This window comes from Pseudomonas sp. LFS074 (genome assembly GCF_047978165.1).
Lineage (GTDB): Bacteria > Pseudomonadota > Gammaproteobacteria > Pseudomonadales > Pseudomonadaceae > Aquipseudomonas > Aquipseudomonas putida_P.
Genome location: NZ_JBFPFV010000002.1, coordinates 977,501 through 1,032,970, shown reverse-complemented (window position 1 = coordinate 1,032,970; position 55,470 = coordinate 977,501). Strand labels below are relative to the sequence as shown.

Below are 55,470 nucleotides of genomic sequence, written 5' to 3'. Positions count from 1 at the left end.
GGCCAGGGCCAGGTTGGCCGAACCCGGGCTGCCGAGCAGGTCAAGGTCGGCCAGCTTCTGGCTGGCAGCCGCCAAGGCTGGCAGCCCCGGCAACTGGCTGGCCAGGTTCAGGCCCTTGAGCTTGTCCACTTCGCTTTCGGCCAACGGCTCGTCGGGGGCCCCAGGCAGCAGCCAGGCCAGCTTGTCGCTGCCGGTTTTCTGCGCCAGGGTCAGGGCGCTGAGTTCTTCCTGCAGGTTCACCGACTGGCTGAAGGCATATAGGCAAAAGATCAGCGCCGAGTCTTCGGGCTTCCAGTATTCGGGGCGATAGCCGCTGCTGGCCAGGGCGGCCGGCAGCTTGTCGCGATAGCGGAACAGGTAGGCGTTTACCCCGCGCGCATACACTTCGAAGAAGCGCTTGAGCCGTGGTGATGCGTCGGCGTATTGCTGGGCCGCGCTCTGCTTGAGGTTGGCGGCGCGCATCAGGCGGTCGATATCCAGCGCTTCGCTGCCGGCCAGTTCGGCCAGGCGGCCCTGGGCGAGCAGGCGCATGGCGACCATCTGTTCGATGCGGTCGCCGGCGTGCACATAGCCCAGGCTGAACAGCGCATCATGGAAGCTGCTGCTTTCGATCAGCGGCGCGCCCATGGCATTGCGCCGTACCGAAACATTCTGCGCCAGGCCTTTGAGTGGCTGCACGCCACTGGTCGGTGGCACGCTGTCCTGGTAGCCGCCCGTCTGGCAGCCGGCCAGCCCGAGCATGCCGAGCAGCGTGGCAGCGGTGGTGAACCGCAGGCGGAAGGGAGGAAAGGCGGGGGCTGCCATGACAAGGGCTCCTGCAAGGCGAGGCTGGTTTGGAAAGGCGCTAAGGTAGTAAGCGCGCAGGCGCCGTGCAAGGTCCCAGGTCGGTTTATTTGATTACGCCGGGTCAAACGTCGAAGTGGTCAGCCAAGGTGTCGGAAAAATGCGTGCAATTGATACGCGCGTAGCGTTGGTAGTCACGGCTGACCGCAAATGCTGAACCGGGCATCAACAAGATCTTGTGTTGTTCCAGTTTGCGCATGAAAGGTTGCAGGTTTGGCAGGCCCGGGTGGTAGACCCAGAGGAACATGCCGCCTTGCGGCGCAATATCGAACTGCCAGCCGCGCTCGAGCAACAAGCGTTGGGTCTGCACTTGCTGACGGATCAGGCGCTGCTGCACGTCCTTCATGTGTCGGGCATAGGTGCCGTCAGACAATATGGTGTTGACGAAGCGTTCGCAAAACGCCGGCACGGCGACGCAGGTCAGCAGTTTCAGGCGTGTCAGTGGTTCGATCAGGTCTTGCGAGCAGGCAATGAAACCCACACGCAGTGATGCCGACAGGCATTTGGAGAAGCTACCGACGTAAATAACCCGGTCAAGGTTGTCCAGCTCGGCAAAGGTCTGGCGCACGGCAGGGCTGAAGTCGCCATACACATCATCCTCGACCACGAAAAACTCGTGCTCCACCGCCAGGCGCAGGACGCTGAAGGCGTTATGGGGGCTGATGTTGCTACCGGTCGGGTTGTGGAACGTGCTGTTGCAAAAGAACGCCTTGACCTTGTGCGTGGCCAGGTAGCTTCTCATTTCTTCCACGTCCGGCCCGTCCTGGGTTCGCCGAATGCCGACCACGTGCCCGCCCGCCAGCTGGATCAGCTTGATCAGGTTGCCGTTGCCTGGTTCGTCGACGAAAACGTGGTCGCCTGGTTTGATCAACAACCGTGCGACCAGGTCCAGGCCTTGCGTGGCACCCAGCGTGGTCAGCAACTGGTTGGGGCGGGCTTCGACACGGGTCAGCCGCTTCATGTGCACGCACAACTGCTTGCGCATGGGCAGGTAGCCCTGGATGTCGCCGTACTCTGCCAGTGAGCTTTGCTCCAGCCGCGCCGTGCGCCGAATGGCCTTGGCCAGCAGCTCGGTGTCTCGCCATGCAGGGGGCAGCCAGCCGCTGCCCAGCTTGGTGTAATGCTGGCCGCCCTGCAGCAGCCGGAACAGCGGATCACCGGCCATGCACTCGGGTTCGTGGATAACGCTCGCTTGCCGGGCCCGGTTTGCGACGAAATAACCACGGCCGGGTGAGGCCGTCAACACACCTTCGCTGACCAGCTGGGCATAGGCCGATACGACGTCGTGGTAACTGAAGTCGACCGCAGCCGTCAGCTTGCGGATGGAGGGCATGCGTTGCCCTGGCAACCACTCGCCGGCATCCAGGCGTTGTTTCAACAGGTGATGAAGGCTGCTGGGGTTCATGGCAGGTCCGAAACCGTTAGAAAAAAAAGCCTAACAGTTAACGGAAATGCTTGTCGACTGTTCGTTTGCAAATGGCCAGTACATGCCACTATCCCCTTGTCGGAACTTTCGGCTGCCAGCAAAGGCAGCACTTTTAGCGTCTGTGCACACCAGACAACTGGATATCAAGCCCATGCATACTATGGACATGCAATCAGCCGTGATTGCCAGGCTCCCTGTGCCTGATGAACTGGCGTCATTCAAAGTTGTAAAAAACCTTGTGACCTCGGCGTTGTTGGAGTGCTGTTCAATCGACGAGTTCGAGGCGCTGAAAGAAACATTGGTTATTGAAAGTGTTTCTGAACAGGCCCATGCCGACTTGCAGGCCTTTGCCCAGAAAGATCCGGCGGCTGGCCGTGACCTGGTATTCATTGCAAAAACCTACACCTCTTACTCGGCGGTTTTGCACTATCGACTTGCCCATTGGATTTACCGTAATACGGCCTCCACCTACGGCGCCGGCGGCCAATGCCTGGCTGCCATGATCTCCAGGCGCGGAAAGATGCTCTCGGGGGCGGAGATCCATTTCCGCAGCCGCATCGGTGCGCGCTTCATCATCGATCACGGCATGGGCACCGTCATTGGTGAGACCTCGACCATTGGTGACGATTGCTACGTGCTCGGCGGTGTCACCCTGGGCGCCCGAGGCATCAGTGACAACCCTTCCAGCGCCCGGCACCCGACCCTTGGCAACCGGGTACAGATCGGCGCTTTCGCCAGTGTGCTGGGTGCTATCCACGTCGGCGACGGCGCGTTTATCGGGCCGGGTTGCATTATTACCAAAGATGTCCCCGCCGCTGCTCGGGTACAGATAAAAACATCATTGCAGGTGGTACTTGAACCATGAATGCTCTCAACTATGAAGTTTTACGCAACACCGAGAAATTGTATTACAAAGACCAATACCAGGCCGGTGCAAACACGCAAGTAACGCGGGTGCACAGTGACGGTATCGAGTTGCAAAGTACCGTGGCCTACCCGGAAGGCGGTGGCCAGGAGGCAGACATGGGTACCATTGAACTTCCCATCGGTACCGTACGCTTCATCTGGGTTAAAAAACTTTACGGTAGCCCCATTCGCCTTGAAGGTTTCAAAGGCGGAAAGCTGGGCGGCATCATTATTCACAGCCTGCACCCCGATGACCTGCACTTGCTCGATGAAGTCACCGCAGGTATGCCGGCCCGCGTCACCATCGATATTGAACGGCGCGAACGGCTGACGCTGTCTCACAGTGCCAGCCACTTCTTGTATGCCGCCGCCATCGGGCTGCGAGAAGAGTTGAAGCAATGGACCATCGGCTGTCACATCAAAGAGGACTCGGCACGTTTCGATTTCCTGGTCGAGGACGCCTTCACCGCCGAGGACGTGGTTGAAATAGAACGGCGGGCCAATGAACTGATCGGCTGCGAAGCGCCCATCGAGCACTACGCGGTCGATGGGCTGGAAGACGCGCGCTTGTGGACCTACAACGGCATCGAGATCCCGTGTGGTGGCACACACCTCGATTCACCTCGGCGCATCGGGCACCTGAGCGTCAGGCGCAAACGCCTGGGTAAAGGCAAGGAACGGCTGATCTGCGTGTTCCCCGAGGCCGAAATCGACCTGTCTACCTATCACGAGCATGCACTATGAACAGCACGCTACCGCGGCGCACGTACCTGTATTTCACCGCACAGTCGATCAACCTGACGACTGCTGTCATGTCGGTGACCATGGCCGCCATCGTTGGCGCGGCGCTGGCGCCTGACGCTGCGTGGTCCACGGTGCCGTACGGGTTCCAGTTCCTGTGCCTGATGTTGGCAACCTATCCGGTCTCCAGGTTGATGGGCCGCATTGGCCGCAAAAAGGCCTTCATGCTGGGGGCGATCCCCTTGGCGTTGTCGGGTGTAAGCGGCTTCCTGGCGGTGGAGCACCAGCATTTTCCAACCCTGGTACTCAGCCATTCTGCGTTGGGTGTGTATATCGCGTTCGCCAACTTCAACCGGTTCGCGGCCACCGATAATCTTTCCCAGGCCCTTAAGCCCAAAGCCCTTTCGCTGGTCGTGGCAGGGGGCGTCATTGCTGCTGTCGTCGGGCCGACGCTCACCGAGTGGCTGCGGGATGTGGGCGGTTACCCACTGTTTTCGCTGTGTTATGCCGCGTTTGTCGGCCTGGCGTTGCTGTCACTGCTGATCGCCCTGTGCCTGCCCAACGATGCAGGGGTGGCCCGTGCGGTCAACAACGCAGCCAAGTCGTCTAGCGCCCGCACTGAGCCTGCGAGCCCAAGCGTGATGGTGGCCATGGCGGTTGCCGCGCTGGGCTACGGGATCATGAACCTGTTGATGATCCAGGCCTCGATGCACATGAAGCACATGCATGAGGACTTCTCTGACGTGCGCCTGGCGATCCAGTGGCATGTGATTGCCATGTTCGCCCCGTCGTTCTTCACCGGCGCCATCATCCAGCGGCTGGGTATCAGGACCACCATTTGCGCGGGCCTGGCCCTGTTGATCGGCTGTTCGGCGATGAATATCTGGTCGCACAGCTACGCCATGATGACCCTGGCGCTGATTGCCCTCGGGCTGGGTTGGAACCTGACGTATGTAGGCGGCGGTGCCTTGCTCGCTCAGTCGCTGCAAAACAGCCCGGCGGCGATGCAGATGCAGGGCAAGAACGACCTGGCGATTGCCATTTTCGCCACCCTCGGCGCATTCAGCCCTTCGCTGTTGCTGAGTTCGGTTGGCTGGGACGGCACCAATGCCATCTGCATGGTCCTGTGCATCGGGCTGCTGGTCGCCACTGCCGGCCTGCTGCAGAACAAGGCCTGCTTGCATACTTCAATGGAAGGTAGCCGCAAATGAGCGAGCTCATCAGTGTCAGCGAACGCATCTACACCAAGTTGGAAATGAACAACCCGGGCGGTAGCCACAAATACCGTGCGGCCCGGCGCATCGTCGAGCATGCCGTGCGCAATGGCAATATCATTCCCGGTGTGACAACCGTCATCGAAAAAACCGGCGGCAGTTTCGGTTTTGGCTTGCTGGCGGCTTGCCACAAGCACCAAGTCGCCGTTGAGCTGGCAGTCGGGTTGAGTTTCAGCCAGACCAAGCGGGACCTGCTGGAGTGCTTCGGTGCACGGCTGATTGGCAAGGAAATGCTGATGGCCGGTGCCACACCCAAGGATGTGGTGATGCATCACCTGGAAAACCAGGCCGCGCTGGGCAAGTCATACTTTTATACCGATCAATTCAACAACCCGGTGGGTGTCGAGGCGCATCGCTACCAGACAGCCAGCGAGCTGGCCGTGCAACTGACCAATGCCGGGGCCGGGCGGGAGATCCTGTTTGTCGGCTGCGCAGGCACTGGCGCCAGCTTCACGGGTATTACCCTGGGGCTGAAGGACCATGGCTTCGAGGTGTCGACGGTGCTGGTCGACCCCAGCGGCTGTGACTCGCGGGCTGGGGTGTTCGCCGATCATCGCTTTGAAGGCATGGCGGTGGGCGTTTGCCCGCCGTTCATGGACTGGTCGCTGGTGGACGAACGGGCTCAGGTGCAACATGCCGAAATGCTGGCCGCGCAGCGCTGGTTCTACATGCAAAGTGGCATTTTCGTCGGCAATACCGCCGCAGCCTGCCTTGCGGTCGCCCAACGTATGGCCCAGCACCCGCGCTATGCCGCAACCACCTTGGTGACCATCGCCTATGACGCCGGCCTGTGGTACCAGGACCTGCTGGGGACGAACCGACGCAAAGCCGCGTAGGCACAAGCCCACAGCAGGGGGCAGGTCAGATCAGGCGCCGTGGCACTTCTTGAACTTCTTTTCGCTGCCGCACGGGCAGGGGTCGTTACGGCCAACGTCCTTCAGGGCGTTGCGTACCGGCTCCTGGTGGCCGTGGTTGCAGTGCGGGCCGTGCACATGGCCGTGATCGTGGTGGTGATCATGGTCGTGGTTGCAGTCAGGGCCATGAACGTGGGGTTGTTGGGACATTGCAGGGTTACTCCGGGATGTGATCGCCGGGGATTATCTCACCACTGCGCGATAAGTGCAGGTCTCGATGGATGAGCAGCCCGGTCGCCAGTTCGCCCTGCAGGGTGTAATGCAGCGGCTGCTTGCTGCGTAGCAGCTTGGCCAGTGGCTTGAGGTGCTGCCACAGGTTGGTTCGCGCGGTGATCTTGAAGGTGCGCTGGGCGTGCCCGCCCACGCTGCGCCATACGCTGGTTTCATCCTGCACCAGCAGCAGGTCGTTGAGGCGAACGGCATACGACAGGTTGCGGATGAACAGGCGGCTGTCATTGGGGTTGTCGACCCGCAGGTGCAACACGAACTCCTGCTCCAGCAGCCTGGCCTTGACCGTTTCGACCTCGACCAGGTGCACTTCGGGTTCGCGCCAGTCGTCGCCACCCCAACTGGCGCAGCCCGTCAGCAATGCCATCAGCGTACCGAGCAACAGCAGACGGGCGCGGTCGATCATGTTCAGCTCCCCACGTAACTGGCGCAGCACTTCTTGAACTTCTGCCCGCTGGCGCAGGGGCAGGGGTCGTTGCGCCCGGCCTTCAGCCCGACCGTGGGGTCGATGAAGTACCAGCGCCCGGCATGCTGTACGAACGCCGAACGCTCGCGGTGCTGGTGATCGCCGTCCTGGTCGTGCCAGCGTGCGGTGAAGGTGACAAAGCCGTGTTCCGGCTGGCCGCCCAGCACTTCGGCGCTCTCTACCTCCAGGCCCAGCCAGGTGCTTTGGGCGCTCCAGGCTGCCATGGCGGCGCGGTCCAGGTCGGCCTGCTGGGCCGGCAGGGTCGTGGCCACCAAGTAGTCGACCAGGCCCAGCACGTAGGCACTGTAGCGTGAGCGCATCAGTGCCTGGGCATCCGGTGCCGGGGTGCCGGCATGGTAATGCCCGCAGCAGGCGTCAAGCAGGTTGCCACTGCCACAAGGGCAGACCGAGACACTCATCATCACCACCAGTACTTGCCGAAGTTTTCAGGGTTGGCCCAGAACTGTGAGGGGGCTGGCGGCAGGCCAAGCGTAGCGGGCTTCATAGCGGACCTCAAGGGTTTCTGGTGACAACATGGTGACAGCGTTGGTGACAGTTGGCGAGCCTCTGAGGTGACCTTTGAGTCTCCCATTCTGGGGTCCTTATCGCCTGTGCGGACCTGCGCGAGGGCACACGGGGGAACCTTGGCGGGCAGTATGAATGAGGTGGTCTCTCAGATTTTTGTGGCAAAACGCGAAAAGTCTTTACGGTGGCCTGTGCGCCCACAGCCAGAAGACCAGCCGGACAACCAGACAGACCCAGTAGAGGGCCTGTAGGTGGTCCATGGGGTTCTCCTTGAGGGATTAGAGTGACTTGTGAAAGCGAACGTCTGTGAGTTCGTGTTGCAGGGCTACCTCAAGGAGGCGCTCATATGAATGCGGCCAGCTCCCTTGGGATTGGTCATTAGAAGCGCCTGATTGAAGCAAGGCATAGCATAGCGCCGCATGTGGTGTCAGAGACTCGACAGGCACCTTAGTGACTACCCGTTTGCCCTTGTAGGTGTAGCACAGTGTGACACTCATCGCGGGACCTTTTTGTGGGCAACTTAGCTATTGAGCATAGCCCGTCACGCTTCGTTTGAGGAAGTATCAATCAACGGCCTCAGCGGGCCTTGAGACGCCTTGCAGCGGTCCTGATGTCCCTCATTGCGATTCGATAGTTGTCCTTCTCACGCTCGATCAGGTGGACCACAGCGGCCTGTACCGACACACGTTCAAAGCCTGAGCCTTCCAGTTCAAGCCAGCGCTTGACGATCATATTGGACAGCTTGAAGGAATACCGGGAGAGCAGCGTAAAGGTCAGCTCCTTGTCGAGGATGGTCAGCGGCTGGAAACGACCATAGCCATCTGGTGCCTTGGTCTCGACATACTGACATTGGTCCAAATCTGGGCCGATCTCGTTGAGCATCTTTCGGATGTCCCGAAGGACGTGCTTGTGGTTCTTCCCGGTGATCTCCGCGATCTCCAAGGACGACATACCGGGTAAGCCGTTGAGGGTCGTTGGGGAGACCGCTCCAGTCTTGGAGATTTTCTCGAAGATGGTTGCGGTGCTGTTGATCATGTTCATAGTGTCGATTTCCTTTTGGTAGTGCCCTTCAGGTCGCACCCACAGCCGAGCATCCAGACCCCGACAAAGGGACCCGGCGTGGCATGAAAGGCACTATCAGAAAGACTGGATTGGGTGATGCCCAGCGACGGGCGAATAGGTCTCCCCAGATTTGGGGCGTCCTCTTTAAGGAGAAGCTTCACGAAATTTCGGGAAGGTGGAGCGATATGCAAATCTGCACATCGTCTGATAGTGCCCCTGCCGGTCCCTCTTGGATCGGCCTTACGGGGCTCTCATAGATCAAACGATCAGGCAGTGAGCTTGATGTTGGTGATCATTGGGAAGGCGACAGTCTGGGTCTGGAGACCATCGGCAGTCAGCTTCACCTTGACCTTGCCGTTAGCCACGATGTCTACGACAGTCATGATCTCAATGTCCCATGCCTGATGGGCACCGTTGCGGGTTGCTTCGATCTTCCAAACGTTGCCGTCACGGCCTTCGCGATAGCTCAGCGATGTGAAGTGCTTCGGCAGCAGGAACAGGCCGTAATCAGTGCCACTGTAAGGCTGCACGGAGGCACCAATGAGGTCCTCAATGTCACCCACGCCAGCACGCTGAGCAGCACGCTCAAGCACCGCTACCAGAGACACAGGCAGCAGGACCACAAAGTCAGACAGCGAGGTGCCTACGGTCTGGTTGATGTGGGTCGTCAAGAGGTCAATGAGGTCCTCAGCGATCTCTACAGGCTTGCCGGTTGGCTTGGCCTCAGAAAACACTTCGGTGCTCGGAGCAGTCGAGAGGATGCCAGCGATCTTGCCCGCAGCGCTCAGTTCGATGTCACGCAGGATCTTGTCAGCGGTCTGAGCCAAAGAGCCCTCAGTGAAACCCGCCTGAATGTTGTGATCAAGGATGGTGGCACGGTGACTGATGACCAGAGCGGTATCGGTTGGCTCCGTGAAGATCACAGACCCGGCCAGGACTTCGCCTTTGCTGATGGTCTGGTTATCCCAGTTCTTGCGAGGGTCGAAGGTGACGGTACGGTCGGCCATCGCGATGATCTGCTGACCAGTTGCCTCCGCGCCAGCAGGACGGAACTCGCAAGGAGTCGCCTCCATGGCAGCCTCACGCCACTCATCACCGTTCAAGTAGTCCTCAGCGGCCTCTACGAGAGCCTGCACATAGACAGACGGATCGGTGGCCGCTTCGGTCTCGCTACGGACATCGGCAGTGTTGAAGCGAATAGACCCGCCCAGATGCTCACTACCATCGTTGATGATGGCGGTGGTGTAGGTGGACGGCTTTACGAATTGATTGATTGGTTTCATGGGAATGGGTCTCCTGAATAGATTAGTAGGGAAGTGATCGGGCAGGGTCTGGAGTTACCAGCCGTTGTTGCGAGAGCGAGCCGCTAAGATCTTCTGAGCGTGCGCACGATGGGCTGCTGCACGTTCCTCCTTATCGGCTTTCGCTTGGGCCAGTTCGCGAGGGGTTGGCTCACGGAGTCGCTCAGCGCGCTCATCGGCTTCTCGTTGGAGCTTTTCACGCTCTGCCTTCTGTACCCGCTTGGTCTCGAAGTAGGTCACGGCGTCCTCAGAGATGGCCTTGAGGGACAGACCGGCTTCGTCGAAGGCTTTGATCACTCCGAACTTAGCGCCGTTGTTCCGGCCACACTGGGCCATCAGCAAGGGCAGCATTACGTTCTCGACATACTCACGATTGAGGGTCTGGCCCGACACAGTTACTTCGTTCTTCAGGACTTTGGTGATGGTGATGTTCATTGGTTTGGATCTCCTATAGGCGACCCTTTGATCGACCTTGCGCCATAGACACGCGCACGACCAGACGGCCAAGGAGGGAGCCTCGTGGGCATCTTCAAGGTCGATCAAAAGGTTCTGGGTTTGGTTATTGGTGATGCTGGTCTATCAGGACATGGCAGCCTGAGAGGGCATCTGAAAGGAACAACCGTGGCGACGGTCGATGTAGCAGGGAGAGAATCTTTTATTGGGTTGAAGGTCTGTCCCAATAGTGAGGGGTTTTAAACGACACCTTGACAGGGCATCTTAAAGTCTGATCTTGATTGGGTCATTTCCGGCCATTGGGATACTCAAAGGCGTCTTAGCGAGAGCCTGAAGACTGACCCCAAGCGAGACCAGTTCGGAGACCCTTGAGGCCGTCCTTGGAGAGCCTTGAAAGGACACCTCTTTGATCAGAGCGTCAATGTCGAATGAGACAACTCCGTTCTCGTATGTCCTGTAGCTGGCTTTGCGGTCGTTGAGTAGGTTCTTAACGATGACCAATTGAGGACGGGAAGGCGTGGGGAAGACACGAGACAGTGTGATCAGGTCGTCTTCAGTGAGCGCATCGGTGGCTTGATAGATGGTCATGTTGTGTCTCCTTAATGATTTCTATGAGATGGATGAAAGGGAGGGGTGATTATTATCACTACCCCCTCTCTCTCTGAGGCTGGTCGATGCTCTGATCTCAAAGACGGTCGTTGAGGTTTTAATAGTATGCGGCATTTAATCAGAGCCGCCTTCCGCCCCCAGTGTCCGGAGGTCGTGGTGCAGCTTCGCGAGGTCTTCAGCGCTTGGCGGCTGCAACTGGTCTTCCCATTCACTGGGCCGTGTCGAATCCTTGAGGAATCCATAACGCATCTCGTGGGTCAGGCCATCGGGTCGGCTTTTGAGTAGGAACGGCATCGCCAACTCAATGGCTTTCACATAGCGTTGAGCCTGCCGAAGGCCAAGCCTGTATTGGGTCATTACGGTGGCCGCTGAGACGACTTCGAGTTCCGCAAGAATGGCTACAAGGCGCTTCACGGACAATGGCTTGGATGAACCGCCTACGCCGATGCCCCGGTCATGCCAGTCCAGCCTTGCGATGCCCTCAAGGATGTCCATAGCGAACGTTGGATACTGACCCCAGAACGTATGTGGGCCGATGAATCCATGGAAAAGATTGACGATGATCTTGGTGGGACGGCCTCGTCCGCGCTTCGGAATCGCGCACTGGGCGGTGTGGATGGCTTCTTGCTGGGCTGGGTCGTAGCTTGTCATTGGATCGGTCCTCAATCATCACCACGAAGCTGTGGCAATAGTGAGGGGTTTTAACGACACCGATCCTCAGACCCGCTTGCATTGCCGCTAAGGGCGTTCTAACTCACCACCGGGAAGTTGTCGGCAATATGCCCTAAGGCGTTCGATGTTGGAGACAACACAGGGCTTCTCGATACTCCATTGAAGTGGATAGAGCCAGTCGTAAAAAGCTTCGCACTGGTCGTTATCTTTTCCGGTGATTAAGTTTAAGAGTTCTTCGCCCTTTTGCATGGATATGGGCTGCATTGTCTCTTTGTCAAATATGTGAGCCGCGTAGCTATTCCTGAATTTGCAAATCTTTTTATTTTCGATGTCGGCAGCATCCTTGAAAATACCCGCTGTTTCTTCACGTGGTAGCGTGTTCAGGAACTTTCCGTATTTCTTCCTTAGCTCGTGTAGCTTAAAGAGCGTGAGAATGATCGAGTGATTGCATACTCGAATTTTGCCCATGGCCTGTCGAGTCGTAAGCCGGTCCTCCTTGAATTGACTGATAACCTCTCGGCCCATGCTCACGGCTGCCACTATGTCAATCATCTGGTCGGTAAGTAGCCATTTGATATAGTTTGCTTCGTTTGTAGTTTCCATATGTCTTCCTTGTCCTGACTACTGGAATTCTTTTGTGGCCATTGTAAACGCTTTCACCAGAGCCTCATGGAGGGTTCCCACTGGAATCCTTTGAGACCCTGCATACAGGTCGTATGTAATCGTCCCTGAGCTATGCCCAGTTATTCCCTGTGAGATGACCTCAGGGGTCGCAGCGGCCTTCAGAAGACCCGACAACGAGTGTCTCAGGGAGTGAAACGATTGGTCGCCCCCAGAGGCCAGCCCCAGAGGTTCCCTTAGAGCCTCATTGAGCGGCTTGTTGAAATAATGTTCCTTTGCCTTGAACAGACGGCCTTCGTTGGCGCTGACCCACTCAAGGAAGGTCTGAAGGGAGAACCCATAGGCCCCATCAACCAGAGGGACTTGTCTCACAGAGAAGCTATTCTTCAGGGTCTTGCCACCGTTCTCATCTTTGTTGATGTCGATAACGGTGATTCCGTCCACCTGCTTGATGTCCTCTTTGTTCAACTGGTAGATCTCGCCAATACGGGCACCTGTAAGAACCCCAAGGGACAACGCCCAGCGCTTCCAGTCGTCAATAGCCAGACCATTCGCGTGATCCATGATTGTGATCACCTGATCCTGAGTCAGGGGCTTGCGAGTGCTCTCAGCGCCTCGCTCAATCTTCAAGCCCTTATCAAAGGAGCGCTCAAGGAAACCGTTATTTACCGCCCAGCTCATCACCGTTGATAGCTGAGTTAGTAGCTTGTTGGATGTCAGAGGTTTGCGACCATCAATGATTTTCTCCTTGAGCGCCACCATATCGGCCCGAGTGTGGGTCTTGAGGTTCAAGTCTCCAAGGAGCCCGCTGAGGGTCCGGCAGGCTGACGTAACTGATTTGTGAGTGGTGGCGGTGACGTTGCCTTTGCGCTCAGCCAGATAGAGCCCTGAGAGGGTCTCAAAGGTTGTCGGCTCGCCAGACGGTAATACAGATAGGGACACAGGAGGGGCTACAGACGTGCCACAAGATAGCTCCCCGATGATCTCTGTGAGGTCCTGCGGACGACCCTCAAGACGCTCCTGAGCAGCCCTGAGCACTCGTTGACCCGTGCCTATGGCCCGTTGCTGGTTCACATTGAATCGACCAGTCGAGACAGCCTCAGCGAGGTGGTTGCTCATCTGGTCGTAAAGCTCCATGTAGAGGCCCCGTGAGTCCTCGCTATGGCCCTGTAGGGCGTCTTCAGCGATCTCCTTGAGGCGTTCCTTAAGGTCCTCCCACGAAGCCTCCGGGCGGTCGAGGTGGAAGACAGCCAGTGTCTTGAGGATGTCCTTGGAGAACTGCATAGCGGTCGGCCTATCGGTAGATCTTAGAGAGATGGTGAGACTACGGGCAGAGCAGCCCCGTGGACGGACCCTCAGGTAGTAGATCCCCGAGCGCCTGTAATGCCAGACAGAAAGGTCCTGAGCTGGTCGTTGGTGACAAGGCTGGTGACAGGCTGGTGACACTTGGCCCTGCACGGGCATAGCAATGCTGGAGGTCATGGTTAGGTAAGCCCTTGATATTCATGGGTTTACCACCAGTACTTCCCAAACATTTCCGGGTTGGCCCAGAACCTGGCGTTGAGCCAGTCCGGGACCTGCTTGTAGTCATGTAGATCATAGGTGAACAGGCTCAAAACCTGTTGGTCACGGCAGAATTTCTCGCTGGCTGACAGGGCCAGGGCGAAAAAGTCGGTGTCCTGCCAGCCGCAGGCGGCCAGGTCGGCCAGTACGGCAACCCGGCTGGCATTGAGGTTGCGAATGCCGCCGAGCAGCTCCAGGCCGGTGCGTTTGGGCAGGTGTTCCAGGCAGTCCACCAGTACCGCCAGGTCAAAGCGCTGGGCGGCCAGTTCGGCCGGCAGCGGGCCCGGGGCTGCGGTGGCGATAGTCACCTGCGGGTGCGCCTGGGCGAAGGCGTCCAGCGCCGGAAAGCGCGTGCCCACCAGCAGCAGGCGTTGTGGGGTGAAGCGCTCCAGCAGGGCTGCCAAAGCCTGCTGTGGGGTGCGTTGGGAAAAACCGTCGGTCATTGCCAATCCTCGTTCAAGTCGTCCAAGACTAGCGGGCCGCAGCGTGCGGGCAAAGAGGCATGTGCCTACGTCGTGGCTTATTGCTGGCAGGGATGGAATGGGCGGTCTTTACTCCCAGAGATCGGCCTTATGCCGATTCCCCCTAGGAGAAGCAATGAAATGAGCATAGTACGCACAGCGTTACCCCTGGTACTGCTCACCAGTGTGTTGACTGGTTGTGCAGGTTTGCAAAAAACCGACTGGCCGAAGTGTGCCGCCGTCGGGGGTGTAGGCGGCGCCGCTCTGGGCGCCATCGAGAGTTCCAGCTGGGCTGGCTGGGGCGCGTTGCTGGGCGGTGGCCTGGCGGCGGGCTATTGCTGGGCCCATGGCGATGGCGACGAGGATGGCGACGGCGTGCCGGACAGCCGTGACAAGTGCCCAGGCACCCCGCGTGGCGTGCAGGTCGATGCCAACGGATGCCCGCCAGAGCCGGCAGCGGTGGTCGAGGAAGTGGTGGTGCAGAAGGAAGAAGTCATCGTCATCCGCGATGTGCACTTCGAGTTCGATTCTGCGCGTCTGACCTCCAGCGACAAAGAGCGCCTCAATACCATTGCCACGCGCCTGAAGCAGGAAGCGCCATCTGCCCGGCTGAGCGTCAGCGGCCATACCGACAGTGTCGGCTCCGACAGCTACAACCAGAAACTGTCTGAGCGTCGCGCCCACTCGGTGACCGATTACCTGGTCGAGAGCGGTGTACCGCGCAGCAGCTTCGTTTCGGTGGTCGGTGCCGGTGAAACCCAACCGGTAGCTGACAATGCCACGGCCGAAGGGCGTGCCATGAACCGTCGTACCGAGATCAAGATCCAGCGGTGAAGCGGCGTGCGCCCGTGCCTTGAGCAGTGGCACGGGCGCGTCTTCATGCCGGTCAGCCGTTCGTGGCCAATGACACAGGAGCATTCAGCATGAGTGTGACGTCGAAGGCGGCATTGCCGCTGTTGGTGGCTGCCAGCCTGCTTGCGGGCTGCGCCACGCACAGCGATGGCAGCGCGCCACTCAACCAAAGGACCTGGCCCATCTGCAGCCTGCTGGGCGGCTTGGTCGGTGGTGGCCTGGGTGCCATCGAAAGTTCTACCTGGGCCGCCGGTGGCGGTGCCCTGGGCGCCATCGCCGGAGGGCTGATTTGCTATGCCCAGGACGGTGACGAAGACGGCGACGGTATTTTCGATCGCCGCGACCATTGCCCTGATACCCCGGCCAATACGGCGGTCGACCACATGGGCTGCCCGTTGAAGGAGTACCCTGCCGCGCCGCCGGCCACTGCGGCCGAACCCTCGCCCGAGGTGATCATCCTCGATGACAACGGCGCGGTGATGTTCGCCTTCGATTCCGCCGACCTGACGCCGGCGGCCCAGCAGCGCCTGCAAGGCCTGGTGGCGAAACTCGATTCACCAACCGTGGCCAAGGTCCGTGTGATCGGGCACACCGACAATGTGGGCTCCGACAGTTACAACCAGGCGCTCTCCGAACGCCGCGCCAGCAGCGTGGCCGAATACCTGATTGGCCAGGGCCTGGAGGCGGGCAAGGTCACCAGCCAGGGCCGTGGCGAAAGCGAGCCGGTCACCGACAACGAAACCGAGGAGGGCCGCGCGCGCAACCGACGGGTGGAGCTGCACCTCAACTGAGTGGTGCTGGCGCCTGCCTTGGCATTGCAGTTAATGTGGCGCGCACGGCCCGCTCGATCGGGGCGTCTCGACATAACAACAATCGATAGGGGCGGGGTATGAAGTTCATCCTGGGCCTGGGCAAGGTCCTGACGGTCGCTTTCTGGGGTGTGGTGTTGTTCAATCAGCTGATGCCACAACCCTTGCCCTTCAATCTGCTGATCAATGCCGCTGGTATTTTCCTGTTCGGCCTGCACCTGCTCGAAGTGCTGTTCTTCAATGGCAGCCTGCGTGGGCGCAGCCACCGCTGGTTCGACCGGTTGCAGATCCTGCTGACGGGTATCTTCCATGTCATGTCCATTCCCCGTGCGCAGGAGGCGCCGCGTAATGCGTAATCTGATGTTGCTGGCCATGTTGGCCGCTCCCCTTGCCCAGGCCGAAAGCCTGGAAGTCGCTGCCAATTCCATGTTGCGCCTGCCCGATAAGTCAGCCAGTGTGCACCTCACGCACCTGCGCGTCGCTGATGCGGCGACCCTGCTGTTGCCTGCCTCGCTCGCGGAACTGAAGGTCGACCAACTTGAACTGGGGCGTGATGCGCGTATCGCCATTGCACCTTCCGATAACCCGTTGCTGATAGAAGCGCGCAGCGCGCGGTTGGGCGAAGGCAGTGAATTCAGTGCACCGGGGGCAGCGGGCAGTTACCAGCGTGCAGCCCGTTCAGGCCGTAGCCTGGACCTGAAACTGGCTGAGCTGGATGCCGAGCGAGTAGCGATCGATGCCCGTGGCGGTGCTGGTGCGCCGGGCTATGTGGGCCTGGATGGTGCCAACGGCCAGGCCGGTGGCTGCACCTGGGGCCAGGCCAGCCGGGGTGCCAATGGTGATGATGGTGGCAACGGGCATGATGGTGCGCCGGGTGGGCGTATTCGCCTGAGCGTGCCGCAGGGCTTCCCGCAAGAGCGCATTGTCGTGCGACTGGATGGCGGTGCACCGGGTAAGCCAGGGGCGGCAGGCAAGGCGGGTAAAGGTGGGGCGAGCAAAGGGTGCCTGGTGTACAGCACCGATGCTGGGGCCAATGGGCGACCGGGCCAGCCGGGCCAGCCCGGCCTGGCGGGCGCTGCGGGTGAGCTGATTCTGCAGCCCCTTTGAGCCTCGCTGTCCCCTGTAGAAGTGGCCTTGTGTCGTGATGGGCCGCTCCTGCAGGGACCGCGTGAAACCTGTCAGATCATCAGGCGCGAACTGGCCACAGCCACCACGGCCAGGCCCAGCAGCAAGTTGATACCCACCATCCGCCGAATCCGCCCCAGCACCGCCGCACCCGTTGGCCAATCTTCGGCCAGCACCGCCGCCTTCAGTTCCGGCAGCAGCAACGCCTGAATGCGCATGAACAGGGCAAACATGGCGATCCCGCCACCGATCATCACCTGCACGTACTTAGGCGTGGTCTCGAAACCGCTGAAGCGCATGTGCAACATGCCGATACCACTTATCGCCAAGATTGCCACCGCCAGCCAGACCCAGCCGAAGAAACGTCGGAAAACTTCCACCCACAAGCGCAGGCGGGCAGGCCCTTCAAGGGCTGCAACCGTTGCCGGGCGTAGCACCAGCCAAGCGAAGAACATGCCGCCGACCCATACCAGGGCGGCTAGAACATGCAGTGTGTAGGGCAGGGCAAAGGCGAGCATCCGGATCTCCATGCGGCACAAAGGGCAATAGCGGGGTATGATAGCCGCCCCGTGTGAAACACTGAAAATATATCCAGCCCTCCGGGCGCCTGCAGACCATGATCAGCAACGAACTCAAAGCCACCATTCAGGGCGCCTATTCGCGTTTTCTCGAAGCCAAGAGCCTCAAGCCGCGCTACGGCCAGCGTCTGATGATCGCCGAAGTGGCCAAGGTGCTTGGCGACATTGCCTGCGACGATGAAGGCCGGCGTGCCGGTGAGCCTGCCGTGGTGGCCGTGGAAGCGGGCACCGGTACCGGCAAGACCGTGGCCTACAGCCTGGCCGCCATTCCGGCCGCCAAGGCCGCCGGCAAGCGCCTGGTGATAGCCACTGCCACCGTGGCCCTGCAGGAGCAGATCGTCTTCAAGGACCTGCCCGACCTGATGCGCAATAGCGGGCTCAACTTCAGCTTTGCCCTGGCCAAGGGCCGTGGCCGCTACCTGTGCCTGTCCAAGCTAGACATCCTGCTGCAGGAAGGCCATGCCCAGTCGGCCACCGCCCAGTTGTTCGAAGAAGAAGGCTTCCGTATCGAAGTCGACGAACGCAGCCAGAAGCTATTCAACAGCATGATCGAGAAGCTCGCCGGCAACCGCTGGGACGGTGACCGTGACAGTTGGCCCGAGGCCCTGGAAGACCAGGACTGGGCACGCCTGACCACCGACCACAGCCAGTGCACGGGCCGTCATTGCCCGAACTTCCAGCAGTGCGTGTTCTACAAGGCCCGCGAAGGCATGGGCAAGGTCGACGTGATCGTCACCAACCACGACATGGTCCTGGCCGACCTGGCCCTGGGCGGCGGTGCGGTATTGCCCGACCCGCGCGATACCATGTACGTGTTCGACGAAGGCCACCACCTGCCAGACAAGGCCATCGGCCACTTCGCCCATTATTCGCGGCTGCGTTCCACGGGCGACTGGCTTGAGCAGACGGCCAAGAACCTGACCAAGCTTCTGGCCCAGCACCCGCTGCCCGGTGACCTGGGCAAATACATCGAGCAGGTGCCGGAGCTGGCGCGGGAAGTGCGCACCCAACAACAGTTCATGTTCACGCTGTGCGAACAGGTGGCCGACTTCCGCCCCAGCGAGGACACCGAAGGCCGTGAGCGCCCGCGCTACCGTTTTGAGGGTGGGGTGGTGCCAGAACAGATTCGCGAGGTGGGCATCGAGTTGAAGAAGGGCTTCGCCCGCCTCAACGACCTGTTCACCCGCCTGGCCGACCTGCTCAAGGAAGGGATGGACGGTGAGGTGAGCATCGGCATTGCCAGCCACCAGGCCGAAGAATGGTATCCGCTGTTCGGCAGCCTGGTCACCCGTGCCCAGGGCAACTGGGAACTGTGGACGGCCTTTACCGCCGAAGACCCGGAAGACAGCCCGCCCATGGCCCGTTGGCTGACGTTGGCCGAAAGCGGTGCGATGTTCGACATCGAAGTCAACGCCAGCCCCATTCTTGCTGCCGAAATGCTCCGCCGCAGCCTGTGGAGCGTTGCCCATGGCGCCTTGGTAACGTCGGCGACGTTGACCGCGCTCGGCAAATTCGATCGCTTCCGCATGCGCTCGGGCTTGCCGCGCGATGCCGTCACCTGTGTGGTCCCCAGCCCGTTCGTGCATGGCGATGCCGGCCTGTTGCGGGTCCCGGACTTGCAGGCCGACCCACGCGATGCGGCGGCGCACACGGCGGCGATCATCCGCGAACTGCCGAACATCGTCGAAGATGCCCGTGGCGCGCTGGTGCTGTTCTCGTCACGCAAGCAGATGCAGGATGTGTTCGACGGCCTGGACCGCGACTGGCGTAAGCTGGTGCTGATCCAGGGCAACCTGTCCAAGCAGGAAACCCTGAACAAGCACAAGGCACGGGTCGACGATGGCCAGCACAGCGTGTTGTTCGGCCTGGCCAGCTTTGCCGAAGGTGTCGACCTGCCGGGTGCGTACTGCGAGCACGTGGTCATCGCCAAAATTCCCTTCTCCGTGCCCGACGACCCGGTGGAGGCTGCCTTGTCGGAGTGGATCGAGGCCCGCGGCGGCAACCCGTTCATGGAAATTGCCGTGCCGGACGCGTCGCTCAAGTTGATCCAGGCCTGTGGCCGCCTGCTGCGTACCGAGCAGGATCGCGGCGTCATCACCTTGCTCGATCGGCGTCTGGTCACCCAGCGTTACGGCAAGGCTATTCTCAATGCGCTGCCGCCGTTCCGGCGGGAGATTTCCTGAGCACCGGAGCACTTGCTCCGGCGCGTTGTCCATTACTCAGTCTTGGGCCATGACGGCCCTGAAGGAGAGCCCCAGCCTTATGGTCCGCCGTACCCTGCCCGCCGTTTTCGCCCTGTTGTTCAGCTCGCCCTTGCTGGCCGGGCAGCAGACGCTGTTCAGCTTCGTGCGCCCGGCCTCGGTGGTCAATGTGGTGACCGAGGATGCCGGCATGCCGCAGTACAACGCGGAGCAGACGGCCGAGGGCGAAGTGTTGCGGCGTGTGGTGTTCAACCCGGCCCAGCGGCCGACTTTGCGCCTGAGCCCGCAAGGCGGGGCGTGGGACTGGTCCGCCGGGCAGTTCCTGACCTTACGCCTGCAAAGTGCCATGGATTGGGCGCTGACCGTGGATGTCACGGTGCAAGGCAGCGATGGCCGCACCTTGACCAGCCGTATCGACCTGCCGGCCGGCCCCGCGCAAACCGTGATGGTGCCGCTGACAGCCAGTTCACCGTTGAACCAGGGCATGCGTGCCGGCCCGCCGATGCCCTGGAACTATGGCGGGCAGCGCCTGCTGCTGACCAGCAGCGCCGGGGCAGTCGACCTCAAGCAGGTGGCCTCGGTGAGCCTGAGCATTCCCAACCCCAAGGTCGCGCAAAACCTGCTGATCGAGCGAGTCGGCATTCAGGATGACGACCAGGCTTACAAGGCTGCCTACCATGAGCTGATCGATACCTATGGCCAGTCCACGCGCGGTAACTGGCCTGAGAAGGTTACCAATGACGAACAGCTCAAGGCAGCCGATACCCGTGAACAGCAACAGCTCAAGGGCTGGCTGACAGAGCGCGGCAAACAGCAGCTGGACCCTTACGGCGGCCTGTTGGCCGGGCCGGCGTTCGCCGCCAAAGGCTTCTTCCGCACCGAAAAGCGTGATGGCCGTTGGTACCTGGTAACGCCGGAAGGGCACCCCTTCTATTCCCTGGGGGTAAACGCCGTGGCGGCAGACGGCGGGCGTACCTATGTCGCTGGGCGTGAAGGCATGTTCAAGGCCCTGCCCGCTGAGGGCAATGCACTGGCCGCTTTCTATGGCGAGGGCAATAACGACGATGGCAATGCCTCGTCGCAAGGGCGCAATTTCAAACAGGGGCGCTGGTTCGACTTCTATGCTGCCAACCTTCAACGTACCTATGGCAAACCCTGCCCGCCCGCAGTGGAGGGCCAGCCCGCCAACTGCCCACCGCTGGCGCTGGATGCGGCCCGCTGGCAGACGCACGCGCTCGACCGCCTGCAGGCCTGGGGTTTCAACACCATCGGCAACTGGAGCGAGCCTGCCCTTGGTCAGGCCAGGCGCCTGCCATACACCGTGCCGCTGTCGATCGTGGGCGACTACGCCAGCATCAGTACCGGCATGGACTGGTGGGGCAGCATGCCCGATCCGTTTGACCCGCGTTTCGCCATGGCCACCGAGCGTGCAGTGGCCATTGCCGCCCGCGATCACCGTGACGACCCCTGGCTGATCGGTTACTTCGCCGATAACGAGTTGGCCTGGGCTGCTCCCGGAAGCGACCCCAAAGCCCGTTACGGCCTGGCCTACGGCACCTTGCGCTTGACCACCGACGTGCCGGCCAAGCGCGCATTCCTCAAGCAGTTGCGTGACAAGTATCGCAACCAGGAAGGGCTGTCCAAGGCCTGGGGCATCGAGCTGGCCGCCTGGGAACTGATGGAAGATCCAGGCTTCGAGGCGCCGTTGCCCAACCCGGAGCACCCGGAAATCGAACGTGATTACCAGCATTTCCAACAGGTATTTGCCGAGACCTACTTCAAGACCATTGCCGATTCGTTGAAGTGGCATGCGCCCAATCACCTGCTGTTGGGTGGCCGCTATGCCATCAGCACGCCAGAAGCGGTCAAAGCCTGTGCAGAGTTCTGCGATGTGCTCAGCTTCAATTTCTATACCCTCAAGCCTCAGGACGGTTACGACTTCGCTCGCCTGGCCGAGTTGGACAAGCCGGTGCTGGTGTCCGAGTTCCAGTTCGGCTCGCGCGATCGCGGGCCGTTCTGGCCGGGGCCGCTGGAGTTGGCGCGGGAAGAGGATCGCGGCCCGGCCTACGGCAACTTCCTCAAGGCCGCCCTGGCGCAACCGATGATCGTTGGCGCCCACTGGTTCCAGTACCTCGATCAGCCGGCCAGCGGTCGCCTGCTTGACGGCGAGAACGGTCACCTTGGACTGGTGGCCATCACCGATGTGCCGTACCCAGGGTTTGTTGACGCCGTGCGCAAAAGCAACCTGCAGGCCATGGGCCAATTGCGAGCGCTGCTGGAGAAACCGGCGCCCTGAGCGCCAGTTACCGTTCTTCGCGACCATTTGGCCCAAGCCAGTTTGCAAAACACCCAACTACTGAAACAATGCACACCTTTTTTGGACATGGTCGTACGGAGTACAGCGGGTGCAGATCCAGGGTCACTATGAGCTGAAGTTCGAAGCCGTGCGCGAAGCCTTTGCCGCGTTGTTCGATGATCCCCAGGAGCGTGGTGCCGCACTGTGCATCCAGGTGGGGGGCGAAACCGTTATTGACCTGTGGGCCGGCAGTGCCGACAAAGACGGCCAGCAGGCTTGGCACAGCGATACCATCGCCAACCTGTTCTCCTGCACCAAGACGTTCACCGCCGTCACCGCCCTGCAACTGGTCGGCGAGGGTAAGCTGGCCCTCGATGCCCCGGTGACCAACTACTGGCCCGAGTTCGCCCAGGCCGGTAAGCAGTCGGTCACTTTGCGCCAACTGCTCAGCCACCGTGCCGGCTTGCCGGCGATTCGCGAGCTGCTGCCGGCCGAGGCATTGTACGACTGGCAGACCATGGTCGATGCCCTGGCGGCCGAGACACCTTGGTGGACACCCGGCACCGAACACGGCTATGCCGCCATCACCTACGGCTGGCTGATCGGCGAGCTGATTCGCCGCGCCGATGGCCGTGGCCCTGGCGACTCGATCGTGGCCCGCACCGCCCGCCCGTTGGGGTTGGATTTCCACGTTGGCCTGGCAGACGAAGAGTTCCACCGCGTGGCGCATATCGCCCGTGGCAAAGGCAACCCGGGGGATGCCGCAGCGCAGCGCTTGCTACAGGTAACCATGCGTGAGCCAGAGGCGTTGTCGACCCGTGCATTCACCAACCCGCCGGCGATCCTGACCAGTACCAACAAGCCTGAATGGCGTCGTATGCAACAGCCAGCGGCCAATGGCCATGGCAACGCACGCAGCCTGGCGGGCTTCTATGCCGGGCTTCTTGACGGCAGCCTGCTCGAATCTGAACTGCTCGATGAACTGACCCGTGAACACAGCCTGGGTCAGGACCGTACCTTGCTCACCCAAACCCGCTTTGGCCTGGGCTGCATGCTCGACCAGCCCGAGGTGGCCAACGCCACCTTTGGCCTCGGCGCCCGCGCCTTCGGCCACCCCGGTGCCGGTGGTTCGGTCGGTTTTGCCGACCCGGAGCACGATGTGGCCTTCGGTTTCGTGGTCAATACCCTCGGCCCTTATGTGCTGATGGACCCACGCGCGCAAAAGTTGGTACGCGTCCTTGCCAGTTGCCTTTGATCGGGTAATGCGGGTATTGCCCACCCCCTTTGACTATCCTCAATGCCAACGCCTGAAGTGCCTAGGCAAAATATCTTTCTATTTCATGGTGTATCGCTGATGTCTTCACATAAAACCTTAGCACTCGCCCTGTGCCTGACCGCCGTTACCGGCTGCGCCAGCCACTCCCCGGACGGCTCCAAGGAAGGTGGCTCCAACTGGTGGCCTTTCGGTTCGGACAAGGTCGCCGAGCAGGAAGTGAAGGCAGCCGTCACTGAAAACGTGGCCAAGGCTGACGCCAAATCGGAGAGCGCCAGCCGTTGGTGGTGGCCGTTTGGTGGCGATGACAAGCAGGCCAAGGGCCCCGTGGTGCCGAAAATTGACCAGAAGGCCACCCAGGCCTGGCTGGACGAATACGAGCCTAAGCTGCGCGAAGCGATCAAGGACAGCAAGCTGGAGCTTGAGCGCCGCGACAATGTGCTGGCGGTAACCTTGCCGGTTGACAGCTCGTACAACCCTGACCGCCCGAACATGCTGTTGCCCATGACCCTCGGCCCGATCACCCGCGTGGCCAAGACCGTCGAAGGTGACCCCAAGACTGCCGTGCTGGTACTGGGCCATGCCGACAGCAGCGGTGCTGCCGCTGCCAACCAGAAACTCAGCCTGGAGCGCGCCGCTTCGGTATCGGCCATCTTCCGCCTCAGCGGCCTGCAGCGTGACCGCCTGACCCTCAAGGGCATGGGCTCGGTGATGCCGCGTGCGGCCAATGACAGCGCCGAGGGCCGCTCCCTGAACCGCCGCGTGGAAATGCTGCTGACCCCACAAAACACCATGGTCGCACTGTTGGCCAAGTATCAGCAGGCTGCACCGGCACCTGCGCCGACCTCGATGGTGGCGGTACAGGATGCCAAGGCACCTGCTGCCAAGGCCACCGACAACAAGCCGGCTGCCAAGCCTGCGGCGAAGAAGCCCGTGGCCAAGGCCAAAGCACCTGTGAAGGCAACAGCCAAGAAGAAAGCGGCGCCGGCCAAGCCTGTTGCCAAGAAAGCTACCGCCGATAAAAAAGTAGCTGCCAATAGCCCTGCGAAGACCAACTGATCGTCAAGGAACGCAGCAATGACCCAATCCCTGGCCGATATGCGCCGCGACTACACCCGTGATGGCCTGGCTGAAGCCCAGGCGCCGGGGGAGCCGTTCGTCCTGTTCCACCAGTGGTTCGCCGATGCGGTGAAAACCGAGCAGGCGCCGGTGGAAGCCAACGCCATGACCCTGGCCACCGTGGACGGCGAAGGCCGCCCGCATTGCCGTGTATTGTTGCTGAAGGGGCTCGACGAGCAGGGCTTCACTTTCTTCACCAATTACGAAAGCGCCAAGGGCCAGCAATTGCAGGCCAACCCTTTTGCAGCCATGACCTTCTTCTGGCCGGCGCTGGAGCGCCAGGTGCGCATCGAAGGGCGGGTGGAGAAGGTCTCGGCGCAGGAGTCGGATGCCTACTATCAGGTGCGCCCGCTGGGCAGCCGCCTGGGGGCCTGGGCCTCGCCGCAGAGCCGGGTGATTGCCGGGCGTGAAGAGCTCGAGGGCCTGGTCAAGGCTACCGAAGCGCGCTTTTCCGACACCCAGCCGCACTGCCCTGAGCATTGGGGGGGCTACCGTTTGTTGCCTGAGCGCATCGAGTTCTGGCAGGGGCGGGCGAGCCGCTTGCATGACCGGTTGAATTACCGGTTCGTGAATGGGCAATGGCAGCGGGAGCGGCTGGCGCCCTGAGGTCCCGGGGCTGCTGCGACACAAGGCCGCTCCCACAGAGGCGATCGCGCTGTACCTGTGGAAGCGGCCTTGTGTCGCGATAGGGCCGCAAAGCGGCCACGACGATCGATCAGGCTACCCCGGATACTCCGCCGCTTCCCGCTCCAACCACCCTGCCAGTTGCTTGCGTCCCACCTTCTCCTGTCGCGCCTGTTTCAACCTTTCCAGCATGAACGCGCGCTTATCAGGATCGGCACCCGCCAGCGACAACGCCAGGTCGCGGTCCATCCAGCGGCGCATGCGCACATACAGCCACCCGTGGAAATACAGCCCCGCAACGGTGGCGACCACGACGATGAAGTAATCCATGGCTATCCTTGGTCTCACTTGAAAGGCCTTCGACACAGCCCGGCAGGCTGTACCCCGGCTGAATGAAAACAATTTTATTACGTTTGTACCGTGACAGCCGTCAATGTGCAGCGTCTAATGAGCACCTGACTTATGGAGACTTTACCCATGCGTAAATCCGCTTTGCTGGTGGCGACCTTTACCACCATGTCGCTGCTGCTGGGAGGCTGTGCCTCGAGCCTGACCGGTGACAGCTACTCCCGTGACGAGGCCCGCCGCGTGCAAACCGTGCGTATGGGCACCATCGAGTCCCTGCGCCCAGTCAAGATCGAGGGTACCAAGACCCCGATCGGCGGTGGTGCTGGTGCCATCGTGGGTGGCGTTGCCGGCAGCGCCGTTGGCGGTGGCCGTGGCAGCATCGTCGCTGCGGTGATCGGTGCTGTTGCCGGTGGCCTGGCAGGCTCCGCTGCCGAAGAAGGCCTGACTCGTACCCAAGGTGTCGAAATTACCGTACGTGAAGACGACGGCAGCATGCGCGCCTATGTGCAGGCCGTGCAGGAGAACGAAATCTTCCGCGTGGGTGACCGCGTGCGCATCATGACCGTTGACGGTACCAGCCGCGTTTCGCACTGACCGTAGCGCAGTAAAACAAAACCCCGACCTGGCTGCTGCCAGTCGGGGTTTTTTCATGCCTCAGCCAAATCAACCAACACGGGGCTTGCGGCTGGCCATGGCAGTGACGGCGTAGCCGATCACTGCGGCGAAGAACGAGCCGGTAAGAATCCCCATGCGGTCCATACCGGCGTATTCGCTACTGCCTGGGGAGAAGGCGAGCGAGCCAACGAACAGGCTCATGGTGAAGCCAATGCCGCAGAGTATCGCCACCCCCAGTATTTGCCCCCAGCCAGCACCAGCAGGTAGCGCGGCGAGGCGCAGCTTCACCGCCAGCCATGTCAGGCCGAAAACACCTACGGTTTTGCCCAGCAACAGGCCGACGGCGATGCCCATCGGCACGGGGTGGGTGAAGCTTTCTACGGTCATGCCAGCTAGCGAGACGCCGGCGTTGGCGAAGGCGAACAGTGGCAGGATGGCATAGGCCACCCAAGGGTGCAGGGCATGTTCCAGGGCCAGCAGCGGTGACGTTTCGGCGTTGCGCGTGCGCAGTGGGATGCACAAGGCCAGGGCGACACCGGCCAGGGTGGCATGCACGCCACTCTTGAGCACGCATACCCAGAGGATCAGGCCAATGACCATGTATGGCCCAAGCTTGACCACGCCAAGCCGGTTCATCGCTATCAGCACCACCAGGCAGGCCGCCGCCAGCAGCAGCGATACGCTCGACAGGGTACCGGAGTAGAACAGGGCGATGACAATGATCGCACCCAGGTCGTCGATTATCGCCAGGGTCATCAGGAACAGCTTCAGTGACACCGGCACGCGCTTGCCCAGCAGCGCCAGCACGCCGAGGGCAAAGGCGATGTCGGTGGCAGTTGGGATCGCCCAGCCGGCCACGGCCGCCGGGTTGTCACGGTTGATGAACCAGTAGATCAGTGCCGGCACCACCATGCCGCCAACGGCAGCAGTGGCAGGCAGGATGACCTGGGATGGCTTGGACAGGTGGCCGTCGACCACCTCGCGCTTGACCTCCAGGCCGATCAGCAGGAAGAACAGGGCCATCAGGCCATCGTTGATCCATAGCAGCAATGGCTTGGCGATGTTTAGCGCGCCGATCTGGACGGCGACGGGCACGTCGAGCAGCCCGCTGTACAGGTAGGACAGTGGCGAGTTGTTGATGATCAGGGCCAGAACGGCGGCGGCGATCAGCAGCAGGCCGCTGGCGGCTTCAAGCTGGAAAAAACGGGTGAACAGGCTACGCACGGGCTATAGGCTCTCCATGAGCAGTTTACGAATGGTACGGGCGTACACCCTAGCCTGTGGCGATATTCTTTAAAACAAAAACTATATTCGTTTTTGTTATATGGTGTTGCTGCCTTGGCTTAGTGAAGCCTAGATGCAGATGGAGGAGGAGGGGGTGAGGGGAGGGCTGGTCTTGGGGCCGGGTTATTCTGAAGTCTGCCAGCGCCCTCTCGCGGGCAAGCCCGTTGCCACAGTGACATCGCTACCCCTGTGGGAGTTGGCTTACCCGCGAAGAGGCCTTGGACGGCCTCAAGCAATCAGAGGCCGAGCATATCCCGTGCTACCGCCTCGGCAATGCGGATGCCATCCACACCCGCGGACAGAATCCCGCCCGCGTAGCCGGCGCCTTCACCCGCCGGGAACAGCCCCTTGAGGTTCAGGCTCTGGTAATCCTCACCCCGGGTAATGCGCAGGGGCGACGAGGTACGCGTTTCGATCCCGGTCAACACCGCGTCATGCAGGTTGTAGCCTTTGATTTGGCGGTCGAATGCCGGCAGTGCCTCACGGATCGCCTCGATGGCGAAGTCCGGCAGGCTCGGCGCCAGATCACCCAAGGTCACGCCCGGCTTGTAGGACGGCTCGACACTGCCCAGTGCGGTCGATGGCCGGCCGGCGACAAAGTCACCCACCAACTGCGCCGGGGCCTGGTAGTTGCTGCCACCCATCACGTAGGCATGGGCCTCCAGGCGTTCCTGCAGCTCGATACCGGCCAGCGGGCCACCCGGGTAGTCGCGCTCGGGGTCGATACCGACGACGATGCCGGAGTTGGCGTTGCGCTCGTTACGCGAGTACTGGCTCATGCCGTTGGTAACGACTCGGCCTGGCTCGCTGGTAGCCGCGACCACGGTGCCGCCTGGGCACATGCAGAAGCTGTATACGGAGCGGCCGTTCTTGGCGTGGTACACCAGCTTGTAGTCGGCGGCACCGAGTTTGGGGTGGCCGGCGTACTTGCCCAGGCGCGCCTTGTCGATCAGCGTTTGCGGGTGCTCGATGCGGAAGCCGACCGAGAATGGCTTGGCTTCCATGTACACGCCTTTGGCGTGCAGCATACGGAAGGTGTCGCGGGCGCTGTGGCCAAGGGCCAGGACCACATGGCGCGAGTGCAGCTGCTCGCCACTCTCCAGTACCACGCCAGTCAACTGGCCATCTTCGACCAGCAGGTCGGTGACCTTCTCCTGGAAGCGCACTTCGGCACCCAGGGCAATCATGTCCTGGCGCATCTGCTCGACCATGCCGGTGAGGCGGAAGGTGCCGATGTGCGGCTTGTTGATGTACAGGATTTCGTCCGGGGCACCGGCCTTGACGAACTCTTCCAGTACCTTGCGGCCGTGGTGCTGCGGGTCCTTGATCTGGCTGTACAGCTTGCCGTCGGAGAAGGTGCCGGCGCCGCCTTCGCCGAACTGCACGTTGGACTCTGGGTTGAGCACGCTCTTGCGCCACAGGCCCCAGGTGTCCTTGGTGCGCTGGCGCACTTCCTTGCCGCGTTCGAGGATGATCGGCTTGAACCCCATCTGTGCCAGCAGCAGGCCGGCAAAGATGCCGCACGGGCCGAAACCGACCACGATCGGGCGCTCCTGCATGTCGGCCGGGGCGTGGCCGACGTACTTGTAGGTCACGTCTGGTGCCACGCTGATGTTGCGATCGTCGGCGAACTTGCTGAGCAGTTCGGCTTCGTTGCTGGCTTCCAGATCGATGGTGTAGATGAACAGCAGTTCGCTGTTCTTCTTGCGCGCATCGTAGCTGCGCTTGAACAGGTTGAAGCTGAGCAATTGCTCGTCGCGGATGCCCAGGCGCTGGACGATGGCTTCACGCAGCGCTTCGTCAGGATGGTCCAGGGGCAGCTTCAGTTCGGTGATTCGTAGCATGGCAGGGTCCAGTATCCCGGCCATGGGCGGCCGGCGGCTTTACACAAACCGCCAAGTATAAGCTGTTCGCCGCCCTGACTGGCAGGATAAAAGTGCCCGGCGATCAGTTGTCGCGTGCGCCACCGTAGTAGCCGCAGCCTTGCAAGGTCTTGCCGTCGATGTGCAGTTCGGCGCGCAGGTGGCGCACGGCGCCGCTCATGCTGTCGACGCAGCGTTGCGGGGCGACCCACAGTTCCACGTGCTGACCGTTGGCTTCGCTGCTCAGGGTCAGGCCGCCGCCGGGCACTTCTTCTTCAAGGAACGGCAGGGGCAGCGGGTCTTTGCCGGGGCGCTCTATGATCATCCCCTTGCCGCTAGCTTTCACCGCCCAGAACGGCTCCTGGCCGTCGGCGCGCAGGGTTAGCTGCTTGAAGTTGGGGTCTTCGCAGGCACGGGCGGAGGGTTCCAGGCGGTACAGGCGACGCACTTCCAGCTGGCCGTCGTTGTTGGCCTGCTTGCTGCCGGTCAGGCGACCACGGACGTCGGCGAACAGCTTGTCATTGGCGTCCTTGGCAAGGTTGGCGGCCTCCTGCAGGATGCCAGTGGCGCCGACATCATTGATCACGAACGTGCGGTTTTCGCTGCATGGCTTGAACAGCAACTGGCCGTTGGCGGCACGTAGTTCGCCCTGCATGCGCGTGGTGCCGATGTTCGGGTCGCTTGGGGCGTTGGCCATGAGCTGGCAGCCGGCGAACAGGGGCAGCAGGGCGGTGAGCAGCAGGGTGGGGGTGAGGCGCATGGGGCGGGCTCCGGGGATCTTTGCCAAAGAGCTGGCCACGTTACGCAGGGTGTGCTGGGATCACAAGTCAGCAGGCATGAAAAAGGGCCCGAAGGCCCTTTCCCGATCAACCCCCAAGGTACGCGTCGCGCACCTTCGGGTCAGTCAACAGCGCTTCGCCTGTCCCTTGCATCACCACCCGGCCGTTCTCCAGCACATACGCCCGGTCGGCGATTTTCAGCGCCTGGTTGGCGTTTTGCTCCACCAGGAACACCGTCACGCCATCGCGGCGCAGCTGTTCGATGATGTCGAAGATCTGCTGGATGATGATCGGTGCCAGGCCCAGCGAAGGTTCGTCGAGCAGCAGCAGCTTGGGCTTGCTCATCAGCGCCCGGCCAATGGCGAGCATTTGCTGCTCGCCACCGGACATGGTGCCGCCACGCTGGATGTAACGTTCCTTCAGGCGCGGGAACAGCTGCAGCACCTTGTCCAGTTGCTCCTGATAATCGCCTTTGTCGGTGAAGAAACCACCCATCGCCAGGTTTTCCTCTACGGTCAGGCGGGCGAACACGCGGCGGCCTTCCGGCACTACGGCGATGCTCTTGCGCATGATGTGCGAGGACGGCTGGCCGACCAGTTCTTCACCCAGGTACTTGATGCTGCCACTGTGCGCCTGCGGCGAGCCGCACAGGGTCATCAGCAACGTCGACTTACCGGCGCCGTTGGCGCCGATCAGGGTGACGATCTCGCCCTGGTTGATTTCCACGTTGACGCTGTGCAGCGCCTGGATCTTGCCGTAGAAGGTGGAAACGTTTTCGAACTTCAGCATTTACGCTTCCCCCAGGTAGGCTTTGATCACATCAGGGTTGTCGCGGATCTCTTCCGGTGTGCCGTGGGCCAGAGGGGTGCCCTGATTGATCACCACGATATGGTCGGAGATGCTCATCACCAGCTTCATGTCGTGCTCGATCAGCAGCACGGTGACGTTGTGCGACTCGCGCAGGTAGGCGATCAATGCCTTGAGGTCTTCGGTTTCCTTCGGGTTCAGGCCCGCGGCCGGTTCGTCGAGCATGATGATGCGTGGCTGGGTCATCATGCAGCGGGCGATTTCCAGGCGGCGCTGCTGGCCGTAGGCGAGGGTGCCGGCGGTACGGTTGGCGAACTCGGTCAGGTTGACCTTTTCCAGCCAGTACTGCGCGCGTTCCATGGCCTCCTTTTCGCTGCGGCGGAAGCCCGGGGTCTTGAACAAGCCAGCGAAAAAGTTGGTGTTGAGGTGGCGGTGCTGGGCGATCAGCAGGTTTTCCAGCGCGGTCATTTCCTTGAACAGGCGCACGTTCTGGAAGGTCCGCACCACACCCTTGCGGGCGATCTGGTGGCCGGCCAGGCCCTGGATCGGCTGGCCATCGAGCAGGATGGTGCCGCCGCTGGGCTTGTAGAAACCGGTCAGGCAGTTGAACACGGTGGTCTTGCCGGCGCCGTTGGGGCCGATCAACGCCACCACCTGTTTTTCCTTGACGGTCAGGCCCACGCCGTTGACCGCCAACAAGCCGCCGAAGCGCATGCTCAGGCCGCTGACTTGCAGAATTTCGCGGCTCATCGACGCAGCTCCATGTGTGGACGTTGCATAGGCAGCAGGCCTTGCGGACGCCAGATCATCATCAACACCATCAGCGCACCGAACATCAGCATCCGGTATTCGCTGAACTCACGCATCAGCTCGGGCAGCAGGATCATCACGATGGCCGCGAGAATCACGCCCAGTTGTGAGCCCATGCCGCCAAGCACGACGATGGCGAGGATGATCGCCGACTCGATGAAGGTGAACGACTCCGGCGTCACCAGGCCTTGGCGCGCGGCGAAGAAGCTACCGGCGAAACCGGCGAAGCAGGCACCCAGGGTGAACGCCGAGAGTTTGATCACGGTCGGGTTGAGGCCCAGTGCGCGGCAGGCGATCTCGTCTTCGCGCAGGGCTTCCCAGGCGCGGCCGATCGGCATGCGCAGCAGGCGGTTGATGACGAACAGCGCCAGCAGCGCCAGCAGCAGGGCCACCAGGTAGAGGAAGATGACCTTGTTGATCGAGTTGTATTCCAGGCCGAAGAACTCGTGGAAGGTCTGCATGCCCTCGGCGGCGCGGCGTTCGAAGGTCAGGCCGAAGAACTCCGGCTTGGGGATGTTGCTGATGCCGTTGGGGCCGCCGGTCCAGTCGGTGAGGTTACGCAGGAACAGGCGGATGATCTCGCCGAAGCCGAGGGTCACGATCGCCAGGTAGTCACCCCGCAGGCGCAGTACCGGGAAGCCGAGCAGGAAGCCGAAGGTGGCGGCCATCAGGCCGGCAATCGGCAGGCACACCCAGAAGCTCCAGCCCAGGTAGTGCGAGAGCATGGCGTAGCTGTAGGCGCCGACGGCGTAGAAGCCGACATAGCCAAGGTCGAGCAGGCCCGCCAGGCCGACCACGATGTTCAGGCCAAGGCCCAGCAACACGTAGATCAGGATCAGCGTGGCAATGTCGACCGCACCGCGCGAGCCGAAGAACGGCCACACCAGTGCCGCCACGATCAACCCGATGATCACATAGCGCTGGGTCTTGGGCAGGGTCAGGTAGTTGCTGACGGCCGGCGGGATCAGCTTGCGATCCGAACGGCGGCCCATCACCGAGCTCCACTGCTTGTCGAACAGCACACGCAGGAACATCAGCACCGAACACACGGCGATGATGCTGATGGTGAACGAGCCCTGGCTGTGCACGGCCAGGCTGATGCCGTCGATGCTCAGTTTCAGGCCCAGTACCGGGAAGGCCACGGCCCATACCAGCAAGGCGCTGAAGAACGCCTGTTTGAGATTTTTGTTCATACTTTTTCAACCTCCGGGCGGCCCAGAATGCCGGTCGGCCGGAACAGCAAGACAAGAACCAACAAGCCGAATGCCACCACGTCCTTGTACTGGTCGCCGAAGATGTCGGCGCCAAAGGCTTCCGCTACACCCAGCACCAGCCCGCCGAGCATGGCGCCCGGAATGCTGCCGATGCCACCCAGCACCGCCGCAGTGAAGGCCTTCAGGCCCACCAGGAAACCGGCGTTGGGGTTGATCACCCCGTACTGCATGCTCAGCAGCACGGCTGCCACGGCTGCCAGGGCGGCACCGATGACGAAGGTGAGGGCGATGATGTTGTTGGTGTTGATGCCCAGCAGGTTGGCCATCTTGATGTCTTCGGCGCAGGCGCGGCAGGCGCGGCCCAGGCGGGAGCGGGAGATGAACAGGGTGAGCAGGGTCATGGCCACCAGGGTGACCACGAACACCAGGACTTGCATGTAGCTGATCAGTACTTCTTCAGCACCGCCTGGCCCGAAGGAGAAGCTGCCGGGGATCAGGTTGGGGATGGATTTGTCCTTGGAGTCTTGCGACAGCAAGACGGTGTTCTGCAGGAAGATCGACATGCCGATGGCGGAAATCAGCGGAATCAACCGGTTGCTGTTGCGCAGAGGGCGATAGGCAACCCGTTCGATACTGTAGCCATAGGCACTGGTGACGAAGATCGTCGCGACAAAGGCGACGGTCATCAGGATCGGCAGCGAATGGATGCCCATCATGGCCAGGCCCGCCAGGGCGATGAAGGCCACGTAGGAACCGATCATGTACACCTCGCCATGGGCGAAGTTGATCATGCCAATGATGCCGTACACCATCGTGTAGCCGATGGCGATCAAGGCATAGGTGCTGCCGATGGTCAATCCATTAACCAGTTGTTGGAAGAAATGGTAGATCTCAGGCATTACAGCGCTCCTAAAAACCTGATTTGCATTTCGCTGGCGGGGGTAGGCCAGGAAACCGCGGGTGACGGTTTTAAGATTTTCAGGTGAGCCCGCCCCCGGATCGCGGGGATCGGGCCCATGAACCTCGTAAAACAAAGCCCACTGCTCGCACAGTGGGCTTCTACGGTCAGCTATTTAGTCACGCAGTTACTGAGGGGAGACTTCGGTCTTCGGCTTGCCGAAGTGCCATTCGTAGACCACGAACTTGAAGTCTTTCAGATCGCCTTTCTCGTCATACGACAGGGTGCCGGTAGGGGTCTTGAACGAGCCGGCGTGGATGGCAGCAGCCACCTTGTCGGTGTCTTCGGACTTGGCGGCCTTGATGCCTTGGGCGATCAGCTCGACAGCCGAGTAGGCCGGGAATACGAACGGGCCGCTTGGGTCCTTGCCGTCAGCCTTGATGGCGTCGACGATCTTCTTGTTCTCAGGGTCGGCGTCGAACGACTTCGGCAGGGTGACCAGCAGGCCTTCGGAGGCGTTCTGGGCGATCTGCGAAATGGAGTCGTTACCCACGCCCTCTGGGCCCATGAACTTGGCTTTCAGGCCTTTTTCCTGGGCCTGGCGCAGGATCAGGCCCAGCTCTGGGTGGTAGCCGCCGTAGTAGACGAAGTCGACGTTGTTCTGCTTGAGCTTCTGGATGATCGAGGAGAAGTCTTTGTCGCCGGCGTTCAGGCCTTCGAAGACGGCAACCTTGGTGCCTTTGGCTTCGAGGGTTTGCTTGACCGCGGTGGCAATGCCTTCACCGTACTGCTGCTTGTCGTGCAGTACCGCAACCACTTTCGGCTTGACGTGGTCGGCGATGTAGTTGCCGGCGGCTGGGCCCTGGGCGCTGTCCAGGCCGATGGTACGGAAGATCAGCTTGTAGCCACGGGCGGTGATTTCCGGCGAGGTGGCGGCCGGGGTGATCATGATCACGCCTTCGTCTTCGTAGATGTCGGACGCTGGCTGGGTGGAGCTGGAGCACAGGTGACCGATGACGAACTTGACGCCGTCGTTGACCACTTTGTTGGCGACTGCCACGGCCTGTTTAGGGTCGCAGGCGTCGTCGTATTCCTTGGCTTCGAGCATCTTGCCATCGACGCCGCCCGCGGCGTTGATATCCTTGATGGCTTGCTTGGCGCCGATGAACTGCATGTCGCCGTACTGGGTCACAGGACCCGTTTTAGGACCGGCGATGCCGATCTTGATGGTATCGGCGGCAAACGAATGGCTGGCTACCCCGGCCAGAACCATTGCGGCGAACAGCTTGGAAATCTTGATCATAGTGCTCCACTCATTCTGTTGTAATTCTTATAGTCCTGGCGGCCAGGGCTACAGACCGGGCGGGATTTGCGGCGTGGCTGTGCCAACGCGCAAGCCCACCTTCCCCCGGAACATGTCCCGGAACTGTACCGGTACAGTGTAGAGCGCTGTTCGAGCGCTTGAAAAGCGGTCGAAAAGTGCCTGCTTCCTGGGTTGTCGCTTGATCGACAGAAAGATACAGAAAGGCGCCATCAAACTGCCTGCATCTGTGACCCCGCCCCACAACTTCGGGGTCAATCGACCAAATTACATATTTGAAACCGGGTTTTTCTGCAAAAATGCCGGCCTTTTTTAATTGGCGATTTTTGCGGATACCACCCATGACTGATCAAACAAGCACCCTCTATGCCAAATTGCTTGGCGAGACGGCAATCATCGAGTGGAAAGCACTGGAACGTTTCTGGGCCAAGGGTGACCTGATTTGGGTCGACCCCAGCCTGGACCTGATCACCGTTGCCGAAGCGATGGCCGAGAATCGCAGCGAGATCTTCGCCAAGTGGCGTAGTGATGGCACCGTTGGGCCGGTCTCGGCCGAGCAGGCACTGGACCTGCAAAGCCGCGATCCAGAGATCTGGGCGGTGGTGGTTTCGCCGTTCATCGTGATCCAGGTGAAGCACACGGAAGAGGCGTGATCTTTTTTGGTGCGCAAAAATACGCAGCAGCCCCGTTTTGGTGCTTGAAGCCGTGCAAGGCGGGTAGAGGTAAGTAACAATTCGGCGTGGCGGTAACAGTTTACGGGATGCGTAATGGGGCTGCCTTGCGGCCTGGATTGATATCGAATTTGTCTGGAGACGTTGATGAGCTCACAACTACCTTCGCTTGGATTCGCCGGCATCGGCCTGATGGGCCTGCCCATGTGCCGTCGTCTGTTGGCAGCGGGATATCCGCTGACGGTATGGAACCGTAGCCCAGACAAGTGTGCCGCCCTGGTCGCTGCCGGCGCGCGCCTGGCCAGCAGCCCGGCCCAATTGTGCCGCGACAGCGACATGGTGCTGCTGTGCCTGGCCGACACAGCAGTGGTGCGCGAGGTGGTGTTCGGCGAGCAAGGCATTGCCCAGGGCGGGCGCAGCGGCCAGTTGCTGATCGATTTCTCCAGCCTGGAACCAACCGCCACCCGTGAAATGGCAGCCGAACTGGCAGCACTGTGTGGCATGGCGTGGTTGGATGCGCCGGTATCTGGCGGTACGCCAGGTGCTGAAGCAGGCACACTGGCCATCATGGTCGGTGGTGAGGTGGCCGACTTGCAGCGTGCACACCCGGTGCTGCAGGTGCTTGGCCAGCGCGTGACGCACATGGGGGCGGTAGGCGCGGGCCAGGTGACCAAGGCCTGCAACCAGATGATCGTAGCCTGCAATGCCCTGGTGATTGCCGAAGTAGTGGCATTGGCCGAGCAGTCGGGCGTAGACGCGACACTGATTGCCGAAGCGCTGGCCGGTGGCTTTGCCGATTCCAAGCCGTTGCAGATCCTGGCGCCGCAGATGGCCGAGAGCCGCTTCGAGCCGATCAAGTGGCATGTACGCACGCTGCTCAAGGACCTGGATGGCGCGGTCAAGTTCTCCCGTGAGCAAGGCTCGGCGACGCCGCTCAGCGGCCTCGCCGCGCAATTGATGCGCCTGCACGGTAGCCAGGGTTACCTGCAAAAAGACCCGGCGACCCTGGTGGAGCTGTACCGCAACAAGGCGTGAGTACGCCGTTCTGGCGCTGTAGCCGCTCCAGCAGCGGCCGCAGCTCTGCCAGCGGCACGGGGCGCCCCAGCAGGTAGCCCTGCAGGTAGTCGCAACCGTGGCTTTCCAGGAAGGCCTGTTGTTCGGCGGTTTCCACGCCCTCGCTGACGACCTGCAAGTGCAGGGTATGCGCCATGACGATGATCGCCTGGACGATTTCGCGGTCTTTCTGGCTGCCCGGCACATCCTGCAGGAAGGTGCGGTCGATTTTCAGCACGTCCAGTGGCAGGCGCTTGAGGTAGGCCAGTGACGAGTAGCCAGTGCCAAAGTCATCGATCGACAGCGCCACGCCCAGGGCGCGCACGCGCTTGAGCAGGCTGACCGTACGCTGGATATCGCCCATCAGTGCGTTCTCGGTCACCTCCAGCTCAAGTTGGCGCGGCGCCAGGGCGGCATGGAACAGCGCCTTTTCAACTTCGTTGGGCAGTTCGTCGTGGCTGAGGGTGACTGCCGAGCAGTTGACCGTGACCTTGAGTTCGCCGTAGCCGTGGCGCTGCAAGTAGGCCAGGTCGGCGCAGGCGTGGCGCAGTACCCACAGGTCGAGGTCGATGATCAGGCCGTTGGCTTCGGCAATGCCGATGAAACGGTCGGGCCCCAGCAGGCCGTGTTGCGGGTGCTGCCAGCGCAGCAGCGCTTCCAGTTTGGCCACTTGCCCGCTGCGCAGGTCGAAGATGGGCTGGTAGTGCACGCACAACCCGCGCTCTTCCAGCAGGGCCAGTCTCAGCTCTTCTTCCAGTTGCAGTGCAATCGAAGCCCTGGCCTTCAGGCTGTCGTTGAAGAAGTTCAGGCTGTTGCGGCCGTTGTCCTTGGATTGATAGAGGGCCAGGTCGGCATGCTTGAGCAACTCTTCGGCTGTGCTGCCGTCGTCCGGGAAGATGCTCACGCCAATGCTGGTGGTCATGACCATGCGCCGGCCGCCCAGGTCGATGGGGTCTTTCATTCGTTGCATGATGCGCTGGGCCAGGTGACGGGCTTCGTCGCGGCTGTTGAGGCTGGTGACCACACAGAACTCGTCGCCACCCAAGCGCGCAACCAGGTCTTGGCTGCGGGTAGCGGCCTTGATGTGGTTGGCGATCACCTTGAGCAGCTCGTCACCGGCGTCGTGGCCGAGGCTGTCGTTGATGCGCTTGAAATGGTCGATGTCGAGGAACATCACCGCCAGGCGGTTTTCGTTGGCCTGGTGTTCGACCAGGCGTTCGGCGAACACCTGGTTGAAACCACGGCGATTGACCAGGTTGGTCAGGGCATCGTAATGCGCGGCCTGCTGCAGTGACGCGCGGGCTTGGTCCAGTTGGCTGAGCAGCACGCTGACCCGACGCAGATCGTGCTCTTTGCTCTGCAGCTTCTTGTCGGCCAGCGCGGCGCTGATGCTGGCGCCACTGATCAGCAGGGTGATGAAGCCAATGCCCAGCGCCAGTTGCAGGCTGTTGTCGCCAGACGGCAGACGCAGTGCGGTATCGGCCGGGATGACCAGGGTCATGGCCGACATCGCGGTGAAATGGGTGGTAACGATACCGCCTGCCAGCAGCAGGCTGGCGCCGTACTTCATGGCCTGGTACAGGGTGCCGCTGCCATTGCGCAAATAGCGAGCCAGGCACAACGCGGCCAGGCTCGTGAGCAGGGCGATGGCGGCAGAGGTCAGCAGCAGGCCGGTCTGGTAGTACTGGACGGCGCCGGTTTCCATTGCGGCCATGCCGACAAAATGCATCAGGATGATGCCCAGGCCAATCAGCGCAGCGCTAAGCACAAAGTGATACGCGCGCATCTGGCTGCGTTCGAGGCTGTGCATGGCCAGCCAGGCGACACCCAGGGCAATGAGCAGCGAGAGGATGGTCAGCGAGACGTCATAGTGCACTTCCACCGGGGCCTGGAAGGCCAGCATGCTGATGAAGTGCATGGCCCAGATGCCGCCGGCCAGGCAGCAGGCGCCGAGCATGTTCCATTGCCGGTGTGCGGTGGGGTCGTCGCTGTGTGACTGGCGTTCGGCCATGTCGAGGGTAGCGAAGCAGGACGCGCTGGCGACGAAGTAGGCGAGTAGAACCAGTAACGGTTCATGCCGGCAATCGATGACGATGCGCCCGGTTGCCGGAAGATCAGCGAACAGTTGCAGCCCCAGCCATTCCATGGAATGCCTCTTGATCGAGTTTTCACTCGTCTGCGCAACCACCCTGTGCAGACTGTCCAGAGGCAGTATAGGAAGGAGTATTTAAGCCTTCCTGACTAATGGCACATTGATTTGTACGATTTGGTTATCGGATTAATCGCCAGAGGGCATAGAAACGAAGGGGATGTGGCTGTAGGAGCCTTGTGCTGCAAAGGGGCCGGATGCCTCGCAACAATGTGCAAGGCAAATGACCCTTTCGCAGCAAAGGCTGCTCCTACAGAACGCTGGTCAGGCCACCAAGGTGTCAGCCAGCCACCAGCACGCGAATGGCTTCCAGGCGCAGGGCGGCTTTCTCCAGCATTGCCAGGCCATCTTCGCGTTGCTTGCGCAGGGCGTCGATTTCGCTGTCACGCACACTTGGGTTGACCGCTTGCAGGGCTACGAGGCGGGCCAACTCTTCGTCTGCCTCCGCCGCCAAACGGCGCTGGGCTTCGGCAACGCGCTCGACGTGGATGGGCAGGATCTTCTCCTCGCCGCCACTGATGCGCTTGGCCAGTACATCGCGTTGGGCCTGGACGAACTTGTTGGCGCTGGCGCGTGGCACGCTTTCGAGCTGGTCGTTGAGGGTTTCGAAGGCCACGCGCGATGCCAGGTCGTTGCCGTTGGCGTCGAGCAGGCAGCGCAATGCCGCCGGCGGCAGGTAGCGGCCCAGTTGCAGGCTGCGCGGTGCCACCACTTCACTGACGAACAGCAATTCCAGCAGCACGGTGCCCGGTTTGAGCGCCTTGTTCTTGATCAGCGCCACGGCGGTGTTGCCCATCGAGCCGGACAGCACCAGGTCCATGCCGCCCTGCACCATAGGGTGTTCCCAGGTAAGGAACTGCATATCCTCGCGCGACAGCGCCTGGGCGCGGTCGTAGGTAATGGTCACACCTTCGTCGTCGCCCAGCGGGAAGCTGGCATCGAGCATCTTCTCGCTTGGTTTGAGGATCAGTGCGTTCTCGGAATGGTCTTCACTGTCGATGCCGAAGGCGTCGAACAGGGTTTCCATGTAGATCGGCAGGGCGAATTGGTCGTCCTGTTCGAGAATGTCCTCGACAAGCGCCTGGCCTTCGCCGGCACCGCCGGAGTTGAGCTCCAGCAGACGGTCACGCCCTGTGTGCAGTTCGGCTTCCAGGCGCTCGCGCTCGCCGCGGGCATCGGCCACCAGGGCATCCCAGGCCTTGCTTTCGCCACCCTCGAGCAGCGGCAGCAGGCGTGGGCCGAACTGGTGCTGCAGGGCGTTGCCGGTGGGGCAGGTGTTGAGGAAGGCGTTGAGACCTTCGTGGTACCACTGGAACAGACGCTCTTGCGGGCTGTCCTGCAGATACGGGATGTGCAACTGGATGGTGTGCTTCTGGCCGATCCGGTCAAGGCGGCCAATGCGCTGTTCGAGCAGGTCGGGGTGCGCCGGCAGGTCGAACATCACCAGGTGGTGAGCGAACTGGAAGTTGCGGCCTTCGCTGCCGATTTCGGAGCAGATCAGCACCTGGGCGCCAAACTCTTCATCGGCGAAGTAGGCAGCGGCGCGGTCGCGCTCGAGGATGCTCATGCCTTCGTGGAACACCGAGGCCGGGATGCCGGAGCGCACGCGCAGGGCGTCTTCCAGGTCCATGGCGGTTTCGGCGTGGGCGCAGATCACCAGCACCTTGGTGCGCTTGAGCATCTTCAGGGTGTCGATCAGCCAATCCACGCGCGGGTCGAAACGCCACCAGCGCTCGTCGTCGGCCGCTTCCCCTTGGGCTTGGAAGGCGACTTCCGGGTACAGCTCGGCGTGCTCGCCGGCTGGCAGGTCGCGGTACTGCTCGGGTGTGGCCAGCGGGTAGGGGTGCAACTGGCGCTCGGGGAAGCCCTGAATCGCCGCACGGGTGTTACGGAACAGCACGCGGCCGGTGCCGTGGCGATCCAGCAGCTCGCGGATCAGACGCGCGCTGGCCTGGGTGTCGCCATCGTTGACCGCGGCCAGCAGGGCTTCGCCTTCGGCACCCAGGAAGCCCTGGATGGTGGCGTGGGCCTTGGGCGACAGGCGGCCTTCGTCGAGCAGTTCCTGTACCGCCTCGGCGACCGGGCGATAGTGCTCGCTCTCGGCGCGGAAGGCCGCCAGGTCGTGGAAACGGTTAGGGTCGAGCAGGCGCAGGCGGGCGAAGTGGCTGTCCTGGCCAAGCTGCTCGGGGGTGGCGGTGAGCAGCAGCACGCCCGGGATCACCTGGGCCAGTTGCTCGACCAGGCTGTATTCGGTGCTGGCCTGGTCTTCGTGCCAGACCAGGTGGTGAGCTTCGTCGACGACCATCAGGTCCCAGCCAGCGGCAAACAGCGCGTCCTGGGCTTTTTCGTCGTCGACCAGCCACTCCAACGCAACCAGCGCCAGCTGGGCGTCCTCGAACGGGTTGCTGGCGTCGCTTTCGATGAAGCGTTCGGCGTCGAACAGGGCTACCTGAAGGTTGAAGCGCCGGCGCATTTCCACCAGCCACTGGTGCTGGAGGTTTTCTGGCACCAGGATCAGTACGCGGTTGGCACGGCCAGACAGCAGCTGGCGGTGAATGACCAGGCCGGCCTCGATGGTTTTGCCCAGGCCCACTTCGTCGGCCAGCAAAACGCGCGGAGCGCTGCGGTCGGCGACTTCACGGGCGATGTGCAACTGGTGGGCGATGGGTTGTGCGCGGCAGCCGCCCAGGCCCCACAGCGCCGACTGCATCTGTTTGCTGGTGTGCTGCAGGGTGTTGTAGCGCAGGCTGAACCACGACAGCGGGTCGATCTGCCCGGCGAACAGGCGGTCGCTGGCCAGGCGGAACTGGATGAAGTTCGACAGCTGAGTTTCTGGCAGGGTACGCGGCTGGTTTTGCCCGTCCAGGCCGTGGTAGACCATCAGCCCGTCGATGTCCTCGACCTCGCGGACGGTTAGCTTCCAGCCTTCGAAGTGGGTGATCTGGTCACCTGGCGAGAAGCGCACGCGGGTCAGCGGCGCATTGCGCAGGGAATACTGGCGGGTGTCGCCAGTGGCCGGGTAGAGCACGGTCAACAGGCGGCCATCCTGCGCCAGGATGGTACCCAGGCCGAGCTCTGCTTCGCTGTCGCTGATCCAGCGTTGCCCCGGTTGATACTGCTGCGCCATACTGCCTGAACTCCCGCGATGAAAAAGCCGATTATGTTAACGGATCGGCCGGTCAGACCAAAGTGCGAACGCACCGAAAGGTGCCGAACGACAACAGGAAGTAAGTCAGTCTAGCCGTTTCATCGTCTCGCACCGTGCAGCCGACGAGGGCCTCGCATCAACATGTCTGCCAAGCATCGCTGGATCAGCGCTTCGATGGCCGTGGGCAGCCTGCTGCTGCTGAGCGCCTGCGAGCAGAAAAACTTCGAGACCTTGCCCCCCATTCCGATGGAGCAGCTTGAGGTACTCGGCGTACAGACGCCGATCAAGAGCGTGCATTTTCGTGATCGCGACGGCGAAGGCCTACTGGTGTTGAGCCGCAGCGATGGCCAGGCCAGCGACCCGGAAAGCGAACAGGAAGTGGACAAGGTGGTGCTCAAGGCCACCTTGTACGGGCGCACGGCTGAGAGTGACGCCTTCAAGGCGCGTTGGCAGATCGAGCAGGAAACCACGTGCCCGGGGCTGGACCTGGACGTGGACTTCTACAATGACGTCAGTGACGTCAGCGACCTGAACAAGGATGGTGTAGCCGAGGTGACCGTGGCCAGCCATGCCTTCTGCGGTGGCGGTATCGACCCGCACGACATCGCCATCGAGATGCGCGAAGGGCAGGCCAGCTACACCATTACCGGCCAGTCGCTGATCACCCCGGCGGGCGAGGACCCCGTCGGTGGCGAGCGCGAGGACAGCGCCTCGCTGAAAAACGCGCCGCAAGTATTGCGTGATCATATGGACGCGGTCTGGCAGCAGGTTTACAAGCGGCCTTGGAGCGAAGCCAGCCCGCCAGGCGACGATGAGCCTGACGACGAAGCCGAGTAAATGTTGCCCACAACATCAAGGTAAACCCACGCCTGCCGATACATGGGGCATAGGAGAACGTCCATGCTGCCGCCGATCATCCCGCTCAGTGCTGCCCCGGTGACCTCGCAACAGGACCCGGTCAAGCCAACCCCCGACATCAAGCCTGTGGTGCCGGCCCAGCCTGCGTCCGGTGAAAGTGCCATCGACCTCAAGCAGCAGCGCGACCCGCAGGAGCAGGCACTGTTGCTGCGTGACGAGCAGCGTCGCCAGCAGCAACGTCGGCAAAAGGGTGATCAGCAGCGGTACAACGCCTTACCGGGTGACGAGGTCAACGCCGACAACACCGTGCCAGTGGCGCCATTGATGGGCGAGCATGTACGGCAGGGGTTGCTGGTGGACATCGAAGTCTGACGCAGGGCTGGTCAGCGCCTGCCGCTGGCTTCATCATGCAATTCTCAGTTGATCGTCGAGCCACCCATGAGCCAAGACAACCTCATCGATTTCGATGCCGAACGCACCAAGCGCGTCCACGACCTCAAGGAAAAACGCCTGAACGAGATGCGCAACGCATTCGAGCAGGCCCTGCCGTTGAGCACCAGCAAGAAAAAGAAGCCCAAGGGCAAGCCCAAGAAGCGCTGAAACTTGACGCAGGTCAACCCTGCACCCGCCTCGCGTGCCCGGCCCCGGGCACCATTGACCCCGATCAATTTTCCCAGTCCCCACATTGGTTAACTTGCCCTCCATCGGACAACGGCAAACGAATGGGGAGGCCAGCATGTTCTTCGACAACGTGGTTATCGCCGGTGTGGTAACGGTCGGGTTGATGTTCGCTTTCTTTGCCGGTCTGGGCATTTTCATCTGGAAGGACTCGAAAAAGCGCAAGCCGCGCTGACCTTCCGGGTATACGAGCACGCAAGGCATTTAGGGCGACTTCGGTCGCCCATTTTTTTGCCTGCAATTTTTGTGTTGCCTGTGCGCGAAAGGGTCGGCATAGGTTGACTGAGATGGGTTGCTTAGATGATTAGCTAGCTAATTAATCGTTTCCGCTTTATCCTGCTCACCATTGTCTATCGTTTCAGTAAGACCATTCCCCCGCAAGGTCCGCCTCGTGCCCATCACCCTTCAGGCCCTGTTCGCCCCCAGCAGCCTCGCCCTCAAGTTCGCCATCAAGACTTTGCTCGGTGGTGGCCTGGCGTTGTGGCTGGCGATGCGTTGGGGCCTGGAGCAACCCGCTTGGGCGCTGATGACGGCTTTCATCGTCGCCCAGCCGCTATCGGGCATGGTGGTTCAGAAAGGCCTGGCGCGGTTTGCGGGTACCTTGGTCGGCACCGTCATGTCGGTAGTGTTAATTGGCCTGTTCGCGCAGACACCTGGCCTGTTTCTGCTTAGCCTGGCCTTGTGGCTGGCGCTTTGTACCGCCGCGTCCACCCAGTTGCGCAGCGCCTGGGCCTACGCCTTCGTGTTGGCCGGCTACACCGCGGCGATCATTGCCTTGCCGGCAATCGACCACCCGCTGCAGGTATTCGACCAGGCCGTGGCCCGTTGCACCGAGATTTGCCTGGGCATTTTCTGCGCTACAGCCAGCAGTGCCTTGCTCTGGCCCATGCGGGTCGAGCAGCAACTGGGCGGGCAAGCACGGCAGGCTTTGCAGAACGGCCTGCAAGCCGCCAGCGCCATGCTGGGCGGTGAGGACGAGGCGCGTAAAGGCCTGCTGGACAGCCTGGGGCGCATCGTTGCCATCGACAGTCAACGTGAGCATGCCTGGTTCGAGGGCAACCGCGGGCGCCAGCGTGCCCGTGCCATTCGCGGCCTTAGCCAGAAGCTGATGGTGCTGTTGCGCATCTCCCGTTCGGTGCGCCGCCAGTGGCGGCAACTGGATGAGCGGGAGGCCGGGCGTCTGGCGCCCAGGTTGGAGGAGGTGCGCACGCTGCTGGGCAAACCCGATCAGCCCAGCCTGTTGCTGTTACGCCAGCGCATTTGGGATGCCGCTCACAATGAGCAGATCAGCCCGTCGGAACACTTCTGCCTGGCGCGCATGGCCCTGCTGCTGGATTACGCCATGGCTGCCAGCCAGGCGCTGGAGGATGTGGAGGCTGGCAGGGCACCCAAGGATGTGTCCCAGGGCCTGGCTGCACACCGTGATTGGTCGCTGGCCTTGCTGTTCGGTTCGCGTAGCGCGCTGGCCTTTCTGGTCATGAGCGGCTTCTGGCTGGCCACGGCCTGGCCTTCGGCGCCGGGTGGCCTGGTGCTGACCTGTGTGGTCTGCAGCCTGTTCGCCAGCCGCGAGAATGGTGCGCAAATTGGCCTGAGCTTTCTGCGGGGGATCTTTTTGGCGATACCTGCGGCGTTTTTGGTCGGGCAGATCTTGCTCCCGCAATGGAGCAGCTTCGCCATGCTCTGCCTGGGTATGGGTGTGCCGCTGTTTCTGGGCGCATTGGGTATGGCCCACCCACGTACCGGGGCCACCGCCACCTCCTACTGCCTGCACTTCATTGTGCTGGTGTCGCCGCTTAACGCCATGCAGTTCGGCGTGGCGACCCTGCTGAACAGTGCCCTGGCGATGCTGGTGGGGGTATCGGCGGCGGTCATGGCCTTTCGTTTATTGGTGTTTCGCCACCCGGCCTGGCTGGGGCGGCGCTTGCGCGCGGCAACCCAAAGCGACTTGGTGCGCCTTACCCGGCGCGATTTGCGCGGGGCCGACAGCTGGTTTGGCGGGCGCATGGCCGACCGCCTGATGCAACTGGCGCGGCATGCCAGCGAATTACCGGAAGACCAGCGCAAACGCTGGGATGATGGCCTGCACGGGCTGGATATCGGCGACGAACTGGTGCACCTGCGCATGTGTCTGGCTGTCGCCCAGGCCCCCTTGGGGCTAGCCGAGCGTGAGTACCTGCAACAAGTGGAGGCAGTGCTGGCCAAAGGGCCGGCTGCCGGGCGTGGTCAGCGCCTGGATACTGCCAGTGAACAGTTCCTTGCTGCGTTGCGCCGCCTGCCTGCCAGCGACCCGCTACGGCTGGCCGAGGGGGCGGTGCTGCAGTTGCAGAAAAGCTGGGGCAAGTGGTGTCGCTGGCAGGAGGAAACCCATGGGGTTGCGTGAGTGGGAAGTGGGCGGCGTGCTGCTCAGCCCGTTTCTGCTTTATGTGTTGTTGGCGCTGCTGCTCACCGGCCTGCTGCGCCTGGTGGTGCAGGCTACACCGTTGGGGCGCTGGATCTGGCACGAAGCGCTGTTCGACGCGGCGCTGTTCGTTTGTGTGTTGTTCCTGGTGGTGCGCCTGCTGGGAGCGTTATAAAGGAGTGTTTCGATGCGTGCGGCCGTACGTACTCTGGTAACCCTGTGTGTGGTGGCTTTGGCCGTGTTGGCCGGCTACCAGCTGTGGCAGTACTACATGCTTACCCCATGGACCCGCGATGCCCGGGTGCGTGCCGATGTGGTGGTAATCGCACCTGATGTGTCCGGCTGGGTGCGCGAACTCAAAGTGCATGACAACCAGCAGGTCAAGGCCGGCGACCTGTTGATGAGTATCGACCGTGAGCGTTTCCAGGCCGCTTTCGACCAGGCCAGCGCCGTGACTGAAACTCGCGCCCAGCAACTGCGCTTGCGCGAGCGAGAGGCAGCCAGGCGAACTGCCCTGGGGCCCGAGGCGATCAGTGCCGAGTTGCGTGAAAACGCCCAGATCAATGCCGCCATCGCGCGTGGCGAGCTACACGAGGCTGAGGCGCAGTTGCAGGTGGCCAAGATCAACCTGGCGCGCAGTGAAGTGCGGGCACCGCGCAGCGGGCATATCACCAACCTGCGTCTGGCCGAAGGCAACTACGTGAACACCGGGCAAGCGGTGATGGCCCTGGTGGATGATTCAACTTTTTACATCCAGGCCTATTTCGAGGAAACCAAGCTGCCGCGCATTGGCGTAGGGGACTCGGTGAAAGTTTGGCTGATGGGCGCGGGCGAACCGATGCAGGGGCATGTAGAGAGCATCAGCCGCGGCATCACCGACCGCAACAGCAACCCGGACAGCCAGTTGCTGCCGGAGGTGGAACCCACTTTCAACTGGGTGCGGCTGGCCCAGCGGATACCGGTGAGGATTCGCCTGGATCAGGTGCCGGAAGGGGTGACCCTGAGTGCGGGGATGACCGCGAGTGTGCAAGTGCGTGAGGATCAGGATCGCTAGTGAAGGCCCTGGGGCCGCAAAGCGGCCCCAAGATGCCGAACTCAGAGAAACATCCCGCCCGATACCTCCAGCCGCTGCCCGGTAATCCAGCCATTGCCGTCTTCCAGCAGCAGCGCAATCGCTGCCCCGATATCATCCGGCAACCCCACCCGCCCCAATGCCGTGTTGCCAGCGATGTACTCATTCACCTGCGGGTTGTCCCGCACTACGCCGCCACCAAAATCGGTCTCGATCGCACCCGGCGCCAGAATGTTCACGCGAATGCCTCGCGCGCCCAGTTCCTTGGCCTGGTAGCGGGTCAGCACCTCCATTGCGCCTTTCATCGCGGCATAGGCGGCATACCCCGGCAACGCAAAGCGCGCCAGGCCGGTGGAAATGTTGACGATGCGGCCATTGTCCGCCAGTAGCGGTAGCAGGCGCTGGGTGAGGAAAAACGGCCCTTTGAGCTGAATGTTCAACAACTGGTCGAATTGCGCCTCGGTGGTTTCGATGTACGGCACGTTCAACCCAATCCCTGCATTGTTCACCAGAAAGTCGAAACGCTCGCGGCCAAAGTGTTGTTGCAGGGTCGTGCCCAGGCGCTCGGCGAAACCGGCAAAGCTGCTGCTGTCGCTGACGTCCAGTTGCAGCATGGCCGCTTTGACTCCGGCCTGCTCCAGCCGGGCCGCCACGGCGTGCGCTTCATCTGCCTTGCTGTTGTAGGTGCCGATGACATCGATGCCGCGTGCGGCCAGGTGCTCGGCAGCGTTGCGGCCGAGGCCGCGACTGGCGCCGGTGATCAGGGCAATTTTGCGGATCATGGTGAAAACCTCATGGTGGGTGAATGAGGACAGGTTATTGGTCGGTATGGCGCTGTTAAATCCTGAAAATATGGAAATACTGTTCGCTTTAACCGAATAGTAGGGGCCACGTGGTGAACAAGCTGGAGTTGTTGCGCACCTTTGTGCGGGTAAGCGAGGTCAGCAGTTTCACCCAGGCTGCCGAGAGCCTGGGGTTGCCACGTTCGACCGTATCGGAGCAGGTGAGGGCACTTGAGCGCTTGCTGGGCACGCAGTTGTTCAACCGAACCACACGCCGGGTGCAGGCAACCCAGGATGGCGCCTTGCTGTACGAGCGTAGCAAGGACCTGCTGTCGGGCATGGACGAGATCGAGAGCCTGTTCAGTGCCGATGATGCCGAGCTGGCCGGGCGCCTGCGCATCGATCTGCCAACCATGATGGCGCGCCGGGTCATCATTCCGGCGCTACCGCAGTTTCTGCAGCGCTTCCCGAGACTGGAAGTGGAACTCAGTTGCACCGATCGCCAGGTCGATCTGCTGCGCGAAGGGTTTGATTGCGTGATGCGCATTGGCGCATTGCAGGATCTGGATGTAGTGGCACGGCCGGTTGGGCAACTGAGCATGCGCAACTGTGCCAGCCCCGCCTACCTGGCTCGCTATGGTGTCCCGCGTACTCTGCAGGACCTGGCCGATCACCAGCTGGTGCATTATGTGCGCACCCTGGGTGCGCGCAGCGCCGGCTTCGAATACCTGCAAGGCGGTGAGTTGCAATTTCAGGCCATGGCCGGTGTGGTGACGGTCAACAATGCCGAAGCCTACTCGGCGGCCTGCCTGGCCGGGTTGGGGTTGATTCAGGTGCCTGCGGTGGGGGTGGCCGAGCACCTGCAGCGAGGCGAACTTGTTTCGCTGCTGGAAGACTGGCAGGCGCCGGCCATGCCGGTGTCGCTGCTGTATGCCCGGCAACGGCATGTGCCACGCCGGGTACAGGCGTTCATGCAGTGGCTGGGTGAAGTGCTGCACACCCAGGTCGATGCAGTGGTCAGTGATTGAGCAAAGCCATGGCGCATGGAAGGCCACTTGCGTTAGGCTGCCCTCTGCGAGTTGCCCGGCAGAGGCGACCCATTCCCGCCAGGCGTGCGTATCTTCCGATTTCATTGCGAGGTTACGTCATGGCCATTACTTCCCAGGATATCTGCAACGCCGCCGACCAGCTCAAGGGCTTTGTCGGTTTTCACGACAAGCGCGGCGTTCATATCGTGCGTTTCTCCGAGGACTCGTTCGGCATGGACGTGGCCGATGCCAGTATTACCCCCTGCAGCGAGTTCGTCTGGCGGCCCGAGCAAGGGCAGCGTATGGCGCTATGCCGCGAACGGCTGGCGCTGTTGCTGGAGCAGCATGTGGATGACCGCTTGAATATCGGCGAGCCGCTGCGCGCCTACCTGCGCCGGGGCGACCTGCCGGAAATCGTCGCTGAGCGCAGCCTGCAGCAGCCCGTGTAGGAGCAGCCTTGCGCGGCTGCTACAAGGGCTGTGCTGTGTTTTTGGATGTTTGCTGCAGCAGCGCCTGCAGCCCTGCACTGTCCAACGGGCGGCTCATGTAGTAGCCCTGCACTTCATGGCAGCGGTCCTTTTCCAGCGCCTTGAGCTGCTGTTCGCTCTCTACACCCTCGGCTGTCACTGTCAGCCCCATCGCTTCACCGAGATTGATGATGGCCTGGACCACGGCGCGGTCGCTCCCGCCGTTGTTGTTCAGGCCGCTGATGAAGCGCTTGTCGATCTTGATGCTGTCGAACGGGTAGGTACGCAGGTAGCCCAGCGACGAATAGCCCGTACCGAAATCGTCCATGTTCAGGCGCACGCCCAACTCTTTGAGCGACAGCATGGTGCCCAGCGCGCCCTCGATGTCGTTGAGCATCACGTTCTCGGTAATTTCCAGCTCCAGACGCTGGGCCGGGAAGGCGGTGTCCAGCAATATCTCGCGCACGTCGGCCACCACATCGCTGCGCAGGAACTGCGCAGGCGACAGGTTCACCGAAACCAGAACATCGTTGGGCCAGTCATGGGCGGTACGGCAGGCTTCGCGCAGTACCCAGCGGCCCAGCGCAACGATGATGTCGCTCTGCTCGGCCAGCGGGATGAAGGTATCCGGCCCCAGCAACCCTTCCTGTGGGTGCTGCCAGCGCAGCAACGCTTCGACTCCGACGATGCGCAGGTCGCCGAGGCGGTAGCGCGGCTGGTAATGCAACACGAACTCCTGATTGCGCAAAGCCCGGCGCAGGTCGTTCTCCAACTGGCGGCGGTACTGGATTTGCTGGTTCATTTCGGCAGCGAAGTAGCGCCAGGTGTTCTTGCCGTCGGCCTTGGCCTGGTACAGGGCAATGTCGGCGCAGCGAATCAGCTCGCCGGCATCGAAGCCTTGAGTGCGGGTCTGGGCAACGCCAATACTGGCGCCAATGTGCAACTGCTGGCCGTCGAAGATGATGGGTTGCTGCAGCAGGCCAATCAGCCGCGCACAGAAGCGGTCGATTTCGCTACGGTTGTCCATGCCGCCGAGTACCAGGATGAACTCGTCGCCGCCCAGGCGCGCGACCAGGTCGCCATCGCGGGTGGTGTCGCGCAGGCGCGTTGCCACTTCTTGTAGCACGGCATCGCCAGCGGCATGGCCGAGCGAGTCGTTGATCGGCTTGAAGTTGTCCAGGTCCAGCAGCAGCAGGGTGAGCGGCGGTGAGTCATTGCCGCGAAGCAGTGCCTGTTCCAGGTGCCTGGCCAGCTTGTTGCGGTTGGCCAGCCCGGTCAGTGGGTCGTGCAGCGACAGGTGCTGGATGCGCGCGTGGGCGTCGACTTCGTCGGTTATATCGCTGGCCGTTCCTCGAAAGCCAAGCGCCTTGCCGTCGTGCCAGATGGCGCGGGCGGAAATCCGGCAATAACGGTTTTGGCCATTCGGGTCTCGGTAGGTGCACCGCAGGTTGGCCAACTGCTGCGGGTCGGCGGTAGTCAATACGTCCAGCCAGGGCGACAACGGTGTGGTATCGCAGGCCAGCAGCTGGTTGAGCGGGTGGCCCAGCCAGTCGTCTACCGGGTAGCCGGTGACGTTGGCAAAGCGTTGCGACAGGTAGGTCAGGCGTTGTTGCCGGTCGGTTTCCCAGATCCAGTCGGATGCCGACTCGGCTACCGCGCGAAAACGTTGCTCGCTGGCCTCCAGTGCCTGGTTGCTCTGTTGCAGGTGGAGCAGGGTCAGGCCGACTGCTCGTGAGCTGCGCAAGGCATGGCGGCACAGGTACAGCATGACCAAGCCGAGTATCAGCAGCACGCTCAACAGAGCTGGCAATACTGCCCACAAGAGTTGGTGCCCAGGCAGCGGGCTGCTCCAGGACAGGTGATAGCCGGTGTCGCCCAGGTCGATACGCAGGTGGCCATGCTGCTGTTTATCTTCCTTCTCCACGTGCATGCCCGTCAGGCCGGCACCTTTGCCCAGCTGCGCCAGTTTTTCTTCGGTAAGCTGGTCGACGAACAGCATCACTGGCGCCTGGCTCACCTCGCTGTCGGTGACGTCGCGGTCAGGGCGCACGGCCGCTGCACTGAGTACGGCCGGCCAGCCATTGAACAACACGAAGTGGGTGACCTGCTCGCGCGCAATTGCCGCCGCACGGGCCTGGTCAATGATCGGCTGGAGCGGTGCGTCTATATACGTGTTGGCGCCGGCCTGGCTGGGCTGGCCTTTGAACAAGGCATAGGTGGTACGGTCGTCTTCCAGCACAAACACCCCTTCGTAGCCGCTGGCGCTGTACAGCGACTCACCTACATTTTTTTCTTCGTAGGCCCAGTGCCAGTCGACATCACCTGCCAGGTGCTCGAAGGCTGCATCCCATACGGCATAGCTGGACAGAAACTGGCGCGAGGCGAGCAACCGTTGTTCCAGCGCCTGGGTTGCATGGAAGGCGCTGCGTTGGCGCTCCTGCTGGTCGAGCGTGGTCGCGATATTGAACAGAGCTCCGAGAATGACCAGGCAGGCCAGGCCGAACACTGTGCTGAAACCGGCAATCAGGTGGCGCACCTGAAAGCGTGGTGTAGGGCTGGCGGGTGGAAGGTTGGCGGTCCTGGCCATGCGCGAGCGGCTCCTTCAGGCAACCTCCCGCCAGGCAGTCAGGAAGGAGGTTCAATCAGGATAGGCCAGCTTGAGCGCGGCAGCGTCAGCGCGGGCAAAATTGACTTGATCGCGGCCAGCGTGCTTGGCGGTGTACAGCGCCTTGTCCGCCTGTTCGAGCCAGTGCTCCGGGGACTCCAGGCCGGCCTCGAATGGTGACAGGCCGATACTCAGGCTGATGCGCAAGTGGGGTAGCTGTGGGTTGCGGTAGCTGGAAACCTGCTCGCGCAGGCGCTCCATGGCATGACAGGCCTGGGCTTCGCTGGTATCGGGCAGGATCACGCAGAACTCGTCGCCGCCGTAACGCCCGGCTTGGTCGCCTTCGCGCAGGTTGCGCCGCAGCTCGACGCTGAGCTGGCGCAAGACACAGTCGCCGACCACATGGCCGAAGGTGTCGTTGATGGTCTTGAAGTGGTCGATGTCGATCAGGGCAATCACCGCGTGCCCCTGTTGCTGCTTGCAGGCCTGGAACTTGAGCAGCAGCAGGTCTTTCCAGGCGCCGTGGTTGAGCAGCCCGGTCAGGCTGTCGGTGAGGCTCAGTGCGCTCAGCCGGCGCTTGTGGTCGCCCAGCTTGATCGCCAGCTGGTAGCACACCCAGCCCAAGGCCAGCGGGTAAAGCGTGAGCATTGGCAGGCAGGCATAGACCTGCAGGGGGGTGGCGGTCAGTTGCAAGCCGGGGCCGAGCAGCAGAAGGGCGACAAGCATGCCAGCCAGCTGCGCCAGCACCCCGCGAAAGACCATGCGTTTGCCGCCGGCGGCGACGTTGTTCATGGTCATCATCGACAGCACGGTCACGCTGGGCAGCGGGTTGAAGTGCATGGCGGCGGTCCAGAACCCGCCCATTAGCGAATCCAGCAGCAAATTGCGTTGTTCTGCCTGGTACGGCGCTGCCGAGCGGGCAGCCCACAGGTAGGCGATGTGTGGCCACAACAGCCCATTGAACAGTACCAGCAGCCATGCCCAGGTGGGTGGCGACAGCGGCGCAATGGCCGCCATGACACTGAACAGGCCGATGCCCAGGCCGATGACACGCGGCAGGTAGATGCGCTTGACGAAAGAAAGGCCTTTGCCGCTGCGGTTGTCCATCATGGTCATGTTCTTCTGCCGGGGTGCCGTTTATCGCATAACTTGCATGAATATTGTTGAACAGTGTTTCATCGGCGAAAAATGACCTTACAAGCCATTTCACGGTTGATCCGATCACTGTGGGGTAACATGAAGGCTTTCCTGTTGCTCGGAGTACTGCTGATGGTTCCTTTGGCCAACCCCGCCGGCGAGCCGGCGCCACAGCGGGACGGACGTTTTCACAACCAGGCATTGTTGCCGCAGGAAGGTGTACTGAAAAAGTTGCGCATTGGGCTAAAGTACCTGTTCTTGCGCAAACCGCCAGAAACCCGGCCAGCCACGCCGATCAGCCTGCAGCCCATGACCCGCCAGCAAGTGCTCGACGCCCCTGACCACAGCTTGTGGCGCCTGGGCCATTCCACGGTATTGCTCAAATTGCGTGGGCGTTTCTTCATTACCGACCCGGTCTTCGCCGAGCGGGCCTCTCCCGTGCAGTGGGCCGGCCCGTTGCGCTTCCATGCGCCACCGCTGGGGCTGGACCAGCTGCCGCCGCTGGCGGCGGTAGTGTTGTCGCACGACCACTTCGACCACCTTGATGAGCAGGCGATTCGCCAGTTGGCGCCGCGCACCGGGGTGTTCCTGGCGCCATTGGGTGTGGGCGACCGCTTGATCAACTGGGGCGTGGAGCCGGCGAAGGTGCGGCAACTGGACTGGTGGCAGGAGAGCGAAGTGGATGGCGTACGTTTCGTCGCCACCCCGGCACAGCATTTTTCCGGGCGCGGCTTGCTGGACAGTAACCGGACCTTGTGGGCGTCGTGGGTGATTGTCGATGAGGATGTGCGGGTGTTCTTCAGTGGCGATACTGGGTACTTCGAGGGGTTCAAGCAGATTGGCGAGCGCTTCGGGCCGTTTGACCTGACCCTGATAGAGACCGGTGCCTACAACGTGGCCTGGCCCGCTGTGCACATGCAGCCGGAGCAGAGCCTGCAGGCCCACCTGGATTTGCGCGGCCGCTGGATGCTACCGATTCACAACGGCACTTTCGACCTGTCCATCCATGGCTGGCAGGAGCCTTTCGAGCGTATTGTTGCGTTGGCCAATGAGGCTCAGGTGCGCCTGAGCACACCGCAGATGGGGGAACGGGTCAGCCTGGGCTCACCGCATGCCGGGCAGAACTGGTGGCAGCCGCGGCCCGCGCGCCAGCGGGGCCAAGGGCATGAGCGAACCGTAGCGGCGCGCTGAGTATCATTTGTGCTCGTCCCTGCGGGGCGAGGGCTGAGCCTGGTCGTCGTCCAGGAGTCGCGAGGGCGGCTTGCCGCTGTCACTGCGCACTTGGGCATGGCTGATCAGGGCGAAGATGAAGCTGCCGCCGATGATGTTGCCCGCCAGCGTCGGCAGGGCAAAATCCAGCCAGAAGCTTCGCCAGGTTTCATCCCCAGCCCAGACCAGGTAGGACACTTCGACCGAGCCCACTACTATATGAGTGAAATCGCCAAGGGCCATCAGGTAGGTAATCATCAGGATGATCCAGATCTTGGCGTGTTCCATCGACGGGATCATCCAGACCATTGTGGCGATCATCCAGCCCGAGACGATGCCCTTGGCGAACATCTGGCTGATATCGTTCTTCATTACCTTGCGGCCGACCTCCAAGAAGGCGACATCGGTCTTGCTGTCGAAGATCGGCAGTTCCAGCATCACCCAGGCCACCAGCAGGGTGCCGGCCAGATTGCCAAGCAACACCACGCCCCATAGACGAAGCAGGCGCCCGAAGTTGGCCAGAGTAGGGGAGGTCATGACGGGGAGCACGGCAGTGAGCGTGTTTTCGGTAAACAGTTGCTGGCGGGCCAGGATCACGGCAAGAAAGCCCGTGCTATAGCCGATGCTGGCGATTACCTGGGCACCGTCGCCTTCTGGCAGGCGGGCGTAGAACAGCCCCATGGCCATCAGTGACAGCCCCATGGAAAGGCCGGCGGCCAGTGCCGACCACCACAGCGCGGCCAGGGTGCGCTCCAGTTCCTGGTCACCTTGGCTGCGAATGATCTCATGCAGCACTGCCGCCCTTGGCGGCTGGTTGTGGCTGACCTCCTGTTCTTCGTCTGCAGACAGGCCGGGGGTTTTCTCGCTCTGCGCATCGCTCATGGCCGCTACGCTCCGTGGGGGTGTTTCTTTACAGATCCACGACGCTTTCATTAGTTGCCGAGTAGCGGCAAAACGGTGATGGAAAGTTTTTTCAGAACAAGGTGTTGACTCTGATTTTAAAGCGCGTATTATTCGCCTCCTCGCAGCGACAAACGCTTCGGGGCAAGCGGTAAGTTGTTGAAGTTGTTAGCTTTCGAAAGAAAGCGGTGGTAAAAAACTTCAAAATAAACGCTTGACAGGCTCTGAGGAAAGCGTAGAATGCGCGCCTCGGTTGAGACGAAAAGCTCTTAACCAAACGCTCTTTAACAAATTGAATCAAGCAATTCGTGTGGGTGCTTGTGAGTACGGACTGATAGTCAAAAAGATTATCAGCATCACAAGTGGCCATGCGAGAAATCACATAGTCATTTGAGATTGCTGAGCCAAGTTTAGGGTTTCTTAAAAACCCAAGCA

At 61.6% G+C, this 55,470-nt stretch carries 56 protein-coding genes (1 of these 56 running past the window's edge); 27 read left to right on the top strand and 29 right to left on the bottom strand.

The genetic code is table 11. The annotated features are described in order from the left end of the window. Positions 1-804, bottom strand: the 5' portion of a protein-coding gene (locus ACNQP3_RS22930; RefSeq protein ID WP_264316490.1) for a penicillin acylase family protein. Its footprint begins 1,638 nt before the window's first position; 804 of the gene's 2,442 nt are visible here — the first part of the coding sequence; the start codon lies at positions 802-804; its stop codon lies off the left edge, out of view. A 103-nt stretch (positions 805-907) separates the two neighbouring features. Continuing rightward, positions 908-2,248 carry a PLP-dependent aminotransferase family protein gene (locus tag ACNQP3_RS22925; RefSeq protein WP_060493577.1) on the bottom strand — a complete coding sequence of 447 codons (1,341 nt, stop codon included), beginning with the start codon at positions 2,246-2,248 and terminating at the stop codon, positions 908-910. Positions 2,249-2,420: 172 nt separating this feature from the next. Between ACNQP3_RS22925 and ACNQP3_RS22920 the strand changes: the two genes are divergently transcribed. The 4 genes from ACNQP3_RS22920 to ACNQP3_RS22905 are packed head-to-tail and all read left to right on the top strand — an operon-like array spanning position 2,421 to position 6,026. After that, positions 2,421-3,134, top strand: coding sequence for a serine O-acetyltransferase (locus ACNQP3_RS22920; protein WP_041166578.1), 714 nt, complete (start codon positions 2,421-2,423; stop codon positions 3,132-3,134). Then, positions 3,131-3,919 (top strand): alanyl-tRNA editing protein, encoded by a 789-nt coding sequence (locus tag ACNQP3_RS22915; RefSeq protein ID WP_012273860.1) that lies wholly within the window; start codon positions 3,131-3,133, stop codon positions 3,917-3,919. The genes ACNQP3_RS22920 and ACNQP3_RS22915 overlap by 4 nt, the downstream gene beginning before the upstream one ends. Further along, positions 3,916-5,127, top strand: a complete 1,212-nt coding sequence (locus ACNQP3_RS22910) for an MFS transporter (protein WP_012273859.1) — start codon at positions 3,916-3,918, stop codon at positions 5,125-5,127. Before ACNQP3_RS22915 ends, ACNQP3_RS22910 begins: the two co-directional genes overlap by 4 nt. Then, positions 5,124-6,026: a pyridoxal-phosphate dependent enzyme gene (locus ACNQP3_RS22905; protein WP_012273858.1), complete on the top strand. Its 903-nt coding sequence runs from the start codon at positions 5,124-5,126 to the stop codon at positions 6,024-6,026. The genes ACNQP3_RS22910 and ACNQP3_RS22905 overlap by 4 nt, the downstream gene beginning before the upstream one ends. Positions 6,027-6,056: 30 nt before the next feature. On the opposite strand, the gene ACNQP3_RS22900 is transcribed toward ACNQP3_RS22905, so the two are convergent. The 6 genes from ACNQP3_RS22900 to ACNQP3_RS22875 form a co-directional block, all read right to left on the bottom strand. Next, complete coding sequence (locus ACNQP3_RS22900) at positions 6,057-6,254, bottom strand: SEC-C metal-binding domain-containing protein (RefSeq protein ID WP_009684590.1); 198 nt, start codon at positions 6,252-6,254, stop codon at positions 6,057-6,059. Positions 6,255-6,261: 7 nt separating this feature from the next. Then, entirely contained in the window at positions 6,262-6,738 is a 477-nt protein-coding gene (locus ACNQP3_RS22895) for an LEA type 2 family protein (RefSeq protein ID WP_012273857.1), read from the bottom strand. Between the two features lie 2 nt (positions 6,739-6,740). Next, on the bottom strand, positions 6,741-7,217 hold the full coding sequence (locus ACNQP3_RS22890; RefSeq protein WP_012273856.1) for a YchJ family protein: 477 nt from the start codon (positions 7,215-7,217) through the stop codon (positions 6,741-6,743). Positions 7,218-7,899: 682 nt separating this feature from the next. Then, on the bottom strand, positions 7,900-8,364 hold the full coding sequence (locus tag ACNQP3_RS22885; RefSeq protein WP_016488749.1) for a Rha family transcriptional regulator: 465 nt from the start codon (positions 8,362-8,364) through the stop codon (positions 7,900-7,902). Between the two features lie 287 nt (positions 8,365-8,651). Then, positions 8,652-9,668: a hypothetical protein gene (locus ACNQP3_RS22880; RefSeq protein ID WP_016488748.1), complete on the bottom strand. Its 1,017-nt coding sequence runs from the start codon at positions 9,666-9,668 to the stop codon at positions 8,652-8,654. Positions 9,669-9,722: 54 nt separating this feature from the next. Next, positions 9,723-10,121 (bottom strand): hypothetical protein, encoded by a 399-nt coding sequence (locus ACNQP3_RS22875; RefSeq protein ID WP_016488747.1) that lies wholly within the window; start codon positions 10,119-10,121, stop codon positions 9,723-9,725. An 84-nt stretch (positions 10,122-10,205) separates the two neighbouring features. Between ACNQP3_RS22875 and ACNQP3_RS22870 the strand changes: the two genes are divergently transcribed. Then, positions 10,206-10,382 carry a hypothetical protein gene (locus ACNQP3_RS22870; protein ID WP_186506734.1) on the top strand — a complete coding sequence of 59 codons (177 nt, stop codon included), beginning with the start codon at positions 10,206-10,208 and terminating at the stop codon, positions 10,380-10,382. Between the two features lie 21 nt (positions 10,383-10,403). On the opposite strand, the gene ACNQP3_RS22865 is transcribed toward ACNQP3_RS22870, so the two are convergent. From ACNQP3_RS22865 to ACNQP3_RS22845, 5 genes are all read right to left on the bottom strand, one after another. Beyond that, a complete protein-coding gene (locus ACNQP3_RS22865) occupies positions 10,404-10,727 on the bottom strand; it encodes a hypothetical protein (protein ID WP_016488746.1) in 324 nt (107 codons plus the stop codon). Between the two features lie 135 nt (positions 10,728-10,862). Beyond that, positions 10,863-11,399 carry a hypothetical protein gene (locus tag ACNQP3_RS22860; protein ID WP_016488745.1) on the bottom strand — a complete coding sequence of 179 codons (537 nt, stop codon included), beginning with the start codon at positions 11,397-11,399 and terminating at the stop codon, positions 10,863-10,865. 87 nt (positions 11,400-11,486) lie between these two features. Next, positions 11,487-12,023, bottom strand: a complete 537-nt coding sequence (locus tag ACNQP3_RS22855) for a hypothetical protein (protein WP_016488744.1) — start codon at positions 12,021-12,023, stop codon at positions 11,487-11,489. 18 nt (positions 12,024-12,041) lie between these two features. Next, positions 12,042-13,325, bottom strand: a complete 1,284-nt coding sequence (locus ACNQP3_RS22850; protein ID WP_016488743.1) for a site-specific integrase — start codon at positions 13,323-13,325, stop codon at positions 12,042-12,044. Between the two features lie 227 nt (positions 13,326-13,552). Next, a complete protein-coding gene (locus ACNQP3_RS22845) occupies positions 13,553-14,047 on the bottom strand; it encodes a DUF6231 family protein (protein WP_063422180.1) in 495 nt (164 codons plus the stop codon). 159 nt (positions 14,048-14,206) lie between these two features. Here ACNQP3_RS22845 and ACNQP3_RS22840 point away from each other — a divergent pair, with 159 nt between their 5' ends. The 4 genes from ACNQP3_RS22840 (at position 14,207) to ACNQP3_RS22825 (ending at position 16,833) form a co-directional block, all read left to right on the top strand. Beyond that, positions 14,207-14,899: an OmpA family protein gene (locus ACNQP3_RS22840; protein ID WP_060493576.1), complete on the top strand. Its 693-nt coding sequence runs from the start codon at positions 14,207-14,209 to the stop codon at positions 14,897-14,899. An 89-nt stretch (positions 14,900-14,988) separates the two neighbouring features. Further along, positions 14,989-15,708, top strand: coding sequence for an OmpA family protein (locus ACNQP3_RS22835; protein WP_060493575.1), 720 nt, complete (start codon positions 14,989-14,991; stop codon positions 15,706-15,708). A gap of 98 nt (positions 15,709-15,806) precedes the next feature. After that, complete coding sequence (locus tag ACNQP3_RS22830) at positions 15,807-16,082, top strand: DUF1145 domain-containing protein (protein WP_012273852.1); 276 nt, start codon at positions 15,807-15,809, stop codon at positions 16,080-16,082. After that, positions 16,075-16,833, top strand: a complete 759-nt coding sequence (locus ACNQP3_RS22825) for a hypothetical protein (protein WP_060493574.1) — start codon at positions 16,075-16,077, stop codon at positions 16,831-16,833. Before ACNQP3_RS22830 ends, ACNQP3_RS22825 begins: the two co-directional genes overlap by 8 nt. 71 nt (positions 16,834-16,904) lie before the next feature. Here the strand turns inward: ACNQP3_RS22825 and ACNQP3_RS22820 are convergent, their stop codons facing one another. After that, the gene (locus ACNQP3_RS22820; protein WP_264316489.1) at positions 16,905-17,369 is read right to left on the bottom strand and encodes a CopD family protein; all 465 of its coding nucleotides are present in this window, start codon (positions 17,367-17,369) and stop codon (positions 16,905-16,907) included. Between the two features lie 98 nt (positions 17,370-17,467). On the opposite strand from ACNQP3_RS22820, the gene dinG reads away from it, so the two are divergent. The 5 genes from dinG to pdxH all read left to right on the top strand — a co-directional run bounded on the left by dinG (position 17,468) and on the right by pdxH (position 24,924). After that, positions 17,468-19,612, top strand: coding sequence for an ATP-dependent DNA helicase DinG (gene dinG / locus ACNQP3_RS22815; protein ID WP_012273849.1), 2,145 nt, complete (start codon positions 17,468-17,470; stop codon positions 19,610-19,612). 79 nt (positions 19,613-19,691) lie between these two features. Next, on the top strand, positions 19,692-21,926 hold the full coding sequence (locus ACNQP3_RS22810) for a beta-galactosidase (protein WP_012273848.1): 2,235 nt from the start codon (positions 19,692-19,694) through the stop codon (positions 21,924-21,926). A gap of 109 nt (positions 21,927-22,035) precedes the next feature. After that, a complete protein-coding gene (locus tag ACNQP3_RS22805) occupies positions 22,036-23,181 on the top strand; it encodes an EstA family serine hydrolase (RefSeq protein WP_012273847.1) in 1,146 nt (381 codons plus the stop codon). 99 nt (positions 23,182-23,280) lie between these two features. Further along, the gene (locus ACNQP3_RS22800; protein ID WP_012273846.1) at positions 23,281-24,258 is read left to right on the top strand and encodes an OmpA family protein; all 978 of its coding nucleotides are present in this window, start codon (positions 23,281-23,283) and stop codon (positions 24,256-24,258) included. Positions 24,259-24,276: 18 nt separating this feature from the next. Continuing rightward, the gene (pdxH, locus tag ACNQP3_RS22795; RefSeq protein ID WP_012273845.1) at positions 24,277-24,924 is read left to right on the top strand and encodes a pyridoxamine 5'-phosphate oxidase; all 648 of its coding nucleotides are present in this window, start codon (positions 24,277-24,279) and stop codon (positions 24,922-24,924) included. Positions 24,925-25,038: 114 nt separating this feature from the next. On the opposite strand, the gene ACNQP3_RS22790 is transcribed toward pdxH, so the two are convergent. After that, positions 25,039-25,272 carry a hypothetical protein gene (locus ACNQP3_RS22790; RefSeq protein ID WP_264316488.1) on the bottom strand — a complete coding sequence of 78 codons (234 nt, stop codon included), beginning with the start codon at positions 25,270-25,272 and terminating at the stop codon, positions 25,039-25,041. A gap of 147 nt (positions 25,273-25,419) precedes the next feature. On the opposite strand from ACNQP3_RS22790, the gene ACNQP3_RS22785 reads away from it, so the two are divergent. After that, positions 25,420-25,884, top strand: coding sequence for a glycine zipper 2TM domain-containing protein (locus ACNQP3_RS22785; protein WP_009684613.1), 465 nt, complete (start codon positions 25,420-25,422; stop codon positions 25,882-25,884). 69 nt (positions 25,885-25,953) lie between these two features. On the opposite strand, the gene nhaA is transcribed toward ACNQP3_RS22785, so the two are convergent. The 8 genes from nhaA to ACNQP3_RS22745 all read right to left on the bottom strand — a co-directional run bounded on the left by nhaA (position 25,954) and on the right by ACNQP3_RS22745 (position 34,862). Beyond that, positions 25,954-27,129, bottom strand: coding sequence for a Na+/H+ antiporter NhaA (gene nhaA, locus ACNQP3_RS22780; protein WP_012273843.1), 1,176 nt, complete (start codon positions 27,127-27,129; stop codon positions 25,954-25,956). 296 nt (positions 27,130-27,425) lie between these two features. Beyond that, positions 27,426-29,033, bottom strand: coding sequence for an NAD(P)/FAD-dependent oxidoreductase (locus tag ACNQP3_RS22775; RefSeq protein WP_060493570.1), 1,608 nt, complete (start codon positions 29,031-29,033; stop codon positions 27,426-27,428). Between the two features lie 103 nt (positions 29,034-29,136). Then, entirely contained in the window at positions 29,137-29,811 is a 675-nt protein-coding gene (locus tag ACNQP3_RS22770) for a COG3650 family protein (protein WP_012273841.1), read from the bottom strand. 106 nt (positions 29,812-29,917) lie between these two features. Beyond that, positions 29,918-30,619 carry an ABC transporter ATP-binding protein gene (locus ACNQP3_RS22765; protein WP_003254879.1) on the bottom strand — a complete coding sequence of 234 codons (702 nt, stop codon included), beginning with the start codon at positions 30,617-30,619 and terminating at the stop codon, positions 29,918-29,920. After that, a complete protein-coding gene (gene livG, locus ACNQP3_RS22760) occupies positions 30,620-31,387 on the bottom strand; it encodes a high-affinity branched-chain amino acid ABC transporter ATP-binding protein LivG (RefSeq protein ID WP_012273840.1) in 768 nt (255 codons plus the stop codon). Further along, the gene (locus ACNQP3_RS22755; protein ID WP_012273839.1) at positions 31,384-32,640 is read right to left on the bottom strand and encodes a high-affinity branched-chain amino acid ABC transporter permease LivM; all 1,257 of its coding nucleotides are present in this window, start codon (positions 32,638-32,640) and stop codon (positions 31,384-31,386) included. Before ACNQP3_RS22755 ends, livG begins: the two co-directional genes overlap by 4 nt. Beyond that, positions 32,637-33,560 carry a high-affinity branched-chain amino acid ABC transporter permease LivH gene (gene livH / locus ACNQP3_RS22750; RefSeq protein WP_003254876.1) on the bottom strand — a complete coding sequence of 308 codons (924 nt, stop codon included), beginning with the start codon at positions 33,558-33,560 and terminating at the stop codon, positions 32,637-32,639. The genes ACNQP3_RS22755 and livH overlap by 4 nt, the downstream gene beginning before the upstream one ends. Before the next feature lie 186 nt (positions 33,561-33,746). Beyond that, entirely contained in the window at positions 33,747-34,862 is a 1,116-nt protein-coding gene (locus ACNQP3_RS22745) for a branched-chain amino acid ABC transporter substrate-binding protein (protein WP_012273838.1), read from the bottom strand. A gap of 359 nt (positions 34,863-35,221) precedes the next feature. Here ACNQP3_RS22745 and ACNQP3_RS22740 point away from each other — a divergent pair, with 359 nt between their 5' ends. Then, on the top strand, positions 35,222-35,533 hold the full coding sequence (locus ACNQP3_RS22740) for a DUF2288 domain-containing protein (protein WP_012273837.1): 312 nt from the start codon (positions 35,222-35,224) through the stop codon (positions 35,531-35,533). 165 nt (positions 35,534-35,698) lie between these two features. Next, the gene (locus ACNQP3_RS22735; RefSeq protein ID WP_012273836.1) at positions 35,699-36,586 is read left to right on the top strand and encodes an NAD(P)-dependent oxidoreductase; all 888 of its coding nucleotides are present in this window, start codon (positions 35,699-35,701) and stop codon (positions 36,584-36,586) included. Here ACNQP3_RS22735 and ACNQP3_RS22730 read toward each other — a convergent pair. Further along, a complete protein-coding gene (locus ACNQP3_RS22730) occupies positions 36,486-38,750 on the bottom strand; it encodes a putative bifunctional diguanylate cyclase/phosphodiesterase (protein ID WP_060515708.1) in 2,265 nt (754 codons plus the stop codon). The genes ACNQP3_RS22735 and ACNQP3_RS22730 overlap by 101 nt on opposite strands. Before the next feature lie 283 nt (positions 38,751-39,033). Continuing rightward, complete coding sequence (gene rapA, locus ACNQP3_RS22725; protein WP_012273834.1) at positions 39,034-41,880, bottom strand: RNA polymerase-associated protein RapA; 2,847 nt, start codon at positions 41,878-41,880, stop codon at positions 39,034-39,036. A gap of 162 nt (positions 41,881-42,042) precedes the next feature. On the opposite strand from rapA, the gene ACNQP3_RS22720 reads away from it, so the two are divergent. From ACNQP3_RS22720 to ACNQP3_RS22690, 7 genes are all read left to right on the top strand, one after another. After that, the gene (locus tag ACNQP3_RS22720; protein WP_012273833.1) at positions 42,043-42,738 is read left to right on the top strand and encodes a M949_RS01915 family surface polysaccharide biosynthesis protein; all 696 of its coding nucleotides are present in this window, start codon (positions 42,043-42,045) and stop codon (positions 42,736-42,738) included. A gap of 63 nt (positions 42,739-42,801) precedes the next feature. Next, on the top strand, positions 42,802-43,131 hold the full coding sequence (locus ACNQP3_RS22715) for a hypothetical protein (RefSeq protein ID WP_012273832.1): 330 nt from the start codon (positions 42,802-42,804) through the stop codon (positions 43,129-43,131). Positions 43,132-43,197: 66 nt separating this feature from the next. Beyond that, positions 43,198-43,359 carry a hypothetical protein gene (locus ACNQP3_RS22710; RefSeq protein ID WP_264316487.1) on the top strand — a complete coding sequence of 54 codons (162 nt, stop codon included), beginning with the start codon at positions 43,198-43,200 and terminating at the stop codon, positions 43,357-43,359. 136 nt (positions 43,360-43,495) lie between these two features. Further along, positions 43,496-43,612, top strand: a complete 117-nt coding sequence (gene ccoM / locus ACNQP3_RS22705) for a cytochrome c oxidase subunit CcoM (RefSeq protein ID WP_012273831.1) — start codon at positions 43,496-43,498, stop codon at positions 43,610-43,612. 216 nt (positions 43,613-43,828) lie between these two features. Further along, positions 43,829-45,817: an FUSC family protein gene (locus ACNQP3_RS22700; protein WP_264316486.1), complete on the top strand. Its 1,989-nt coding sequence runs from the start codon at positions 43,829-43,831 to the stop codon at positions 45,815-45,817. Then, on the top strand, positions 45,804-46,010 hold the full coding sequence (locus tag ACNQP3_RS22695) for a DUF1656 domain-containing protein (protein WP_012273829.1): 207 nt from the start codon (positions 45,804-45,806) through the stop codon (positions 46,008-46,010). The genes ACNQP3_RS22700 and ACNQP3_RS22695 overlap by 14 nt, the downstream gene beginning before the upstream one ends. Positions 46,011-46,022: 12 nt before the next feature. After that, positions 46,023-46,889, top strand: coding sequence for an HlyD family secretion protein (locus ACNQP3_RS22690; RefSeq protein ID WP_060493565.1), 867 nt, complete (start codon positions 46,023-46,025; stop codon positions 46,887-46,889). A 41-nt stretch (positions 46,890-46,930) separates the two neighbouring features. Here ACNQP3_RS22690 and ACNQP3_RS22685 read toward each other — a convergent pair whose 3' ends face one another. Continuing rightward, positions 46,931-47,689, bottom strand: a complete 759-nt coding sequence (locus ACNQP3_RS22685) for an SDR family NAD(P)-dependent oxidoreductase (RefSeq protein WP_012273827.1) — start codon at positions 47,687-47,689, stop codon at positions 46,931-46,933. Between the two features lie 113 nt (positions 47,690-47,802). On the opposite strand from ACNQP3_RS22685, the gene ACNQP3_RS22680 reads away from it, so the two are divergent. Continuing rightward, positions 47,803-48,717 (top strand): LysR family transcriptional regulator, encoded by a 915-nt coding sequence (locus ACNQP3_RS22680; protein ID WP_041166778.1) that lies wholly within the window; start codon positions 47,803-47,805, stop codon positions 48,715-48,717. A 119-nt stretch (positions 48,718-48,836) separates the two neighbouring features. Further along, positions 48,837-49,166, top strand: coding sequence for a DUF2025 family protein (locus ACNQP3_RS22675; RefSeq protein ID WP_012273825.1), 330 nt, complete (start codon positions 48,837-48,839; stop codon positions 49,164-49,166). A gap of 19 nt (positions 49,167-49,185) precedes the next feature. On the opposite strand, the gene ACNQP3_RS22670 is transcribed toward ACNQP3_RS22675, so the two are convergent. Together ACNQP3_RS22670 and ACNQP3_RS22665 are read right to left on the bottom strand one after the other, a co-directional pair. Further along, positions 49,186-51,771 (bottom strand): EAL domain-containing protein, encoded by a 2,586-nt coding sequence (locus ACNQP3_RS22670; RefSeq protein ID WP_060493562.1) that lies wholly within the window; start codon positions 51,769-51,771, stop codon positions 49,186-49,188. 51 nt (positions 51,772-51,822) lie between these two features. Beyond that, positions 51,823-52,896: a diguanylate cyclase gene (locus tag ACNQP3_RS22665; RefSeq protein WP_041166777.1), complete on the bottom strand. Its 1,074-nt coding sequence runs from the start codon at positions 52,894-52,896 to the stop codon at positions 51,823-51,825. A gap of 129 nt (positions 52,897-53,025) precedes the next feature. On the opposite strand from ACNQP3_RS22665, the gene ACNQP3_RS22660 reads away from it, so the two are divergent. Further along, on the top strand, positions 53,026-54,117 hold the full coding sequence (locus ACNQP3_RS22660) for an MBL fold metallo-hydrolase (protein ID WP_012273822.1): 1,092 nt from the start codon (positions 53,026-53,028) through the stop codon (positions 54,115-54,117). Positions 54,118-54,120: 3 nt separating this feature from the next. Here the strand turns inward: ACNQP3_RS22660 and ACNQP3_RS22655 are convergent, their stop codons facing one another. Beyond that, positions 54,121-55,017, bottom strand: coding sequence for a formate/nitrite transporter family protein (locus ACNQP3_RS22655; RefSeq protein ID WP_060493561.1), 897 nt, complete (start codon positions 55,015-55,017; stop codon positions 54,121-54,123). Positions 55,018-55,470 lie beyond the last annotated feature (453 nt).

Coding starts and splice junctions, on each gene's coding strand:
- ACNQP3_RS22710 (WP_264316487.1), top strand. CDS start 43,198: ATGAGCCAAGACAACCTCATCGATTTCGATGCCGAACGCACCAAGCGC.
- ACNQP3_RS22670 (WP_060493562.1), bottom strand. CDS start 51,771: ATGGCCAGGACCGCCAACCTTCCACCCGCCAGCCCTACACCACGCTTT.
- ACNQP3_RS22885 (WP_016488749.1), bottom strand. CDS start 8,364: ATGAACATGATCAACAGCACCGCAACCATCTTCGAGAAAATCTCCAAG.
- ACNQP3_RS22925 (WP_060493577.1), bottom strand. CDS start 2,248: ATGAACCCCAGCAGCCTTCATCACCTGTTGAAACAACGCCTGGATGCC.
- ACNQP3_RS22665 (WP_041166777.1), bottom strand. CDS start 52,896: ATGGACAACCGCAGCGGCAAAGGCCTTTCTTTCGTCAAGCGCATCTAC.
- rapA (WP_012273834.1), bottom strand. CDS start 41,880: ATGGCGCAGCAGTATCAACCGGGGCAACGCTGGATCAGCGACAGCGAA.
- ACNQP3_RS22810 (WP_012273848.1), top strand. CDS start 19,692: ATGGTCCGCCGTACCCTGCCCGCCGTTTTCGCCCTGTTGTTCAGCTCG.
- ACNQP3_RS22755 (WP_012273839.1), bottom strand. CDS start 32,640: ATGAACAAAAATCTCAAACAGGCGTTCTTCAGCGCCTTGCTGGTATGG.
- ACNQP3_RS22825 (WP_060493574.1), top strand. CDS start 16,075: ATGCGTAATCTGATGTTGCTGGCCATGTTGGCCGCTCCCCTTGCCCAG.
- ACNQP3_RS22695 (WP_012273829.1), top strand. CDS start 45,804: ATGGGGTTGCGTGAGTGGGAAGTGGGCGGCGTGCTGCTCAGCCCGTTT.
- ACNQP3_RS22820 (WP_264316489.1), bottom strand. CDS start 17,369: ATGCTCGCCTTTGCCCTGCCCTACACACTGCATGTTCTAGCCGCCCTG.
- ACNQP3_RS22745 (WP_012273838.1), bottom strand. CDS start 34,862: ATGATCAAGATTTCCAAGCTGTTCGCCGCAATGGTTCTGGCCGGGGTA.
- ACNQP3_RS22655 (WP_060493561.1), bottom strand. CDS start 55,017: ATGAGCGATGCGCAGAGCGAGAAAACCCCCGGCCTGTCTGCAGACGAA.
- ACNQP3_RS22835 (WP_060493575.1), top strand. CDS start 14,989: ATGAGTGTGACGTCGAAGGCGGCATTGCCGCTGTTGGTGGCTGCCAGC.
- ACNQP3_RS22690 (WP_060493565.1), top strand. CDS start 46,023: ATGCGTGCGGCCGTACGTACTCTGGTAACCCTGTGTGTGGTGGCTTTG.
- ACNQP3_RS22785 (WP_009684613.1), top strand. CDS start 25,420: ATGCGTAAATCCGCTTTGCTGGTGGCGACCTTTACCACCATGTCGCTG.
- ACNQP3_RS22730 (WP_060515708.1), bottom strand. CDS start 38,750: ATGGAATGGCTGGGGCTGCAACTGTTCGCTGATCTTCCGGCAACCGGG.
- ACNQP3_RS22895 (WP_012273857.1), bottom strand. CDS start 6,738: ATGATCGACCGCGCCCGTCTGCTGTTGCTCGGTACGCTGATGGCATTG.
- ACNQP3_RS22855 (WP_016488744.1), bottom strand. CDS start 12,023: ATGGAAACTACAAACGAAGCAAACTATATCAAATGGCTACTTACCGAC.
- ACNQP3_RS22720 (WP_012273833.1), top strand. CDS start 42,043: ATGTCTGCCAAGCATCGCTGGATCAGCGCTTCGATGGCCGTGGGCAGC.
- ACNQP3_RS22900 (WP_009684590.1), bottom strand. CDS start 6,254: ATGTCCCAACAACCCCACGTTCATGGCCCTGACTGCAACCACGACCAT.
- ACNQP3_RS22875 (WP_016488747.1), bottom strand. CDS start 10,121: ATGAACATCACCATCACCAAAGTCCTGAAGAACGAAGTAACTGTGTCG.
- ACNQP3_RS22715 (WP_012273832.1), top strand. CDS start 42,802: ATGCTGCCGCCGATCATCCCGCTCAGTGCTGCCCCGGTGACCTCGCAA.
- ACNQP3_RS22735 (WP_012273836.1), top strand. CDS start 35,699: ATGAGCTCACAACTACCTTCGCTTGGATTCGCCGGCATCGGCCTGATG.
- ACNQP3_RS22905 (WP_012273858.1), top strand. CDS start 5,124: ATGAGCGAGCTCATCAGTGTCAGCGAACGCATCTACACCAAGTTGGAA.
- ACNQP3_RS22770 (WP_012273841.1), bottom strand. CDS start 29,811: ATGCGCCTCACCCCCACCCTGCTGCTCACCGCCCTGCTGCCCCTGTTC.
- ACNQP3_RS22775 (WP_060493570.1), bottom strand. CDS start 29,033: ATGCTACGAATCACCGAACTGAAGCTGCCCCTGGACCATCCTGACGAA.
- ACNQP3_RS22790 (WP_264316488.1), bottom strand. CDS start 25,272: ATGGATTACTTCATCGTCGTGGTCGCCACCGTTGCGGGGCTGTATTTC.
- ACNQP3_RS22865 (WP_016488746.1), bottom strand. CDS start 10,727: ATGACCATCTATCAAGCCACCGATGCGCTCACTGAAGACGACCTGATC.
- ACNQP3_RS22740 (WP_012273837.1), top strand. CDS start 35,222: ATGACTGATCAAACAAGCACCCTCTATGCCAAATTGCTTGGCGAGACG.
- ACNQP3_RS22685 (WP_012273827.1), bottom strand. CDS start 47,689: ATGATCCGCAAAATTGCCCTGATCACCGGCGCCAGTCGCGGCCTCGGC.
- ACNQP3_RS22850 (WP_016488743.1), bottom strand. CDS start 13,325: ATGCAGTTCTCCAAGGACATCCTCAAGACACTGGCTGTCTTCCACCTC.
- ACNQP3_RS22890 (WP_012273856.1), bottom strand. CDS start 7,217: ATGAGTGTCTCGGTCTGCCCTTGTGGCAGTGGCAACCTGCTTGACGCC.
- ccoM (WP_012273831.1), top strand. CDS start 43,496: ATGTTCTTCGACAACGTGGTTATCGCCGGTGTGGTAACGGTCGGGTTG.
- ACNQP3_RS22880 (WP_016488748.1), bottom strand. CDS start 9,668: ATGAAACCAATCAATCAATTCGTAAAGCCGTCCACCTACACCACCGCC.
- ACNQP3_RS22920 (WP_041166578.1), top strand. CDS start 2,421: ATGCATACTATGGACATGCAATCAGCCGTGATTGCCAGGCTCCCTGTG.
- livH (WP_003254876.1), bottom strand. CDS start 33,560: ATGCCTGAGATCTACCATTTCTTCCAACAACTGGTTAATGGATTGACC.
- ACNQP3_RS22840 (WP_060493576.1), top strand. CDS start 14,207: ATGAGCATAGTACGCACAGCGTTACCCCTGGTACTGCTCACCAGTGTG.
- ACNQP3_RS22915 (WP_012273860.1), top strand. CDS start 3,131: ATGAATGCTCTCAACTATGAAGTTTTACGCAACACCGAGAAATTGTAT.
- ACNQP3_RS22910 (WP_012273859.1), top strand. CDS start 3,916: ATGAACAGCACGCTACCGCGGCGCACGTACCTGTATTTCACCGCACAG.
- ACNQP3_RS22845 (WP_063422180.1), bottom strand. CDS start 14,047: ATGACCGACGGTTTTTCCCAACGCACCCCACAGCAGGCTTTGGCAGCC.
- ACNQP3_RS22830 (WP_012273852.1), top strand. CDS start 15,807: ATGAAGTTCATCCTGGGCCTGGGCAAGGTCCTGACGGTCGCTTTCTGG.
- ACNQP3_RS22860 (WP_016488745.1), bottom strand. CDS start 11,399: ATGACAAGCTACGACCCAGCCCAGCAAGAAGCCATCCACACCGCCCAG.
- ACNQP3_RS22675 (WP_012273825.1), top strand. CDS start 48,837: ATGGCCATTACTTCCCAGGATATCTGCAACGCCGCCGACCAGCTCAAG.
- ACNQP3_RS22660 (WP_012273822.1), top strand. CDS start 53,026: ATGAAGGCTTTCCTGTTGCTCGGAGTACTGCTGATGGTTCCTTTGGCC.
- ACNQP3_RS22765 (WP_003254879.1), bottom strand. CDS start 30,619: ATGCTGAAGTTCGAAAACGTTTCCACCTTCTACGGCAAGATCCAGGCG.
- dinG (WP_012273849.1), top strand. CDS start 17,468: ATGATCAGCAACGAACTCAAAGCCACCATTCAGGGCGCCTATTCGCGT.
- livG (WP_012273840.1), bottom strand. CDS start 31,387: ATGAGCCGCGAAATTCTGCAAGTCAGCGGCCTGAGCATGCGCTTCGGC.
- ACNQP3_RS22800 (WP_012273846.1), top strand. CDS start 23,281: ATGTCTTCACATAAAACCTTAGCACTCGCCCTGTGCCTGACCGCCGTT.
- pdxH (WP_012273845.1), top strand. CDS start 24,277: ATGACCCAATCCCTGGCCGATATGCGCCGCGACTACACCCGTGATGGC.